A 54358-nucleotide genomic window follows, 5' to 3' on the forward strand; every position below is an offset into this window, starting at 1 on the left:
GTGGTGGGCGATACCGGTCTCGAACCAGTGACCCCCTCCTTGTAAGGGAGGTGCTCTCCCAACTGAGCTAATCGCCCTTAACGTTGTGGATTGGCATTATAAGTATAATGAGATTTCAGTCAATATATTTTTATGAAAAAGCGTCTAGTTGTTGCAAAAATAGGCATAAAATCAGATTTTTTATTTAGAAGTCACGCAAGTCGTAGTAAAATAAAGGTAATTTTTGTAAATGAATAGGTTATTAAGAAAATGAAAATTGATCCTCCTTTTGAATTAGATCCAAATGTAAAAGTACGTACGCGTTTTGCCCCAAGCCCAACAGGTTATTTGCACGTGGGGGGCGCACGTACAGCTCTTTATTCTTGGTTGTTTGCAAAACATAATAACGGTGAGTTTGTATTACGTATTGAAGATACCGATTTAGAGCGTTCTACACCGGAAGCAACAGCGGCAATCATTGAAGGAATGGAGTGGTTAAACCTTGCTTGGGAACACGGTCCTTATTATCAAACCAAACGCTTTGATCGTTACAATCAAGTGATTGATGAAATGATTGAGCAAGGCTTGGCTTATCGTTGTTATTGCTCTAAAGAACGCTTAGAAGAATTACGTCATACACAAGAGCAAAACAAAGAAAAACCACGTTATGATCGTCATTGTTTGGATGATCACAATCATGTAGCTGGTGAGCCACATGTTGTACGTTTTAAAAACCCAACAGAAGGTTCTGTCGTGTTTGATGATGCAGTGCGTGGTCGTATTGAAATCAGCAACAGTGAATTAGATGATTTAATTATTCGTCGTACCGATGGTTCACCAACCTACAACTTCTGTGTGGTAGTGGATGACTGGGATATGGGCATTACTCATGTTGTGCGTGGTGAAGACCATATTAACAACACCCCGCGTCAAATTAATATCTTAAAAGCGTTAGGCGCACCAATTCCAGTATATGCGCACGTTTCCATGATTAATGGTGATGATGGCCAAAAACTCTCAAAACGTCATGGTGCGGTAAGTGTGATGCAATATCGTGATGACGGTTATTTACCAGAAGCCTTAATCAATTATCTTGTTCGTTTAGGTTGGGGCCATGGTGACCAAGAGATCTTTACACGTGAAGAAATGATTAAATTCTTCGAATTAGATCACGTGAGTAAATCTGCAAGTGCATTTAACACAGAAAAATTATTGTGGTTAAATCACCACTATATTCGTGAATTACCACCTGAATATGTGGCAAAACACCTTGCATGGCACTATAAAGATCAAGGTATTGATACATCAAATGGTCCAGCGCTAACTGAAATTGTGACGATGCTTGCAGAACGTTGTAAAACCTTAAAAGAAATGGCATCAGCAAGCCATTATTTCTTCGAAGAGTTTGAAAGCTTTGATGAAGCAGCAGTGAAGAAACACTTTAAAGCAGCAGCGATTGAACCACTTGAAAAAGTAAAAGAAAAATTGACCGCACTTTCTACCTGGGATTTACATTCTACGCATGAAGCGATTGAACAAACCGCGGCTGAATTAGAAGTGGGGATGGGTAAAGTCGGGATGCCATTACGCGTAGCAGTAACAGGCTCAGGCCAATCACCTTCTATGGATGTGACATTAGTGGGTATTGGCCGTGAACGTGTGTTAGCACGTATCCAACGTGCCATTGATTTTATTAAATCTCAAAACGCTTAATATTTAGGCTGATAAGCAGGATTTGATTATTTCAATATTGACAGTTTATCAGCCGAAATTTATCATAGCTTGCGTTATTTGGGGATATAGCTCAGTTGGGAGAGCGCTTGAATGGCATTCAAGAGGTCGTCGGTTCGATCCCGATTATCTCCACCAAATTTAAAACCTTGAAACTTAAAGTGAGTTTCAAGGTTTTTTCTTTATGGCAAATCTACATTTCTTTTAGATAATTCAAGCCTAATCCATTCATTTGTCGCATAATCCAACTTTGTTTTTTACGAACTAACGCACTAGGCTTATTCACTTTATAGATGATAGGGTTTGGTAAAACCGCTGCGAGTAATGCCGCTTCTGATTGAGTTAAATTCTTCGCCGATTTTTTGAAATAATAGCGACTAGCTGCTTCCACACCAAAGATGCCATTACCAAATTCTGCGATGTTCAAATACACTTCTAAAATGCGTTCTTTGGACCAAAAGATTTCCATTAATGCCGTTGTGGGAACTTCTAACCCTTTACGAAACCAACTTTGTCCATGCCAGAGAACGAGGTTTTTCGCGGTTTGTTGAGAAATCGTTGAAGCACCTCTGGTTCTTTGAGATTTTTCATTAAATTTAAAGGCCTTTTGAATCGCCTCAAAATCAAAGCCCCAATGGTGGGGGAATTTCTGATCTTCAGCGGCAATCACTGCAAGTTGCATATTCGGTGAGATTTCATCAAGGCTCACCCAATCGTATTTGATTGAATAGCTGAAATCCAACTGTAATAAGTGCCCGATTTTTTGCTGTGCCATATAGGCAGAGAAGGGAACAGGGATAAAGCGGAAGCAAATGAAAAATGCCAGGATTGCGAGAGAAAAACGCCACGCAACCCGTTGCCAATTTTTTTTCCACCAAGAGGGGCGAAAAAGATGTAAAAGTGCGGTCAGAATTCGCTTAGTTTTTTGCAGTTTGCTCATTGAGTTGGCTTTTCACCCAGTTTATAAAATCCGGATCCATTGTTTTGAGCATATTAGAACCACGCGTAATGGTTGCTGCACTGGTATTGAGATTCTGTTGAATCTCTCGTTGGGAGAGATTCTTATCCAATAACTGAGCCACGATTTGTAAACGTAAACCCACTGCATCACGCTCATCTGGCGTGAGCAGAAGCGTTAATAAATCTTGTGCTTTGCCTTGCTCAAATGCGGTTTGCAAGGTCGCGAGGAAAGCATTCCATTGTTCTAAATTGCGACTAATATACATATCAACAATCCTATACTATTAAACTAGTGCGACTAGTATAGCCGATCGTATTCCTCTTTGCTAAAGGTTTGTAATTTTTCTTTGTCTTGTAGGTGTTGATAGTAAAAATCGTAAGTTAATACGTTTTGAACATAACCTCGTGTTTCAAAGAACGGAATGGAGGCAATAAATTCATCCATAGCCAATTTGCCATTGGCTCTCGCAAGCCATTTTTCTACACGGCTTGCTCCCGCATTATAGGCAGAGGCGATCAAAATGCGATTGTTTGGATATTTAGCATTCAGCTCATTTAAGTGCGCCGTACCGAGTAAAATATTATTAAGCGGTTTGAATAAATCTAACTCACCGTTATAAGGAAGTTGCTGATTTTCTGCCGTTTTTTGCGCGGTACTTGGTAATAGCTGCATTAATCCTCGCGCATTTGCGGAAGATTGTGCCATTGGATTCCACGCACTTTCTTGGCGAGCAATGGCCATCGCAAAAGTTTTGGTGACACGATTATCCACAATCGCTTGAGGTTCCGTTTCGCTGAGACTCACATTACTGAGAGCAATATCAAAATATTGACTATAAGCATTTGGTAAACGTAATCCGATATAATCCCATGCTTTCGCAATAATCGACCCATCCACACCTAATTCAAACCAATTTTGTTCATTCGCATATTGGCTTAAAGCAATCTGTAGTTGTTCTTCTTGCGATAATTTTTCTAACAGAAAACGCCAACGTTGTTTGGCAGCGCCTAATCGATCTAATTGACGTAATTCAGCAATTTCTGCGAGCTCTGGTTGAAATTTTTTATATTCATGTGCCCAGTAGGGATCGGAAATACTCCGCGCGACATATAATTCTGCTTGACCGAAATCATATCCTGCGCCACGATTTTCAGGATATAATTTTGCTGTCGCTAACATTGGGTAGAATCCGCGTTCGTTGCTTAATTCAGAGAATATTTCTTTGGCTTTTGTGACATTCTCTTTTTCGAGTGCTTTCCCCATCCAATAACGCCATTCTTGTTTTTGCTTCGCTTCATTGGAAAGGGCATTCAACCAACCTAATAAATCCGTTTTTTGCCAAATAGCCGTACGCAAACGACGTTCAATGAGGTTATCGGCATTCAGTTTTAGGATTTCTTGATCGCGCCATTGCACAAAGTTGGGGCTTTCGTTATCAAAGAAACGGCTAATAAAGGCGATTTTCCAATCACGTAATTCAGTTTCGTTTAATTGCCAAGTCTTCGCCCATTGCTCGTAAGGGGTGAATGTTGGCTCATTCATATTTTCTGGAATAGTACGCAGATAACGAGCAAAACCTAGCACTACGACAAATTTATTGGTGATTTTATTCGTATTACCATCGATTAATGGCAATTTCTCAGCGAGTGTTTTCAAATTGGCTGGATTTTTTAAGAGATCCTGATAGAGCGCTAAATGAGCGGCTACTTGCTCATCTTCTTTAGCGTTCTCAATTTTTTCTAACTCTTTAGCGAGTATTTCTAATCCTTTCGCATCATTTTTACTGAAGAGCATTTCAGCTTTTTGATAGATTTTTTCTGGAGTACGGCCACCCTGTGAATACCAAGCAGCCCACAGCTGAGCATCATTCGGAAGCTCTGCATTGTTGAGCCAAAGTTTTTCATACTCAGACAAAATAGCCGATTTATCCTTATCATTTGAAGCGTTTTCTATCGCCTGGGTGCTATTAGTCGCTTCTAGTTGATATTTTGCTGTAAGCACGGCAATTTGTGTTTCCAAATTATTAGGCGTGAGTTTGGCGAGAGCTTGAGTATCTTCAGCATTGGTGAATAACGTAAAAATACTTTGTTCTAATTTTCCACGTAGAAAATGAGAGGAATGTTGCTGAATAAATTGTTCAATGTCTGTTCTCAATGCATTCACTTCTTCACGAGGCGTATCGCGGTTAACGGTTTTTACACGAGCATCCAAATAAGCAACTATAGCATCAGTTTGCAATGGATAACCTTTTAAAGAATCAATAAGCCCAAGAAATAATTTGGCATTATTAGAAACATGATTATTTTTGACCGCACTTTTTAGGAGCGACTCTAATTGCAGAAAAGTCGCGCGTTGTTCAATCAACTTTAATTCATGAGCGTGCTGTTGCTGTGCCCATTTGGCTTGTTCTTCTGCAAGATTAATTTGTGGCACCGTTTCATTTTTGCTTTTATGGGCATGCTGATTAGCCAAAGCTGAGCCTGAAATTGCGGTTAAAATTAATAACGAAATTGTCGTGTGTTTAAGTGCTCGCATAGGAGATTCCATATAAAGAGAAAGACGGATATTTAGATCCGTCTTTGAGTGTAGAGTTCGTTTTATTTAGAAAACTTTTTTGAAAGGTTTCACAATTACATCACCGTAAACGCCAGCTTCAACATAAGGATCTTGTGCCGCCCAGTCTTTTGCTGCAGACAGGCTTTCGAATTGAGCAATCACAGTTGAGCCGGTAAAGCCAGCTTCACCTGGATTTTCATCGTCAATGGCTGGATTGGGACCGGCGGTTAATAAACGACCTTCTGCTTGTAATTGTTTTAAGCGAGCGAGATGCTGCTCACGTACAGCAAGGCGTTTTTCTAAAGTGCCAGGAATATCTTGGGCAAAAATCACGTAATACATCATTTTTCCTTTTAACAACTTAATTGTAATTCTTCGATGGTGGCTAACGCACGTTCTAATTCAAGATTGCCTTCGCGAGGAATCCCGCGAGCTTTGCCATCTTTCCCAACAGCCACAAAGGTAAATACGGCCTCTGTCACGCAATAACGTTCCCCAATTGGTTCGCTCGCCACTTTTTTCACCCATACTTCTACTTTAATTTTAATAGAAGAGCGACCTACGCTGAGGCATTGACCATAACAACATACCACGTCACCGACAGCAATAGGTTTGATGAAGTTCATACTTTCAACAGCAACAGTGACCACACGGCCATGAGCGATTTCTTTCGCTAGAATTGCTCCGCCCATATCCATTTGTGACATAATCCAGCCACCGAAAATATCGCCGTTGGCGTTGGTATCTGAAGGCATAGCCAAGGTGCGTAGTAATAATACGCCTTTAGATTGACGACCTTCTTTATCTGTAAGATTTGAAACCATTATTTTTCCTCATCATTTTTTTGATCATCTTTAGGTAAGTAACGGTAAATATAAGCGCCGCTGACGATTGTTGCAACAAAGGTCATACCAAGTAAACCAAAAGATTTGAAATCAACCCAAGCATCTTCAGACATATTTTGGCTGATATAAATATTTACAAGCATACACAGAATGAAAAATCCTGCCCAGCCTAAATTCAATTTGTTCCACACATTATCCGGTAATTGGATTTCTTTGCCTAATAACTTTTTCACCAGTGGTGTATTGAATTGGAATTGTGCAACCAATAAAACAATGGCAAATAAGGCATTAATAATCGTGACTTTCCATTGTAGATATTTGATTTCATTGAAATAGGCAGTGAGCAAACCAAAAAAGACGACAGCAATCGCCATGATTTTTTGTTGTTTCTCAATCATGCCATATTTCAGTTTTAGTACAACCATCTGAATGATGGTCGCGATCACTAAGACAATCGCCGCTTCACGCACACCAAACATTTTGTAGGTGATGAAAAAGAGAACAAGCGGAATAAATTCAAGAAGTTGTTTCATATTAAGCCTTCATAAATAAGCTGTAAAAACGGTAAGTAAATACCAAAATAAATATTTGAAATAATGCTACCAAAATGCCAAAAATCACACTTAGAAATGATGTACCTAGGATTGCACCAACGCTATTCACTAATAAAGGTAGAAGTAAATAAGTGATCAAAGCATAAATAATCAATATGCCATTACGTTTAACACCCGCACGCCACACTTGTAAAGCACTTTGCCCGATAGATTGATTGGAAGCAATATAATGCACGGGTGATAAGCATAAACGGACAAAGACAAACAAGCCAAATACCATTGATACAAAAGCTAGAGGGGAGTGCGCATTTTTGCTTAAAAATGAACTCACAACATCAACCATGCCAAAGAGAAGTGGCAAGCTCATAAAAATATCTAAAACTACCACACCTAAAAAACGACGCAATGTCAGCATGAGACCTTGATTAATCGGATTTTGATTTTGCTGACTAATATGATGAATAGTTGCAATACCGAAGGTCGCAATAAAAGACATCAACAATTGTTGGAATACAAAAGATCCAATCAGTGCAGTTGGTTCCACTTTGCTCAATGCATCAATAATATCCTGTAGTGACGGATTAGGATTATCACCCAAACTTGGCAGAGGGACGCTTACTAATTGATTAATCAATTGTGTGACGACAAAAATCCCAATGAAAATCAGCACGGTTTTTCGCTGATTACGCATAAAGTTGAGGCTATCTTGAAAAATCTGAGTAAAGTTAATTTGCATATTATATCCCACAATAATAAAACCCCGATTATACAGGGTTTATTGTTTTTTTCATAAAATCAGATTGTTTAATGGTGATTTGAGTCACTCTTTTCAAGATCGCATATTGCTTTACTCATTAGCGTAACCATTCGGTGGTAATGGCTTACCGTCTAAATAGGCTTGATTTTCAATGAGTTTTAATCGCTCTTCAATAAACCATTTAATCACTAAAGGATAAATATTATATTCCTGTTCACGTGTACGAAGTTCAATCTCCTCGACGGTATCACCAGGGAAAATCGGTACTTTAGCTTGTAACACAATGGCACCGCCATCGATCTCTTCATTGACAAAATGCACGGTCGTACCGTGTTCGCTGTCGCCATTCTCAAGTACTCTTTGATAAGTATGTAACCCAGGATATTTTGGTAGAAGGGAAGGATGAATATTTAAAATTTTCCCAGCAAAACGTTGTGTAAATAGTTTAGTTAAGATTTTCATATAACCGGCTAACACAATGAGATCAATATTGAGATCGTCTAAATAATCACCGATAACCTTATCCATATCGAGATTAGAGGAAAAATCTTGGCGCAAAAAAACTCGGCTAGGAATGCCCGCACTTTTAGCGCGTTCTAAGCCAAATGAATCGATTTTATTACTGATGACAGTCACAATTTTTCCTGGAATAAACCCAGTTTGACAAGCCTCAATTATTGCTTGAAGATTCGATCCTTGTCCTGAAATCAGGACGGCAATTTTTTTCATATTATTCTACATAAAAGAAGGGCGAACCTTTCATTCGAAATTTTCGCCCTGAAATGGAAAAGTGAAATTATTTAATGATAACTTGTGGTTCGTCATCTGTCGCACTTTCGATATGACCGATTAACCAGGCATTTTCACCCGATTGTTTTAAAATCGCTAAAGCGGTTTCCACTTGCGATTGTGGTAATGCAATCACCATGCCCACGCCACAGTTAAATGTGCGGTACATTTCATAGGTTTCAATGTTGCCTTTTTCTTGTAACCATTTGAACACGGGTTGCCATTCCCAACTGCTTTCATCGATAACCGCTTTGGTATTTTTTGGTAATACACGAGGGATATTTTCCCAGAAACCGCCACCCGTTAAGTGTGCGATAGCATGGACTTCCGTTTGTTTGATTAACGCGAGAACAGATTTTACATAGATTTTTGTCGGCGCAAGCACTTGTTCACTTAATGGACGACCATCTAATTGCTCAGTGGCTGGGTTGACGCCAGCAATATCAATGACTTTACGAATTAAAGAATAACCGTTTGAATGTGGGCCACTTGAACCAAGTGCGATTAAAGCATCACCCGTTTTAACTTGACTGCCATCAATGATTTCTGATTTTTCAACCACACCCACACAGAAACCTGCAAGGTCATAATCACCTGCGTGATACATACCCGGCATTTCGGCAGTTTCACCGCCGACTAATGCACAACCCGATTGTACACAGCCTTCTGCAATGCCTTTTACTACGTCAGAGGCAACATCGACTTCAAGTTTTCCAGTCGCATAGTAATCTAAGAAGAATAGAGGTTCTGCACCTTGTACGACTAAATCGTTAACACACATTGCAACCAAATCAATACCGATGGTATCGTGTTTTTTTAAGTCAATGGCTAAACGTAATTTGGTTCCTACACCGTCTGTACCGGAAACAAGGATTGGTTCTTTGTATTTGCCTGGAATGGCACATAGTGCACCAAACCCACCTAATCCCCCAATGACTTCAGGGCGAGTTGTCCGTTTTACGTGTGGTTTAATACGTTCAACTAATTCGTTACCGGCATTAATATCCACGCCTGCATCTTTATAACTTAATGATGGTTTGCTCACAATGTTGTCCTATATTTTTAGGTTAAATGATAAAACGGCGTGATTGTATCAGATTAAGCAAACGTTTGCGATAGTGATTTAATCAGGATTTAAGCAAAAAAATAACCGCACTTTATTTTGCATGATAAAGTGCGGCCAATTTCAAAAGAGTTTTTAGCGATTCGCTAATTCGAAAATCATCGCTTCAGCTTGGCAGCTAAATGTAAAACGAGCCGTTAAATTGGCGCCATTTTCAGTTTCTGTGATTTCACTTTTAATGTCGCAAGGATCGCTTTCTGTTTTGCGTGCTTTTTCAACGAAACGATTAAGTGCCGCTTCAGCTTCAGCTTTATTCGCATAGGTTTGATGAATATCAACAGAGCAATCTGAACCGTCAATAATCGTCCCCACATCAACACAACTACAAGTGAGAGATTCTTCTGCTTTGCATGTTACTGTCATAGGATTTCCTTATTTTAAAATTAAGATTGATCGTATTTTAGCACTTTTGAGCCACCTGAAAAAGTAACTACATTTTTTTAATTTAAATATCATTTATTTACCACTGGTCGGAACACTTACAAATTAGTATGAAATAATTTGCACTCCATTTATTGGAGTTTTAGAATCTCGCGGATTTTTTCATTATTATTAATAACAAAGGTTCCAAATGACAAAATTTAATAAAACGCTATTAGCAACAGCGACATTACTCGCAGCGGGCGGTGCAAATGCAGCAGCATTCCAATTAGCAGAAATTTCTACCTCAGGCCTAGGAATGGCTTATGCAGGAAATGCAGCTGTTGCTGATAATGCTTCAGTAGTTGCAACTAACCCAGCATTAATGACTGAGTTTAAAAAAGCAGAGTTGTCTGCTGGTGGTGTTTTTGTTGATGCTGATGTTGATGTCACTGGTTCTATTGGTGGAGTACCAGCTAATCATAAAAACGTTATTCCTACTGCAATCATACCTAATATGTATGTGGTTGTGCCTGTAAATGATCGCTTCGCATTGGGCGGCGGTATGAACGTTAATTATGGTTTAAAATCTGAATATAACGATACATACGCTGCTGGTGTATATGGTGGTCGAACAGAATTAAAAGCATTAAATTTTAATTTAAGTGGTGCATATGATTTAGGCTACGGCTTTAGTTTTGGTGTTGGTGTAAATACAATTTATTCTGATGCAGAAGTTCAACGTCATTTAGGTATCGGTGGTAAAGCAATTGCTCAGCAATTAGGTGCAATGGCGACAAAATTAAGTGCAGCTGGCCAGGTTGCTCAAGCAACACAGTTATCTGCAGTAGCTAACCAGTTAGCAAATGCACCTGCAAATACATCTGTATCAAAAATTAAAGGTGATAAATGGAGTCTTGGATGGAATGCGGGTTTAACTTATAAACTCAATGAAAATCACCGTTGGGGCTTAGCGTATCACTCCGCAGTAAACGTTAAATTTAAAGGCAATTATTCAAATGAATTTCCTGTAGCATATAACGCGTTATTATCCCAGTTAGCAAATACTGGCGTTGCCTTGCCAATTACTCAGGCAACCGGAGGAGAGAACATTCCTGGTAGTTTAACCTTACACTTGCCAGCTTATTGGGAGTTTTCTGGATTCCATAAATTAACGGATAAATTAGCGGTTCAATATAGCTATAAATATACTGAATGGAAACGTTTGAAAAGCTTAACTGCATATGGTGAAAGCGGAAATGTTTTATTCCACAAAGATGAAAAATTCAGTAATTCTTCACGTTATGCATTAGGTTTCTCTTATGATGCAACCGAAGCGTTAACAGTGAGAGCAGGTGTTGCTTATGATAAGAATGCAAGTATCAATCATCCATCAATTTCAATTCCAGACACAGATCGTATGTGGTATAGCTTAGGGGCAACCTATCGTTTTACTCCAAACTTATCAGCTGATTTTGGATACGCACACTTACATGGTAAGAAAAATAGCTTTAAAGAAGGTTTATCAGGTCAATTTAAAGTTAAATCAAGTGCTAACCTTTACGGTTTAAACTTAAACTACAGTTTCTAATTTGTAAAAAATTTAGCATAATACGTAGCACACCGAATGTATGTTCGGTGTGCTTTTTTCTTATATGACTTCATAAAAACGAGAGAAAAATGACCGCACTTTTTTATGCTTATATGGACTCACCAATTGGTCGGTTATTAATGCTTTCTGATGGTGAACATCTTACAAATTTAGATTGTGAGTTAGAACAAACCACGCCAAATCCAAATTGGATTTTACGAGAAGATTTACCGCTTTTTGAAAAAGTGCGGTGCGCTTTAATGCGTTATTTTAATGGTGAGCCAGAAAGTTTCTCCGATATTCCTTTATCGCCTAAAGGTACCGCATTTCAACAGGCGATTTGGAAAGCATTGCGTCAAATTCCTTATGGTAAAACGGCGAGTTATGGCGGGTTAGCAGAAAGCATTAATAATCCCAAGGCGGTGCGTGCCGTTGGTGGTGCAGTAGGGAGTAATCCCATTAGTATTATTATTCCATGTCATCGTGTATTAGGGAAAAAATGTGAAATCACTGGTTTTGGTGGTGGATTGCCGGCAAAACGCTTTTTATTGAAACTAGAAAATATTCCTTACATCGACAAAGGCGTAGAATACGTTAAACCGAAATTATTGAAGAAATACCACGAATGATCCCACAAACCGAACAAGCCTTATTAGAAAAAGCGCAATCTATTGCGGGGTTAACCTTTGGCGAACTTGCAGATGAATTAAATATTCCCGTTCCGCCTGATTTAAAACGTGATAAAGGTTGGGTTGGAATGTTGCTTGAAACCGCATTGGGGGCGACTGCCGGCAGTAAAGCAGAGCAGGACTTTTCCCATTTAGGCATTGAATTAAAAACCTTACCCATTAATACCGAAGGTTTTCCGTTGGAAACCACGTTTGTGAGTCTTGCACCCTTGGTTCAAAACTCAGGGGTAAATTGGGAAAACTCACACGTTCGTCATAAATTATCGAAAGTCTTGTGGATTCCTATTGAAGGTAGTCGTGATATTCCGTTGCGTGAGCGACATATTGGCCAACCTATCTTATGGCAACCTTCGACTGAACAAGAACATCAATTACGCCAAGATTGGGAAGAGTTGATGGATTATATTGTGCTCGGAAAGTTAGATCAGATTACGGCACGTATTGGTGAAGTTATGCAACTACGTCCAAAAGGCGCAAACAGTAAAGCCATTACAAAAGGCATTGGTAAAAATGGGGAAGTGATTGATACCTTGCCACTGGGTTTTTATTTACGGAAAGAGTTTACAGCAGGCATTTTAAACGCTTTTCTTAATTATAAAAATGGGTGAATCATCACCTATTTTTTATTTCTCTAAGTTCTGAAAAACACGGAAAAAACCCACCGCACTTTGTAAAGTCTCACCATAAAAAATGAGCGGAATACGATTTCGTTGCCAAGGCGGAACGCCGAGCTCTTGCCAAATTTTTTTCATGGTTTCGGCAGGGCGATTATGCTGTCGTTTTACTTTGCCAGTATAAGCAAATCGTATTTGAATCGGCTCTTGTGTATCAGCAAGTTGAACCTGTTTGTTATTCCAATGCACTAAAATGCCTTTCGCATTGTGGGTAGCATAAATTGTTCCAAGATTATCAGGCAAGGCAATCTGTTGATTTAACGGCATATCAAGACAAGTTTTCGACAAATCAGCAAATTTCCCCGTTAAATAGAGATATTGCTGATAACGGCGAATAATATGCTCCCCAAGTTGAAATTGTGGGGATGCATCTGCTTTAGCCTGTATAACATCATCAATAATATGCATTAATTGAACCTGCGTAGGCATGGTAATCTGGTTTTTAGCCAACCACATTCGCAAAAGTGCGGTTTGTTTTTGCGATGAATAGTTTAGAAAGTTTAGGAGCGAAAACTGTTTTTGATCCTCAAGAATGTGCTGCTCAAAGCAGGTCTGTAATAATTCATTGATCAGTTGTTGTTGCTCAAAACAATGTTGTGCGGCACGCTGAACTGCATGATCAAAATGTCCCCAGCGTTGGCGTATTTCAGGTAAAATTTGGTTACGTAAGAAATTGCGATCGTAATGATTATCTTGATTGCTTTCGTCTTCGACCCAAGAGAGATTTTCTTGCTGAACGTAATCTTCTAATTCATTACGGCTAAAAGAAAGGAGTGGGCGTAGAATAGGCATCCCAAATAATTGGCTTTCTTTTTGCATGGCACCTAAACCTTGCAATCCTGCTCCGCGTTTTAGCGCCAGGAAAAAGGTCTCAGTTTGATCATTTAAATGATGTGCAGTGACAAGATATTCATCTGGCTGAATATGTTTTAAAATCGCCTGATAACGAGCTTCTCTTGCGCCCGCTTCAATGCCATCGTGCATTTCCACTTTGACTTTTTCAATAATAAGTGGAATATCAAATTGTTTACAGAGTTGTTGGCAATGAGCCGTCCAAGCATCCGCATTCGGACTTAATCCGTGATGGATATGGATTGCTCGCAGGCTTAAGTGCGGTCGTTTTTTGCTGAGTTTTTTAATTAAAGAAAGCAGTGCAGTTGAATCCAAACCACCGCTAAAAGCAATGAGAAGCTTATTGGCGGTGGTTGGAATTTGAGCTTGGAATAATGAAAAAAGATCCATTAGGCAACTTTAACAGCTTTGTAGTTTGTGCTTGGATTTAAGATCTCAAAACGTGCAGCAATAGGTTGGAGTTCGTAAGATTTCAAATCAAAGGTAGTTTTCATTACGCCAGCAACAGCATTATTCATTTTTTCAAAAGCTTCAACATCATTGCCACAGTTTAAGTAATGCGCCAAGAAAGTTCCCGCAATTAAATCACCCACACCAACAGGTTCAAAAGAGAATTTATAAAGTGGACGACTTAAATGCCATACACCTTCAGGTGTCGCCATAATAATTTCAAAGGTATCAGGATCATTTAATTTACCTGCTTTACCTAAGTGTTTAACCAACACTTTTTTCACACCTTTGGCAACTAACGCATTAGCGGCTTTGAGCACATCGTCAAACGTATTGATAGGGAAATCAGAAAGTGTACGAAGCTCAGAAAGGTTTGGTGTCATGATGTCCGCACGTGGAATGGCTTTTTCAATTAAGCGTTCACGTACACCATCGGCGACCACGCAGACTTTTTCAGCATTTGGCATAACAGGATCGCACAAGTAAAGTGCATTAGGGTTACGTGCTTTGATTTTTTCTAAAGCATAGATAATTTTGTCAACTTGTTCAGCTGAACCTAAATAGCCAGAAAGCAACGCATCACATTCTTGCAGTTTTCCAATGGCATCTAAACCGTTGGCAATTTCGCCGATTTGTTCTTGTGGAATTACCATGCCTGTCCATTTGCCATATTGGGTGTGGTTAGAAAATTGCACGGTATTGAGTGCCCATACATCTACACCTAAGAGCTGCATTGGGAAGGTCGCAGATTTATTGCCAGCGAAGCCATAAACCACGTGAGATTGGATTGCTAATACGTTTTTCATTTTGAGTTCTCCTTTTATATTATTTTAGGCATTGATGCTGTTTCTTGCATCCATGCAACATTTTTTCAAAACACAAAAAAGAGCGGTTAAACTAACCGCTCTTTTTCTATTTTATTAACAATAACCGTAAGACATTAAACGTTCATAACGTCTTTCTAATAAGCCATCTTTGTCGAAGGTATCGAGTTCGTTTAGTTCTTCAACAAGGCATTGTTTTAAATTACGTGCCATTTCATGATAATTACGATGTGCACCACCTAATGGCTCTTGAACGATATTATCAATTAAACCCAACTCTTTTAAACGAGTTGCGGTTAAGCCCATGACTTCTGCTGCGGTTGACGCTTTTTCTGCGCTTTTCCATAAGATAGAAGCACAGCCTTCTGGTGAAATAACGGAATAAGTTGAATATTGCAACATATTCACTTTATCTCCCACACCAATGGCTAATGCACCACCGGAACCGCCTTCACCGATTACCGTACAGATAATAGGTACTTTTAAGGTAGACATTTCACGTAAGTTACGAGCAATCGCTTCAGATTGACCACGTTCTTCCGCACCGATACCCGGGTAAGCCCCTGGCGTGTCGATAAAGGTAATAATAGGTAAGTTGAAACGCTCAGCCATTTGCATTAAACGTAGCGCTTTACGATAACCTTCAGGTGCTGGCATACCAAAGTTACGTGTTACTTTATCTTTTACTGTACGACCTTTTTGGTGACCGATAATCATTACCGCGCGACCATCTAAACGAGCAAGACCACCTACGATTGCTTTATCATCTGCAAAGGCACGATCGCCTGCAAGTTCTTGGAAATCAGTAAAAATATGTTCGATATAATCAAGCGTGTATGGACGATTTGGGTGACGTGCCATACGAGAAACCTGCCATGCATCAAGATTTGCAAAGGTTTTTTTGGTTAATTCATCGCTTTTCTTTTGTAAGCGTTTAATTTCATCGTGTAAATCAATTTTGTCATCAGATGCTGAACGTAGCGCTTCAATTTTGGCTTCAAGTTCAGCAATAGGTAATTCAAAATCTAAATATTCTTGGCTCATTTCTTATCCTAAAATATCGTCAAAAGTTGCCCGCACTTTATCAAGATTTAAGGTGCGGTGCAAATGGTTTTCACTGGTTGGAGCGGATTATAAATATTCCTTTTTTAGTAATGATAACAAAAACAAAAATGCGGAACAAATCACGACAGAAGGACCTGCCGCTGTATCATAAAAGGCAGAAAGGAATAACCCGCCAATGACGGAAAGCATACTGATTAAAATCGCAATAAATACCATTTGTTCAGGCGTTTTAGCAAAACGTCTAGCTGTTGCGGCAGGAATAATTAAGAGCGATGTAATAATCAGGGCTCCGACAAACTTCATACTTAATGCAATTGTCAGTGCGGTCAAAATCATTAAGATAAATCGCATTTTTTTAATGTTAATGCCTTCTACTTGGGCAAGTTCAGGCGAAACGGTGGTGGAGAGTAAGGCTTGCCAGAAGTAAAGCAGTGTGCCTAATACAATGATTACGCCAGCACCAATATAAGGTAAATCGTTAAAATTAATGGCGAGTAAATCCCCAAAAAGATAACTCATTAAATCGACTCGGACATTTTTAAGTAAGCCAACCGTAACCACACCAAGGGAAAGACAACTGTGTGCGATAATGCCTAAAAGGGTATCCACTGAAAATTGCGTGTTACTTTCGAGCCAAACCATTAATACGGCAAGAATAATCGTCAAAATTACAATGGCAACATAAGGATTAATTTGTAGGAAAATCCCTAACGCCACACCAAGCAAGGCCGAGTGGGAAAGGGTATCACCAAAATAAGCCATTTTACGCCACACCACAAAAGCACCCAGTGGTGCGGTAATTAAGGAAAGCAGTAAGCCCGTAAGCAAGGCGGGAAATAAAATCTCAAACATGATTTTTCCTTATTGTTGGCATTCAGATGGATTGGCACTGCAACTACAAACATCACCGTGCATATTATGATGATGATTATGATGGTGCGTATAAAAGCCCACATTTTGTGAGATTTGGTTGCCCCAAAGGCGTATAAATGTTGGATCATTCGATAAACTTTCGGGTGTGCCGGCACAGCGAATATGTTGATTGATGCACAACACTTCTTTACTGTCCGCCATCACGATATGCAAATCATGGGAAACCATTAAAACCGCACAATTTAAGGCTTGTTGAGTACGGTGAATCAGCTGATAAAGTTCAGCTTGACCATTAATATCGACCCCTTGAGTTGGTTCATCTAGCACCAGTAAATTGGGTTTGTTCAAAATCGCACGAGCTAATAACACGCGTTGCATTTCCCCACCTGAGAGTTTTTGCATATTATTTTTTCTCAAATGAGTGATAGAGAGTTGCTCAAGTGCGGTTGATATTTCTTGCGTTTTAACCCCTTTTTTGAGTGCCAGAAAACGCTCAACCGTCATTGGTAAGCTGTGATCGAGGTGAATTTTTTGTGGGACATAGCCAATTCTGACATTGGTGCTATAAATCACCTCACCGGATGTCGGCGGTTGTAATTTTAATAAGGTTTTCAAGAGGGTCGATTTCCCCCCACCATTTGGGCCTACAATGGTGATAATTGAATTAGGATAAATGCTGAAATTAATATCCCGTAATGCTGTCTTTTGTTCAAAGACCACATTGATATTTTTCAGTGTAATTAATGGTGTGGGTTGGGCTGGTTGAATGGCGCGAATTTGCATAATTCCCCCTTTAAAAATAGCTCAATAAAATAGCTCATTTCCTTATTTTTCTCAAGAAATTCCGACTATGCCTAATATTTAGGCATAAGATTTGACATTTTTAGGGTAAAATGAATTTTTCCCAGAGTTTGTAGTCTGAAGAGCGAAAAGCTTTTTATTCATTTTAAAGGTATCTATTTTGCAACACGTTAAATTAGCTAGAGATCGACGGAAAAGAAAATCCCGCCTAAAAGCAGCGATTTTTTTTGCCGCACTTTTGCTTATTTTAACGGGAATTTTCCTCGCCTTTAAAGATACCGCTGACTATGATCCTTCTCTGCAAAGTAATCTTGAGCCAGAGATGGTGGATAACGTTCAATATCAATCCCTTACACCTGAAAAAACAGAATCTGATAAGTCTCAACCTCAAGCAGGTGAACACCCTGAAGCGAAACAACATGCGAATACGGAAGATGCAACTTCTTACGATGATGATCTTCAAGCCAAAGATGATGAAGTGGATGAAATTAAACCGCAGTTTGATGAGCTAACTGATTTACCAAAAGATGCGCAAGATGCGCTCAGCGGTATTTTAGATGTAGCTGATCAGGCATTGCGTATTACCGATCAATTTAGTCATACCGTGGTGCGTGGTGATTCCTTAAAAGACGTGTTAGAGCTTTCAGGTTTAGAAGATGATACGGCGAAGAATTTAATCGCCGAATATCCTGAATTAAAAACCTTGCGTGCAGGTCAGCAGTTCTATTGGATTTTAGATAAAGAAGATCAACTGGAATATTTAAACTGGCTGGTGTCTGAAAAAGAAGAACGCATTTATGAACGCACGGAAGACGGTAAGTTTAAACGCCAAATTCTAGAGAAGAAAAGTATCTGGAAGAAAGAGGTGCTAAAAGGTACGATTAACGGATCTTTTGCATCAAGTTTGCGTGATTTAGGTCTGGATGGTCGTCAAATCAGCCAGTTAAGCTCTGCGTTACAGTGGCAGGTAAGCCTTCAAAAACTCAGTAAAGGCACCAAATTTGCGATTTTAGTATCACGTGAATATTTAGGTGATAAATTAACCGGTCAAGGTAACGTTGAAGCGATTCACATTATGACAGACGGTAAGAGCTATTATGGCATTCAAGCCGCTAATGGTCGTTACTACGATAAGCAAGGGGAAACCCTTGGTAAAGGCTTTGCACGTTATCCATTGCAACGTCAAGCGCGTATTTCGTCACCATTTAATCCAAATCGTCGACACCCAGTAACAGGACGTGTTCGTCCGCATAAAGGGGTGGACTTTGCTGTTTCACCGGGTACGCCAGTTATTGCGCCTGCAGAAGGTGTGGTAGAAAAAGTGGCTTATCAAGCAGGTGGTGCAGGACGTTATGTGGTGATACGCCATGGTCGTGAATATCAAACGGTGTATATGCATTTAAGTCGAGCTTTAGTAGGTGCAGGTCAAACTGTGAAGAAAGGGGAGCGCATTGCATTAACTGGTAATACAGGGATTTCAACCGGTCCACACTTGCACTACGAGTTTCATATTAATGAACGTGCGGTGAACCCGCTTACGGTGAAATTGCCGGGTACCAGCAGCGGAATGGCAACGGCAGAACGTAAGCAATTCTTAGTCCGAGCGAAAGAAGTTGAAAGAACATTAAAATTATAGCGAATAAAGTGCGGTCAAATTTGACCGCATTTTTTATACGACTAAAAATTAGCCGAAAACTGACCGCACTTCATCTTTTCTCTTTTCCTTCAATATGCTATTCTTTTTGCATTTTAGAATTATTCTCATTTTTATGATTAAGCGACGTTATCTGATTTTTCTTTTGATCGTGCTTTCCTTTGTTTCACTTTTTCTCGGGGTAAGTACTGTTAATCTGCAAGGGTTACTGAATTTTGAAGGTAATCAATGGCAGATATTTTTCATTAGTCGAGTGCCTCGTTTAATCAGTATCTTGATTGCGGGTGCATCCTTAAGTATTTGTGGCTTAGTGATGCAGCAACTCAGTCGAAACCGATTTGTTTCTCCCACCACTGCGGGCACCATGGATAGTGCAAGATTAGGGATTTTAATGGCGATGCTGTTTTTCCCAACGGCTTCAATGTTGTTAAAAACGACCATTGCGGTGATTGTGTCTTTCCTTGGCACATTGTTATTTATGACGATTCTGTCCCGTTTGAAATTCAAGGACACGATTTTTGTGCCTTTAGTGGGGATTATGTTCGGTAATATCATCAGTTCGATTACCGCCTTTATTGCTTACAAAGAAGATTTATTACAAAACTTATCTGGATGGCTACAAGGGGATTTCTCGCTTGTGATGTCTGGTCGTTATGAATTGTTGTATTTCAGTATTCCTACACTCATCGTGGCTTATTTATTTGCCCATCGTTTTTCTATTGTCGGGATGGGGAAAGATTTTGCGGTTAATCTAGGTCTAAATTACAACCAGGTACTTTATCTCGGTCTGCTCATTGTGGCGGTGGTGTCTTCGATTATTATCGTGTCTGTTGGGGTGATCTCTTTCTTAGGGTTAATTATTCCGAATATCGTTACACTTTATTTAGGGGATAACTTGAAGAAAGTGTTATCTCATACCGCTTTGCTAGGTGCCGTCTTTGTCTTATTCTGTGATATTTTAGGTCGAAGTGTGATTTATCCTTATGAGATTTCCATTAATGCCGTGGTTGGTGTATTTGGTAGTGGTATCTTCTTATTTTTATTATTAAAACGGTATAGAAATGGCTAAGAAATCTTCTTCTCAACTGATTGTATTGTCGTTGTTAGCCATGGTTTCTCTTGCACTTTATTTAGGCTACAACTTACCGAACCGTTGGCAATATGCCCTGGAAAATCGTGCCTTATCATTAATTGCGATTGTGATTACAGGCGCGGCAATTGCACTTGCTACGATGATCTTCCAAACGGTTGTGAATAACCGAATTCTCACCCCGAGTATTTTAGGGTTAGATTCGCTGTATTTACTGATTCAAACGGCGATTATTTTCCTTTTTGGTTCAAGCACATTGCTTTCAATGAATTCCATTGCCTTGTTTGTATTGTGTACGGGATTAATGATGGCGTTTTCATTAGCGCTTTATCACTTCCTGTTTAAGAAAGAAAACCAAAATATTTTCTTCTTATTGCTTGTTGGGATTATTTTCGGCACCTTCTTTGGCAGCTTAACGACGTTTATGGAAGTGTTGATTGATCCAAATGAATTCCAGATCGCACAAGATATTGGCTTCGCAAGTTTCAACCGAATCAATACACAAATCTTGTGGGTGGCATTAGCCATTTTAGTGGCGACGATTGTTTTCAGCTTGAAATATTGGCATTGCTTTGATGTGTTGGCGTTAGGAAGAGAAAATGCGATTAACTTAGGGATTGATTATCAAAAGACCATAAAAGTCCTATTAATTCTCGTGGCAATTTTAACGTCAGTGTCGACCGCACTTGTTGGCCCACTTACTTTCCTTGGGTTATTGGTGATGAATGTGACCTTTGAATTTGTTCGTGATTATCGCCACAAGGTACTCATTCCTGCCGCGATGTTAATTTCCATTATTACCTTGGTTTTAGGGCAATTATTAGTGACCCATATTTTTACGTTCCGCACGACATTAAGCATCATCGTTAATTTTGTCGGAGGCGTGTACTTTATTTATTTGTTATTAAGAGCAAACAAAAAATGGCAATAGAAATTCGCAATATTACTAAAAGTTACGGAAGCAAAAAGGTGGTGGATAATGTGTCACTCACCATTCCTACGGGGAAAATTACGTCTTTTATTGGGCCGAATGGCGCGGGGAAGAGTACGGTGCTGTCTATTATGAGCCGTTTGTTGAATGCTGATAGTGGCGAGATCTATCTCAACGGTGAATTGCTCAATCGTAAGAAAAGTAGCGATATTGCGAAACAACTTGCGATTTTAAAGCAAACTAACAACATTAATTTGCGTCTAACCATTGAAGATTTAGTTGCTTTTGGGCGTTTCCCTTATTGCAAAGGAAACTTAACCCAAACTGACCGCACTTTTATTGATAATGCCATTGCCTATATGAATTTAGATGATATTCGTCATCAATATATCGATAACTTAAGTGGTGGGCAGCGACAACGCGCCTATATTGCGATGACACTGGCACAAGATACGGATTATATTTTATTGGATGAACCATTAAATAATCTGGATATGAAACATTCAGTGCAGATCATGCAAGTTTTGCGCAAATTAGCGACAGAACTCAACAAAACCGTGGTGATTGTGATTCACGATATTAATTTTGCCTCTTGTTACTCAGACTACATTGTTGCCATGAAAAATGGAAAATTGGTACACCAAGGGGAAGTTAACCACATTATGCAATCACCCGTGCTACAAGATATTTACGATATGACGATACCTATTCAGGATATCGACGACCATAAAATTGCCGTTTATTTTAGATAAATAAGGAAATCTTCATGAAAAAAACATTATCAACATTAGCACTTTCACTTTTTGCTTTGGTCGGTGTTGCTCAAGCAGCAGATATTACCGTTGAAAATGCCGCTGGAAAGCAGGTTGTGCCACAAAATCCACAGCGTGTCATTGTGCTTGATTTCGGTGCGGCAGACACACTTCGTGCATTAGGTGTGCAAGATAAAATCGTGGGCTTCCCACAAAGTGGAAAAATTCCAAACTATCTTTCAGAATTTGCAGACAAAAAATATAAGAATGTCGGTGATTTGAAAGAACAATCATTGGAGCAAATTAATGAACTCAATCCGGATTTGATCATCGCGTCTAAACGTCAAGAAAAAATGATCGACAAATTTAAAGAAATTGCGCCAGTATTTAATGTTGAAAATGACTACAACAATTACTACCCGAGTTTTCAACAAAATGTGACCGCACTTGGTCAGATCTTTGGTAAAGAAAATGTTGCGAAAGAAAAACTTTCAGCATTAGAAAGTAAGGTTGACCAAGTCGCCAAAGATGCGAAAGACAAAACAGCCTTATTGGTGTTGGTTAATGAAAGTAAAATCAGTGCCTTTGGTGATGGTTCTCGTTATGGTATGGTGTATCAAAAATTTGGTTTTAAACCGATTGATGAAAGCATCAAATCGTCTACACATGGACAAAGCGTTGGTTTTGAATATATCTTAGAAAAAAATCCAGACTTTTTACTCGTAGTAGATCGTACTGCGGCGATTACAGAAAAAGCCAACAATGCACAAAAAGTGTTGGATAACGATATCATCAAACAAACCAAAGCGTATAAAGATGGACACATTGTGTATCTTGATGCAGCCAATTGGTATCTTGCGTTTGGTGGTTTAGAAAGCATGGAAATCATCGCACAAGAACTTGATCGTGCAGTGAAAAAATAATACAAAAAAACATCTAAAAGGGCAGTCAACGATTGCCCTTTTTATATGTAAATTAATCTTTACACATATCAATAAACTCCCTATCATATCGGCATCATTCAATAAAATTGAGCTTATTTTATGCTGACATTTAATCCACAAGATCCTTTTTCTTGCTTTGTCACTCAAAGCCTTTCCATGAAAAGTGCGGTCGAAAATGCACAACGTTTTGCGATGTTTGATGTACCGCTTTTAATTCAAGGTGAAACAGGCACGGGTAAAGACTTATTAGCAAAAGCTTGTCATTTTGCGAGCTTGCGTCGTGAGAAAAAATTCATTGCGGTAAATTGTGCAGGTTTGCCAGATGAAGATGCGGAAAGCGAAATGTTTGGGCGTAAAGTGGGTGACAGTGAAACCATCGGTTTTTTTGAATATGCTAACGAAGGTACGGTGTTGCTGGATGGCATTGCTGAGCTTTCATTAAGTTTACAGGCAAAATTATTACGTTTTTTAACGGATGGTTCTTTCCGTCGAGTGGGTGAAGAAAAAGAACATCATGCAAATGTTCGGGTGATTTGTACTTCACAAGAACCGATGGAAAAGCTGTTAGAACAAGGGAAATTGCGCAGTGATTTATTCCATCGCTTAAATGTCTTAGCACTAAATGTACCGCCATTGCGTGAGCGAGTTGAAGATATTCAGCCTTTAACGGAAAGTTTTTTACAAGACATTAGCACGCATCTTAAGATTCCAATGCCGCAATATGATGCTGATTTTTTGAATTATTTGAAAGGGCAGCCTTGGAAAGGTAATGTGCGAGAGCTTTACAATGTGTTGTATCGTGCCTGTTCTTTAGCGAAAAATAACCAGCTTGATATTGAAAGTTTAAATTTAAAACCCGTACAAAGTGCGGTCATTTCTACGGATGATTTTGGTGAGCAAACACTGGATGAGATCATGGGACAATATGAGGCGAGTGTGCTCTGCGCTTTTTATGCACAATATCCAAGTACGCGAAAATTGGCGCAACGATTAGGCGTATCACACACGGCGATTGCCAATAAATTAAAACAATACGGTATTAGTAAATAATTTCTGACAGTTTAGGAAATTGTTTACAAAGTTTGAGCCATTCGACTTTATCAATTTGTACATTGAGGATAAATTCACCTTCATCTGAAATTTGCTCGTGACGAATGCTGTCTAATTGATAGAGTGCGTGGCGAATTTTTCCCTCTTGTGGGAGCAGTGTGAGGGTGAAAGAAAGTATCTCGTTTTTCAACCGCACTTTAATGGCTTCAAGTAGTAGATCTAATCCCTCACCTGAATGTGCTGAAAGATAAACGGCAACGGGCTTATTCTTATCATCATATTCAATATGGGGTGCCACATTTTCCAATAAATCGATTTTGTTATATACCAGCAATACTGGTACTTTGTCAGCCTTAATTTCTTCCAACACTAAATTCACGGCTTCAATATTTTCGATCTTTCGAGCGTCTGCTACATCAATGACGTGCAATAACAAACTGGCTTCTACCGTTTCTTGCAAGGTAGATTTAAAAGCGGAAACTAAATCATGGGGAAGTTGGCGAACGAAACCAACGGTATCCGCGAGAATGGCCGTACCAACATCCTGAATTTGTAAACGTCTTAATGTGGGATCGAGGGTGGCAAAAAGCTGATCCGCCGCATAGACATTGGCTTGCGTGATGAAATTGAATAACGTCGATTTTCCCGCATTGGTATAACCCACTAAGGAAATGGTGGGAATATCTGCTTTTTGTCGAGTTTGGCGATTTTGATTACGTTGTTTTTCGACTTTCGCCAAACGATTTTGTAACTGTGCAATACGAACCTTGATTAAACGGCGATCCGTTTCTAATTGCGTTTCCCCTGGTCCACGTAATCCAACCGCACCTTTTTGCTGATCTAAGCCTGTTTTTCGACGAACTAATCGAGTCGATAAATGCTTAAGCTGAGCTAATTCAACCTGCAATTTCCCTTCGTGTGAGCGGGCTCGTTGGGCAAAGATATCTAAAATCACCCCCGTGCGATCCACTACGCGGCATTGGCAGATGCTTTCTAAATTACGGGTTTGTGCAGGGGTTAATTGATGATTCACCAAAACCACATCGGCATCTAAGTCTTTCACTGCATCTGCAATTTCTTGTGCTTTCCCCTCACCGATAAAGTATTTTGCTTGTGGTGTCGCTCGACTCGTGGTGATGATTTGTAAAATCTCAACATTGGCAGATTCTGCTAAAAGTTGGAATTCTTGTAGATCTTCAATGTTTTTATTTTGAGAAAAGAAAACATGTACGACGACAGCTTTATCTTTTGCTGATTGGCTATTGTCGCCTGTTTTAGATGACGAAAGTGCGGTTGAAATTTCAGGTGAATTTTCAACCGCACTTAAATTGATGAAATCATTCATTGAACAGAATTATTCTGCTTGTGTTTCTACTTCCGCTGCAGCGTCAGAAGTTTGTGCTGCATGATGACCGCCGTTATTATTGTGGTGAGAAACAGAACGTGCTGGAACCACAGTTGAAATAGCGTGTTTGTACACCATTTGATTAACAGTGTTTTTTAATAAAATCACGAATTGGTCGAATGATTCGATTTGACCCTGTAATTTAATCCCATTAACGAGATAAATCGAAACAGGAATACGTTCACGGCGTAACGCATTCAAATAAGGATCTTGTAATGATTGTCCTTTTGCCATTTTGCTATCCTTTGTTGTTATATGTTAATTAATGATAGAAACGAGTTGTCTCCATCACCAAATATAGCAATAAACATTTTTCTTGTCTATGGGTTTATCTCTTTGCTTTCACGCAGTTTTTTCAGAATTGTTTTCATTTTTTCATCTAGTTGTGCATTGAAACGTAATGTTTCGCCTGTTTTAGGGTGTTCAAAGCGAATGGAAAATGCATGTAAAAACAAACGATTGAGTCCGAGATCTTGCATATATTTATCGAATTCTTTATCACCGTATTTATCATCCAGCGCAATCGGGTGACCGGCATATTGGGTATGAACTCGGATCTGATGGGTTCGTCCCGTTACAGGGGATGCTTTCACTAAGGTCGCATTTTGATAGCGTTCTTCAATAGCAAATCGTGTTTCTGAAGGTTTACCTTGCTCACTGACTTTAACGATGCGTTCACCACTGGCCAATTCATTTTTTAATAAAGGGGCTTGCACGACTTTTACATGAGATTGCCATTGTCCACGCACGAGCGCGAGATAATCTTTTTGTACTGTTTTAACACGAAGTTGTTCGTGTAAGTTGCGTAAGGCAGAGCGTTTCTTCGCCACCAATAAAATGCCCGATGTATCTCTGTCTAAGCGATGAACCAATTCTAAAAAGCGTGCTTCAGGACGTAATGCACGCAAGGCTTCAATCACGCCAAAATTCAAACCACTCCCGCCATGAACCGCAATGCCAGAAGGTTTGTTCAATACTAATAAACAATCATCTTCAAAAAGAATATGGCTTTCAAGAGAGGCGACTTTATTCAAGTTTTTAGAAATTGGGGCAGTATTTTTTTCAGAAACACGAACTGGTGGTACACGCACCACATCACCATTTTGTAATTTATATTCAGGTTTGATTCGCCCTTTGTTCACACGCACTTCGCCTTTACGCAGAATGCGATAAATCAAACTTTTTGGCACACCTTTTAATTTTGCCAATAAATAATTATCAATGCGTTGTCCTGCTTCATCCTCAGAAATGGTGAGCATTTTGACGGATTGATTGATGATTTTTTCTTGTTTTTCAGTCATTGAATCTGTCCTTTAAAAATTGGGCTGAATCATATCACAATATCCCTGGTGATAATAGCAAGAATGCCTTGCTAATTTAGCCCCGAATGTGGATAATAGAGCGTCTTTCTGCGCCTAAAATTTGGCATTTAGAAAGCGATTTTGTATGTTGGTCAAAACTCAATGCAGCGAATGGCATAAGACATTGATAATCAACATATTTTTCTTGAAGGTTAACGCTTCCTTGCAATGCGTAATTAACACACCACATTGTTTTACGAAAATTGTCTTAGATAACAATTGAGTATGCTATCAATGCACCCAGCAACACACAGTCGTGAGATTGACTGTTCGCGAGAAACACGAGGTCGATGGCTAAGGTCAGTCAATCTGTAAAGTGCGGTTAATTTTCAAGGTATTTTAGATAATTCAAAACGAGAAATTGACAATGAAAAGAATGTTAATCAATGCGACTCAAAAAGAGGAGTTGCGCGTTGCGTTGGTCGATGGCCAGCGTTTATTTGACTTGGATATTGAAAGTCCGGGTCACGAACAGAAAAAAGCGAATATTTACAAAGGAAAAATAACTCGCGTAGAGCCGAGTTTAGAAGCTGCCTTTGTGGATTATGGTGCAGAGCGCCATGGCTTCCTTCCTTTAAAAGAAATTGCCCGTGAGTATTTCCCTGCTGATTATGTGTTCCAAGGTCGTCCAAATATCCGTGATATTTTGACTGAAGGCCAAGAAGTGATCGTTCAGGTGAACAAAGAAGAACGCGGCAATAAAGGCGCAGCCTTAACCACTTTTGTTTCCCTTGCCGGTAGTTATTTGGTGATTATGCCAAACAATCCGCGTGCAGGTGGTATCTCTCGCCGTATTGAAGGTGATGAACGTATCGAATTAAAAGAAGCATTGAGTTCTTTAGATGTACCAGAAGGCGTTGGCCTTATCGTGCGTACTGCAGGTGTAGGTAAATCACCAGAAGAATTACAATGGGACTTGAAAGTACTTTTACATCATTGGGAAGCGATCAAACAAGCTTCACAAAGCCGTCCGGCACCGTTCTTAATTCACCAAGAAAGTGATGTGATCGTTCGTGCGATCCGTGATTACTTGCGTCGTGATATCGGTGAGATCTTAATTGATAGCCCGAAAGTATTTGAAAAAGCGAAAGCGCACATCAAACTTGTGCGTCCAGATTTCATCAATCGTGTGAAATTGTATCAAGGTGAAGTGCCGTTATTTAGTCACTATCAAATCGAGTCACAAATTGAATCAGCCTTCCAACGTGAAGTGCGTTTACCTTCTGGTGGTTCAATTGTCATTGATGTGACAGAAGCGTTAACGGCGATCGATATCAACTCGGCGCGTTCAACGCGTGGTGGTGACATTGAAGAAACCGCATTAAATACGAATCTTGAAGCCGCAGATGAAATTGCTCGTCAATTACGTTTACGTGACTTAGGTGGGTTAGTGGTTATCGATTTCATTGATATGACACCTGTTCGTCACCAACGTGAAGTTGAAAACCGTATTCGTGATGCGGTACGTCAAGACCGTGCGCGTATTCAAATCAGCCGTATTTCTCGCTTCGGCTTGTTGGAAATGTCGCGTCAGCGTTTAAGCCCGTCATTAGGAGAATCTTCTCACCATGTTTGCCCACGCTGTCAAGGTACGGGTAAAGTGCGTGATAACGAAAGTTTATCACTTTCTATCTTACGTTTAATCGAAGAAGAAGCGTTAAAAGAAAACACCAAACAAGTACACACTATCGTGCCTGTACAAATTGCGTCTTACTTACTTAACGAAAAACGTAAAGCCGTTCATAGCATCGAAAAACGTCATGATGTTGATATTATCGTCGTGCCAAATGAAGCGATGGAAACGCCACATTTCAGCGTATTCCGTGTTCGTGAGGGCGAAGAGCTAAATGAATTAAGTTATAACTTAACGAAATTCCATGATGCACAAGACGATACATTTGTACCAGAAGAGTCTCTTGTTTCTCGCAATATCGAAACGGCAGCAGTGACCTCTGAGCAAGTGATGGAAAGTGCCGCAGTATCTCTATCGATCCCAACGGCTGCACCAGCACCAGTTGAGCGTAAATCAGAAGAACCGTCATTGTTTGCAAAAATTGTTGCCGCAATTAAAGGTTTATTTGCTTCTGAACCAAAAGAAGAAGAGAAAAACCAAAATAACCGCAACAATCGTAATAGCAATCGTAATAATCGTCGTAATCAAGATCGTCGTAATAATCGCCGTTCTCGTAATAACGAAAACAACGATAATGCGAAAAATACAGATGAAGAAAATGCGCGTCCAACTCGCGAGCGTGTAAATAATCGTCGCAATCGTCGTAACGCGAATGAAGAAGTGACATCTGAAAGTGCGGTTAATTTTGCTAATGTTTCTGATGATAATCGTCAAGAGGAAAAAGCAGAGAAACCGGTAGCAGAGCGTCGTCAACGTCGTGATTTACGTAAACGTGTTCGTATTGATGACAATGCAACTGATGTAAACGAGAATGTTATTGAAGCGGTTGAAGTACCCGTTGTTGAGACTGTTCAAAATGAAGTGGTTGAAAACAATGTTGCTGATAATGCTGAAGATAAACCACGTCAAGAACGTCAGCGTCGTACTCCACGTCATTTACGTACATCGAATAATCAACGTCGTCGTCGTAATGAAGTGAAGTCACCAATGCCATTATTTGCGGCAGTTGCTTCACCTGAATTAGCAAGCGGTAAAGTATGCATCGATTATTCTGCTGTGAATGCAGCGAAAGAAAGCAATTTCTTATCTGTGGATGAATTGCTTGAGCAAGAAAAAACGAAAAAAGGTGTAATTACCCCGGCAACAGGTATTGTCGTGGAAGAGAAATCAGTTGAAGCACAACCAGCGTTAGATTTCATTACTCAACCGGCAAATGAAGCGGTTCAACAGAAAGTGCAAGAATCATTAGAACGCTTGCATCATAAATCAGAACCTGTCGCTCAAGTTGCAACGACAGAAGTTGAACCACAAGAGAAAACAGAATTTGTTCGTTCTTATGTGTTCACTGGTCGTGCAGGTACCATTTCAGCGGTGCAACACACTAAAGCAGCGATGACATTAGCTAAAGCACCAGATGAAGAGTCTAAACCATTCGCAATTGTAGAATGGACGGAGTCTCGCTATTACTTTAACGGTAAAGGCGCCGCAGGCCATCATAGTGCAATTAGTCATATTTATTCTGAAGCGACACAAGCAAAAGCAGAGTAATATCTCAATAATAAAAGCGGAGCCAGTAGGTTCCGTTTTTTATTTTGTGTATTTTTAAAACATAGTGATTTAAAAGTAGTCAGTCAGATAATTTTTTTATTTTCTTGCTTGACGGGGTGGGGGAAAAAACGTATTATTCACCTCGCTTAAATCACGGAGGAATGGTCGAGTGGTTGAAGGCACCGGTCTTGAAAACCGGCGAGGGTTTACGCCCTCCGTGAGTTCGAATCTCACTTCCTCCGCCATCAAATTCAAAAATCCCTAAATCGAAAGATTTAGGGATTTTTACTTTTCAGTCTATTAAAAAATATCTTATTTTTTGACCGCACTTTCTTGGGCCTCTTTAAAGGCAAGGTATTCTTCTAAGGTCTCAATCGCTTCTAAACATTTTTGACGACGCGTTAAATAAATTGTTGCTGTTTGCTTATGCATATCTCGTTGAATATCTGTTTGTGCCGTATCCGCTTGTGCTTTAGCTTCTTCGTATTTTTTCGTGAGTTGCTGCAAGGCTTCATAATATTTCTCTAAACGCTCTCTTGGAGGGAGGCGATGAATGCTATGTTGTGATTTGCTACTTGCAACTTGGGGCTCTGCTATTTTCGGTTTAATGGGCTTTTTATGCTTGCGATTCATGGCTTCAGTCAATGCGGTACATTGCCCTAAAAGATGTTCTGCCATAAATACAATTTGTTCTTCATTTTGATGAGGAGTTTTACATAGCTTAGTTAAGCTTTGTTGGATTTCTTTGAGATAAAAACCGACGGTTTCAAAATCTTCGGTAAATAAAGTGCGGTTAAATTTCGCATTGATTTTTTTATCAGAGTCAGTTTGATAGGCTTGAGTCAGTTGCTGTACTTTTTGCTCGAGCGCATTGAGTAATGATTGAATAGACATAAAAAATCCCCGCATAATGTATGCAGGGATTATAACGATTAAAGGGTCATGGCTGCAATCCAACCGAACGCTAATAATGGGATATTGTAGTGAATAAAGGTTGGTACAACAGAATCCCAAATGTGGTCGTGTTTACCATCTATATTCAAACCGGATGTTGGCCCAAGTGTTGAGTCAGAAGCCGGTGAACCCGCATCTCCTAATGCTGCTGCTACACCTACGATAGCGACTGTCGCAAGTGGTGAGAAACCAAAAGAGAGACAAAGTGGTACATAAATTGAGGTGATAATTGGTACAGTTGAGAAAGAAGAACCAATACCCATGGTAATTAATAACCCAACGAGTAACATTAAGAATGCCGCAACGCCTTTACTTTGAATCGCACCGGTTGAAAGTGCATCAACTAACTCTTTCACACCGCTTGTGGTATTAATCACATTAGCGAAACCAGACGCTGCAATCATAACAAAGCCGATCATAGCCATTAAACGTAAGCCTTGTTGGAAAATATCGTTACTTTCCTTGAGTTTGAAGATACCGAATACACCGAAAATTGTTAAACCGACTAAACCACCAATAATTGTAGAGCTTGTGAAAAGCTGTGTAGCAAAAGTCGCGACAATAGCAACCGCACTTGCGGTAATTTGAATAGGTTTAATATTTGCAATGTGTTGTTCAATTTCAGTTGTAGTTGGTTCTGCCGTTGTCACAACATACTCGCGCGGTTTGCGATAGGTAACAAATACAGCAGTAAGTAAACCAAGAATCATACCTGAAACAGGGATAAGCATAGCAAGAGAAACTTCACCTACACTAGTTTGTAAGCCGAGTGATGCACCAGCAAGATTGATATTTTTAACTAAAACGCTTTCAATAAAGATTTTACCGAAACCGACAGGTAAGATCATATAAGTTGCCGTTAAACCGAAGGTAATAATACAAGCGACTGCACGACGGTCGATTTTTAAACGGTTAAAAATAGAAAGTAACGGCGGCACAACAATCGGGATAAACGCAATGTGCACTGGGAGTAAGTTTTGGGATGAAATAGCGAATAAAAGTAAAATACTCAGTAGCGTATATTTAAACCAAGCTAAATTTTTTCCGGTTGGTGTTTTATTCATTCGGGTAATGATTTTGTAGGCAAGCAAATCAGTGATGCCAGATTTTGAAATCGCAATGGCAAACGCACCTAACATGGCATAGTTCATCGCTACTTCAGCACCACCACCTAAGCCTCCAGTAAAGGCTTCAATGGTTTTTCCTAAACCTAAGTCACCACACAAGCCTGCAGTCAGAGCCGAAATCACCAGTGCGATAACCACGTTTACGCGCAGCAAGCTTAACGCCAGTAGCACGACAATTGAAATAACAACGGGATTCGATAACATATTGTTGTTCCTTATTGATTAATTAAAAGAAAAAGGTCGCATAAAAGAAAATTGATTTAAGGTTAAATGTCGCATAGTAATAAACTCCTGTAAATTAATAATAAAACAAAAACCCCTCGAAAGTTGCCTTCCGAGGGGTAAGATTTTTTTGATCTTTATCTTGTCAGCTCGGAAGAAATCTTCCAAGCACGCCAACAGCCTGAAAGATTATTCAGTTGAATGGCGATGATGGTGACGAAGGATAAAGTTCATTTGAAACTCTCTTATTTAGATAACTAAATTGAATTACTTCTTAAAATACGGTAAAGCGAAAATGATTGCAAGTTTTTTTTCTAAAAAATTTTAAAAATTAAAGTGCGGTCTGATTTTCATCTGTTTTTTCCGCTTCATCTGTTTGAGCAATATGTGGGAAACCACCAAGATCTTTTAAATGATTGACCATATAGCAAAATAATTCTGCGGTACGTTCAGTATCATATAGCGCAGAGTGTGCTTGTTTGCCATCAAAAGGAATTTTTGCCGCTTGGCATGCTTTGACGAGTACCGTTTGCCCAAACATAAAACCGGCAAGCGTTGCCGTATCAAACATCCCAAAAGGGTGGAATGGATTGCGTTTTACACCAGTACGTTCTGCCGCAGCCATGACAAAGCTTTGGTCAAAAGCCGCATTATGTGCCACGATGATAGAACGCTGACATTCCGCATCTTTTTGTCCACGACGCACCATTTGGAACAATCCCGTGATCGCATCTAATTCAGATACGGCACCACGCAATGGATTGTGAATATCAATCCCATTAAATTTGAGTGATTCCGGATTAATATTCGCCCCCTCAAATGGTTCAATATGAAAATGGCATTTTTGATCAGGTTGTAAATTGCCATTATCATCCATTTTTAAGGTGATTGCTGCAAGCTCTAAAAGCGCATCTTTTTTTGCATCGAATCCCGCTGTTTCCACATCAATAATGACAGGAAAGTAGCCGCGAAAACGATTTTTTAATTGGTGGTGATAAGGAATTTCTTGAGAATTGGACATATTGTATCCTTTAAAATAAATAACGCAGGTAACCCTGCGTTATAAAAGAGCGAAAAAATCAACCGCACTTTTAATTAATTGCCTAGACCAGATTTTGAGCTTTTATTTTCGATAAATTCAATTTTATAGCCATCTGGATCTTCAACGAAAGCAATAACGGTTGTACCACCTTTAACAGGGCCTGGTTCACGAGTCACTTTACCACCACTTGCACGAACTGCTTCACAAATAGCATAAATATCATCAACGCCGATAGCAATATGTCCATACGCAGTACCCTGTTCATATTTATCTACGCCCCAGTTGTATGTTAATTCAATTTCTGCAGCGCTTTCGCCATCTTCGTAACCTAAAAATGCAAGCGTATATTTATATTCTGGGTTTTCACTCGTACGCAATAAACGCATACCTAAAACATCTTGATAAAATTTAATAGAGCGGTCTAAATCACCTACTCGAAGCATTGTGTGTAAAATTTGCATGTTGTTCTTCTCCATTATCTTTAGGCTAAAAATTCTACCATAAAATGCAATGTGGCGCGAATTAATCTTCGAAACTCGGGTAAATCACATTACATTTTTTAAGTTATTTATTTACCTTACTATTATGCTAAGATAATACTGATCTTTTTATAAAAAGGAAAAAATGAATGAATACAACTGGCCTTTTTAATCTTTCTTGGCAACGTTATTTAAATTTACTGTTTTTATTATTAACCGTAGGTTTTTTAACGAGTGGCGTAATCACGTTAATTGCAGCTAATTTAGATTATTTTTCTGATTTAGCCAAAATTTATGGCTTACAAACATTGCTTGTGGTGACAGTGGTATTAGGTATTTATTGCTTTATTCGAGAGAGTCGTCGACAAGCCAAAGAAAAATTAAAGTGGAAGACATATAGCCTCTTTTTTGTTGTTTCTGTCTTGATTGGTGCTTTATTTGCCTTAGTCGGCCAAACCTATCAAACGGGGGCCGATGTATGGCAGTTATTTGCTGTTTGGACACTTTGCCAACTTCCATTTTTATTATTATTTCCGAATGTGGCCTCTGCATTATTATTTGCTGCCACCGCCAATGTTGCGTTTTATTTATTTAATGAACAAAACTCGCATAACTCAATGTGTTATGCCGTGTTGATTAATGCTGGATTACTGGTGATATCGGAATTATTCAGTAAAACTTTTCATGACCAACATTGGCGCATTTTACCCAAAGTATTTCTAGTACTGACTTTTGCCAGTTTATTCGGTTTAATAGTAATTTATGATGTGTACTTTTATGCTTATGCTTGGGGTGAGCTTGGTCGTTCATCACTCAGTTCTTTGCTAATTGCTATTCCTGCCTTAATCGCACTTTATGTATATCACAAATATCGCTTTGATTTTATTAATTTAATTATTTCAGTCCTAGCCTTACTTGGCGCTTATTGCTTTTTGGCATCTATTTTGATTCGTGGTGTAGAAGAGGGGGTGGTTTTAGGATTAATTGGCTTTACTTTCACTGTCATGGCAATCAAGTGGTTAGTGAAACGCTATAAACAAGAATATCCAAATAATAAGAGATTCCATTGGGCGATTTCAATATTATGGGTGGTTGCCTTATTGATAGCTGTCGTTACTATAGGCGTTTGGTTCTTTTTTGCTTTAGGTTTATCAGAATCTGGTGCATTAATCTTTGGTATTCTTTTATTTGGTATAGCTTGGGCGATTACCTTAAATAAAGATAAAAATGAATACACTACAATTTTAGCAGGTTTATTTTTTCTAATCGCAAACAGTTTTTTAGGATTCTATTTGCTTGTTAAATTTGATGATTTTTTTCTTTTATTAGGATATGAATTTAGCGAGGATTCAAATTTCGGTATCTTTATCTCCGCACTGATTTTTCCAGTTATTATTATCGTTAGCTACAAATTGATGCCGAATTCTTTAGTGAGAATTCTTCTGGTTACCCAGCTTCTCGTTTTTTGGCAAATTTCCTATAATCTATATTTCCATAATTACAGCTTGAATAACACATGGTTTAATAACGCATGGTTTAATAAAATCCAGCTCCTGAGTTCGATTGTACTCTTTTATTGGGTCATGCGACCTAATCAATCAGCGCGAATTCATTTAAAGCCTATTGCCTGGGGAACAGTATTATTCTCTCTATGGATCTCTGTGCCGTCGTATATGACGATTCCTTGGGTAGATTATGGCCTTATTGATACAGATGTTTCAAGTGATGTCATGCCAGCAGACTCGATGAGTCTTGATAATGTGTTGCAAGTTTTAAGTGGACAATTTTGGTCACACTTCCAGTTTGATGTTAGCCATATCTTATATTTAATTGTCTGTGCATTACCATTAATTGTCTATGCACTAATGAATAAGCATAGTGAATCCAAACACACAGAAGCAGTGTTAATTTTATTAGTATTAACCTTATTTGCATTAGGCTTTGTTGGGATACCCGTCATTTTATATTTAACAGCGTTATTATTGCTTGTTTATTGGACGGACAGCCGTGCGTTCTTCGGTCTTTTGGTATTTGCCTTTGTTGTTTATTTAGGTGGGTTCTATTACCAATTAAGCATCCCATTACTCTATAAAGGGGTATTGCTAGTAAGCTTTGCCGTTATTTTTGCGATTGTTACTTTATTCTTGCATGCACGTTATAAAGCGCCTTCACAAAGTGCGGTCGAAAACCATTCTGTTTTTAAAGCACCGATTTGGCTTGTTGGCGTCTTTGTGATTGCGTTATTGGGGGCGGTGAACTATAAAGTACAGCAATTTGAAGATGTGCTGGCTACCGGTAAGCCTGTTGTCTTAAAAATCGCCCCTGTGGATCCTCGTTCATTGATGCAAGGGGATTATATGGTATTGAATTACGCTATTTTATCTGAGTTTCAGCAAAGTCAGGTTTTACCTGAATCGAATGAGTCTCTTGAAACTAGTGAGTCTATTGATGCTGGTGAAGCTAATGAAACCACTGAAACCACTGGTATAGATGAATCAAGTCCTTCGGGGAAAAAAGCTTATATCCTTGTTCATCTTGATAAAAATCATGTTGCGACATTTTGTGAGGAGCAATCAGAGATACCAACAGATTTTAAACATTGCACACCAAATGTTTATTTACCAATTCGTTATAAAGGTGGTCGGCTTCCTAAATTACCAAGCCAAGACTATTTCTTTGCGGAAGGGAAAGGTGAACATTATGCACAAGCAGAATATGCAGAGTATCGCTTTAAAGACGGTATTTTGTTGCTAGCTCGTTTATTGGATAAGGATTTAAAAGGGCTATAAAGCATTGGTGACAAATAAGGGCGTATTTGATACGCCCTTATTTTTTAGATTATTGATTGGGTTATGATTATTTCACTGCAATCATTGACCCAAAATTAAAACATTGGAACCATAATTCGACGTGTGAAAATCCGATGTTTTTTAACCGCTCTTTGTGGATATTAATCGAGTCAGTACGCATTACATTTTCAAGTGCGGTGCGTTTTTGGCTCACTTCAAGCTCACTGTAACCGTTAGCACGTTTGAATTGGTGGTGGAGGTCAATAAGCAACTCATTCACTTTTTCATCTTCAAAACGGAATTTTTCAGAGAGCACTAATACACCATTTGGGTTTAAACCTTGGTAGATTTTGGTGATCAAGGCTACACGATCTTCCGGTGGTAAAAATTGCAATGTGAAGTTGAGCACTACCATTGAGGCGTTCTTAATTTCAATTTGACGAATATCATCGCAAAGAATTTCTACGGGTACATCACTATGATAAGCCGCAACGTGCTGACGGCAGCGTTCCACCATTGGCAAAGAATTATCGACACCGATAATTTTCACATTCGGTTGTTTAATATTACGTCGCATAGAAAGAGCTGCCGCACCGCGTGAACAGCCCAAATCATAGACTTGGCTGTCTGCAGTCACAAAACGCTCAGCCAACATACCAATCGCCGTGATAATGTTGGAGTAGCCCGGAATCGAGCGTTGAATCATATCGGGGAACACTTCCGCCACGCTTTCATCAAAAGTAAAATCGCCCAGTTTTTCGATCGGGGCTGCAAAAATTGTATCTTTCATCATGATTGAGTTCTGTTGTTGTATTGAGAGGGCATTTATTTAGATAAAATGCAAAAAACTGCGGTCATTTTAGTGAAAGTTTTTAAAGGATCAAATAAATTTCGCTTTTCAATTTAAAAGGCATGTCTTTTTCCGTATAATCAACGTGTTAATTATCCATTTTTAGAAAAATGAAAGGAATATAGAAATGATGCGTACACATTATTGCGGTGCATTAAACCGCAACCATATTGGACAAGAAGTAACATTAAGCGGTTGGGTTCACCGTCGTCGCGATTTAGGTGGTTTAATTTTTATTGATATGCGTGATCGCGATGGTGTCGTACAAGTTTGTTTTGACCCGAAATATCAAGAAGCGTTAACTGCAGCTTCGAGCTTACGTAATGAATTTTGTATTCAAATTAAAGGTGAAGTAATCGCGCGTCCTGATAATCAAGTTAATAAAAATATGGCGACAGGCGAAGTAGAAGTATTAGCGAAAGAATTACGCATCTACAATGCTTCTGACGTTTTACCATTAGACTTCAACCAAAATAACACCGAAGAACAACGTTTAAAATATCGTTATTTAGATTTACGTCGTCCAGAAATGGCACAACGTTTGAAAACCCGTGCAAAAATCACCAGCTTTGTGCGTCGTTTTATGGATGACAATGGTTTCCTTGATATTGAAACCCCAATGCTTACCAAAGCAACGCCAGAAGGTGCGCGTGACTATTTAGTGCCAAGTCGTGTACATAAAGGCAAATTCTATGCATTACCTCAATCACCACAGCTTTTCAAACAGCTTCTCATGATGTCTGGTTTTGATCGTTATTATCAAATCGTAAAATGTTTCCGTGATGAAGACTTACGTGCAGACCGTCAGCCTGAATTTACCCAAATCGATGTGGAAACTTCTTTCTTAACTGCGCCAGAAGTACGTGAGATCATGGAACGCATGGTACACGGTTTATGGCAAAACATCATTGGTGTGGATTTAGGTAAATTCCCACAAATGACCTGGCAAGAAGCGATGACTCGTTTTGGTTCAGATAAACCAGATTTGCGTAACCCGCTTGAATTAGTTGATGTGGCAGATATCGTTAAAGATGTTGAATTTAAAGTATTTAATGAGCCTGCAAATAATCCAAACGGTCGTGTGGCAGTCATTCGTGTACCAAATGGTACTGAAATCACTCGTAAACAAATTGATGAATACACACAATTTGTGGGCATTTACGGTGCAAAAGGTTTGGCTTGGGCGAAAGTAAATGACATTAATGCTGGTCTTGAAGGCGTACAAAGCCCGATTGCGAAATTCTTAAATGAAGAGGTATGGAAAGCGTTAGCTGAACGCGTGAAAGCTCAAACTGGCGATATCTTATTCTTCGGTGCAGATAAATGGCAAACCACGACGGATGCAATGGGTGCGTTACGTTTGAAATTAGGTCGTGATCTTGGTTTAACTCGTTTAGATGAATGGCAACCGCTTTGGGTAATTGATTTCCCTATGTTTGAACGTGACGATGAAGGTAATCTTGCTGCAATGCATCACCCATTCACTTCACCAAAAGATTTCAGCCCAGAGCAATTAGAAGCCGATCCAACAAGTGCGGTAGCAAATGCTTACGATATGGTGATCAACGGCTATGAAGTAGGTGGTGGTTCTGTGCGTATTTTCGATCCAAAAATGCAACAAACGGTATTCCGCATTCTTGGTATCAACGAACAAGAACAACGCGAAAAATTCGGTTTCTTGTTAGATGCATTAAAATTCGGTACACCGCCACATGCTGGTTTAGCATTTGGTTTAGACCGTTTAACCATGCTTTTAACAGGCACTGAAAATATCCGTGATGTGATTGCATTCCCGAAAACAACAGCCGCAGCTTGTTTAATGACTGAAGCGCCAAGTTTTGCGAATCCACAGGCATTAGCTGAGTTGAGTATTGCAGTGACTAAAGCTGAGTAGTTTCTGTTTTTAAAATCGACCGTAGTTTTACGGTCGATTTTTTGGTTTATTAAGTTATAGGTGTTATTGCAAGGTATAAAATGGAACGCCCAATATCTGTAAGTGTGATTGCTTTGTTATACATACTGGGGGGAGCTAGTGATTGCTTTTCCCTACTTTTTTCATTATTTGAAGAAACATTTAGTTTAAGTTTCGATCAGATTTTGAGACTATACCTAATAAATTTTGTTCTGGGTGTATTAATTTTTCTTACAGGTATTAAATTGCTTGAAGGGCAAAATAGTGGTCGGATCTTATTTATAATATCAGCTCTTTTATATATTGTGTGGAGCTGGATTAGCTACGGTCTTGACTCAACTTTATTTATTGGCTCAGTCGTTCGCTTAATTGTGTTTGGATTAATTCTCTATCGACCAAGTGTAAATAAATATTTTACTCAAACTTCAAAAGTGTCAGAGTAGAGGGGACTTGTTTCTCATGACTATTCTAGTTTTTAGTATCTAGTATGAGCTAATACGATATAAGTGCGGTCAAAAATTCAACTGATTTTGACCGCACTTTCTTTTTATTGAAAAAATTTTATTCACTTAAATACATCACTTTTTTGGTATGAATATGATGTGGTTTTATTTGTTTTGAAATTATATCCTGAAATTTAAAAATAATTAGATTTTTACACTTTTATTCTTCTTTAAATGGAACTTTATTTACTTTACTCAAGGATAAAATTCTATTATAAATAAGGCCTTTTTCGATTTATGATTAATTTATAAGAGAACATTTTATGAGTGAAGTTTCAACTCCAGTAGAAAAATCAACATGGGCGAGTAAATTCTCTGCCTTAGGTCCTGGCATCGTGATGGCATCAGCAGCTGTTGGTGGTTCGCATATTATTGCATCCACTCAAGCGGGGGCGATCTATGGTTGGGAATTAGTGAGCATTGTGATTCTTGCTAACTTATTTAAATATCCTTTCTTCCGTTTCGGTGTTCAATATACCCTAGATACCGGTAATACCTTGTTAGAAGGTTACCGTCAAAAAGGGAAGTTCTACCTTTGGTTATTCCTTGCTTTAAACGTTTTTGCCACAGTAATTAATACTGCTGCAGTAGGATTATTAACGGCAGCAATTTTAACCTTCATTACGCCAATTCCACTACCGATGCCAGTATTAAGCTCATTAGTGATTCTTGTGACAACCGGCATTTTATTGTTGGGTAAATACCGTTTATTAGATAGCTTATCGAAAATCATCATGATTGCTTTAACGGTAACAACCGTGAGCGCTGTCGTGATTGCTTTTATGCGTAATGGTATCAATGGCGTAGCCACACCTGATTTTGTAGCGCCTTCTCCATGGGAATTAAGTAAATTAGCGTTTTTAGTGGCCTTAATGGGCTGGATGCCTGCACCAATTGAAATTTCTGCTGTTAACTCTATGTGGGTGGTGGCAAAACGTCGTCTAACGAAAGTATCTTATGAAGATGGTTTATTTGACTTCAACGTGGGTTATATCGGTACAGCAATTTTAGCTGTCGTATTTTTAGCGCTTGGTGCATTGGTACAATATGGTTCTCCAGAAACCGTAGAGATGGTTGGCGGAAAATATATCGCACAACTTATCAATATGTATGCAAGTACTATTGGTGAATGGTCTCGCTTATTAATTGCAGTAATTGCGTTCATGTGTATGTTTGGTACAACAATTACAGTAATTGATGGTTATTCTCGTACTAATGTTGAATCTTTGCGTATCTTATTCGGTAAACAAGAAAGCTCTGTGAGAATTCTTAATATCGGTATGATTTTTGCGGCGTTATCTGGTTTAGCGATTATTTTCTACTTTAATAATGCAGTAGGCCCAATGCTGAAATTCGCGATGATTGCTTCATTTGTTTCTGCACCAATCTTTGCTTGGTTGAATTTATCTTTGACTAAGCATGCGAAACACAGTGTAAAAGGCGGATTATTGTGGTTATCCCTTATCGGTTTATTCTACTTAACAGCCTTTGCAGGATTATTTATCGCCCAACAAGCTGGCTGGTTAAACTAAAATAATTGAGATAATTACCGCACTTTAGTTTTAAAGTGCGGTAATTTTTTTGAAAGTTTTTAGTAGAAAAGGTATGATGCTGTCCATTCTCAATCATGTAGATGACGAGCTTGAAATATAAAAATAATCAATCGGTTCTCGTGGTAATTTATGCGGAAAGCACGCATCGTGTTCTAATGCTTCAGCGCCAAGATGATCCCAGTTTTTGGCAATCCGTTACGGGGACACTGGAAACCAATGAAACACCAAGAGAAACAGCAATTCGAGAAGTTTGGGAAGAAGTAGGATTAAAAATAGAAGAAAATTCGACCGCACTTTTTGATTGTAAAGAGAGTATAGAATTTGAAATTTTCCCACATTTCCGCTATAAATACGCACCGAATGTGACTCACTGTCATGAAAATTGGTTTTTATTGGCAGTTGAGCAGGAATTTAAACCGATATTAAGTGAGCATTTGGCGTATCAATGGGTTTTACCAGAAGATGCGATCCAAATGACGAAATCACCGAATAATGCCGAGGCCATCAAAAAATATTTGATGAACGGCTTTCCTCTATAGAAGAGGATTTCATTTAAAAACGTTTTTAAGATAAGAAGGAAAACAACATGGCAGGCCATAGTAAGTGGGCAAATATTAAACACCGTAAAGCAGCACAAGATGCGCAACGCGGTAAAATTTTTACAAAATTAATTCGTGAATTAGTCACTGCGGCAAAAATTGGTGGCGGTGATGTAAGTGCGAACCCGCGTCTACGTGCGGCAGTAGATAAAGCCTTATCGAGCAACATGACTCGCGACACCATTAACCGTGCGATTGAACGCGGTGTGGGTGGTGGTGATGACACCAATATGGAAACAAGAATTTACGAAGGTTATGGTCCGGGTGGAACTGCTGTGATGGTTGAGTGTCTAAGTGACAACGCAAACCGAACCATCTCACAGGTTCGCCCAAGTTTTACTAAATGTGGTGGCAACTTAGGGACAGAAGGTTCTGTGGGCTACTTATTCAGCAAAAAAGGCTTGATTTTAATTAGCCAAGGTGAAGAAGATGCGTTAATGGAGGCGGCAATTGAAGCCGGTGCGGATGATGTTCAACCGCAAGATGATGGATCATTTGAAATCTATACCGCGTGGGAAGATTTAGGTTCTGTGCGCGATGCAATCGAAGCAGCAGGATTTAAAATTGATAATGCAGAAGTGACAATGATTCCATCAACAACAGTTGATCTTGATCTTGAAACTGCGCCTAAATTGTTGCGTTTAATTGACATGTTAGAAGACTGTGACGATGTACAAAACGTATATCATAACGGTGAAATTAGTGATGAAGTTGCAGCTCAGCTGTAATTTTAAGGAGATTTAGAATGAAATTAGCTAAAGTATTACCTGCAATGGCCGCTCTTGTTGTTTTATCAGCTTGTGCAAGCGAAGCACCAAAAGTGGAAAATAAAGCAGAGCAAACTGCAGCACCTACTGTAACGGATAAAACAGTAGTTTATACTTGTAACAAGAAAACTGTAACTGCAGTTTATCAATTCGAAAACCAAGAGCCAACAGCGGCAATGGTGATGGTGGGTAACAAAGTTATCGCGAAAGATTTTGCTCGTGATGCAGCTCAAAAAGACTTCACTTCATTTACTTCAGGCAAATATGTTTGGAACGTAGATAGTGGTTTAACTTTAGATAAATTTGATTCTGTTGCGCCAGTAAATCTTTTAATCAAAGACAAAAAAGCAGATAAAATTGTTGTGAAAAACTGTGATGTAGATGCAAAAGCAACTGCAAAAGCAAACCAATAATTAACGCTAAAAACGGCCGGCATTGACCGGCCGTTTATTTTTGAGAATTTATGAGTATTATTTTAGGCATTGACCCAGGTTCTCGTGTAACAGGCTATGGTGTGATTAGACAAAATGGTCGGCATTTAGAATATCTCGGTAGTGGAGCAATCCGCACGCAGGTAGAGGATTTACCTACACGCTTAAAACGAATTTATGCTGGCGTAACAGAAATCATCACACAATTCCAGCCCGATATGTTTGCCATTGAACAAGTGTTTATGGCTAAAAATGCGGATTCAGCTTTAAAACTGGGGCAAGCACGTGGTACGGCGATTGTGGCAGCCGTGAACCATGATTTACCGGTATTTGAATATGCCGCTCGTTTGGTGAAACAGACTGTCGTTGGGATTGGTTCTGCAGATAAAGTTCAAGTTCAAGACATGGTGACACGAATTTTGAAGCTTTCAGATAAACCACAAGCTGATGCGGCAGATGCTTTAGCCATTGCGATCACTCATGCTCATACCATTCAACATTCCTTGCATATTGCAGGCTCGGTCAAAACCACAGAAACACACGAAAAAATGACCGCACTTTTAAAAACAAGGTACAGCCGAGGTCGATTTAGATTAAAAATTTAACTGGATTAATATCCAGTTTTATTTTATTCTATGCAAAATTTTTTTACATGGAAATCTTATGATCGGTCGTTTAAAAGGCATCTTATTAGAAAAACAACCACCTGAAATTTTGCTTGATGTACAAGGTGTCGGTTACGAATTATTGTTACCGATGACCAGTTTTTATGACTTACCTGAAATTGGGAAAGAAACTACTTTATTTACCCATCTTGTTGTGCGTGAAGATGCTCATCTTCTTTTTGGATTTGCCCAAAAAACTGACCGCACTTTATTCCGTGAATTAATTAAAACTAATGGTGTTGGTCCTAAATTAGCACTTGCAATTTTATCTGCAATGTCAGTAGAGCAGTTTGCTTATGCTATTGAACGAGAAGAACTGTCAAAATTAGTTAAAATCCCTGGGGTGGGCAAGAAAACGGCTGAACGTTTATTGGTAGAGTTAAAAGGGAAGTTTAAAGATGTTCGCCAAAGTGATTTCTTTGTGGAGAGCAAGCATATTCCTTCAACGTCAGAATTGCGCCAAGCTGAGAGCTCAGCTGATGAAGCGGTTGCTGCGCTGATTGCGTTAGGCTATAAACCAACCGATGCTGAAAAAATGGTGAAAAAAGTGGCTAAAGCAGATTTAAGCAGTGAGCAATTAATTCGCGAAGCCTTAAAAGCCGCATTATAAAGATTAAACAGATATGATCGAAGCAGATAGAATTATTAGCAGTCAGGCAAAGATGGATGAAGATGTCATCGATCGTGCGATTCGTCCAAAGCTTTTAGCGGACTATGTGGGACAGCCGCAAGTGCGAGAGCAAATGGATATTTTTATTAAGGCGGCAAAATTGCGTCAAGATGCCTTAGATCATCTTTTGATCTTCGGCCCTCCAGGTTTAGGAAAAACGACGCTAGCTAATATTGTTGCGAATGAAATGGGTGTGAATATTCGCACCACATCAGGGCCTGTTCTTGAAAAAGCAGGGGATTTGGCAGCAATGCTGACAAATCTTGAACCCCATGATGTGTTGTTTATTGATGAAATTCACCGTCTTTCCCCAGCGATTGAAGAAGTGCTTTATCCAGCAATGGAAGATTATCAGTTGGATATTATGATCGGTGAAGGCCCTGCTGCACGCTCAATTAAATTGGATTTGCCACCTTTCACATTAATTGGTGCAACAACTCGAGCGGGTTCTTTAACTTCACCACTACGTGATCGTTTTGGTATTGTTCAGCGTTTAGAATTTTATTCCGTTGAAGATTTAACTTCTATTGTGACAAGAAGTGCCTCTTGCTTAAATCTGGAATTAGAAGATAAAGCCGCTTTTGAAGTGGCTCGTCGTTCACGTGGCACCCCTCGTATTGCAAACCGTTTATTGCGTCGCGTTCGAGATTTTGCTGATGTGCGTAATGATGGCATTATATCGGCAGACATTGCGAAGCAAGCGCTTTCAATGTTAGATGTAGATGATGCGGGCTTTGATTACTTAGATAGAAAATTGCTTACCGCAGTGATTGAACGTTTTGATGGTGGACCAGTTGGGTTAGATAACTTGGCTGCAGCAATAGGTGAAGAACGAGACACTATCGAGGATGTTTTAGAACCTTACTTGATTCAACAAGGGTTTTTACAGCGTACGCCTCGAGGCCGAATTGCGACCTCGTTAACTTATCGACACTTCGGACTTCAGAAGCCGTCAGAATAAGAGATAGAAAAAAGGACATATTGATATCAATATGTCCTTTCTTTTTGAAACCTGCTTAGTTAGTTCCTTCAGTATAGCTCTTCATGCTATTTAATCTTGCTAAACCCACATCACAGCTTTTTTGTTGAGTCGCTAATTCCATCTCGAGAATTTGCTGTTTGCTTTGATTAAGTTTACTTTTGATTTTACCTACTTGAGTATGAGTGCCAGGCTGTTTTTCTGCTTGAGCAATCAAATTTTCTGTTTCTTTAAATAACTGTGTACATTGTTGTGGAAGAGCAGCTTTGTTTTCTGTAAGAGGTGCTGCGGTAGCAGATAATGCCATAGAACCGAAAAGTGCGGTCAAAATTACGCAAATTTTTTTCATTGTAAATCCCTACAAATCTTTCCAAATATTATTAGGCTAAAAAATAGCAAAATCTTGCAGCCCTGTCTAGTGATTATTTTGTCCATTTTTTTTAAATAAAGTTTCCTTGTGATAGATAAATTTTTCCATTTTGAGCAAAAAATACAGAATTTGATGTGGATCAATTTTGTCATTGTTATGCAAAATAGGGTATTTTGTAACTTATATCAAAAAATGTGATCAAGATAACGGTTTTTTCTGTTTTTTATCCTCATAAATAGTAGTAGAATAGGGCAAATTTTTGAATATTTATACTGTAATTGGTTACTGTATTCTGTTTTGAGAATAGAAAAGGCAATTATTACGTAAATAATTCAATATTTCTTAACAATTTCTGTTGAGTAGTTTGGGGTGGTTATTTGGGGTTATCCTTGGTAATCATAAAGTGAAAATCTTGTAGATTTATACAAGGAGTTGAGATGTTAGACGTTGTTGATCTCTCACGCTTGCAGTTTGCATTAACTGCGTTATATCACTTCATTTTTGTACCATTAACATTAGGTTTATCTTTCGTTCTTGTGATCATGGAAACCATTTATGTTAAAACGGGCAAAGAAGTATATAAAGATATGACAAAATTCTGGGGTAAGTTATTTGGTATTAACTTTGCTCTAGGGGTGACGACCGGTATTATCATGGAGTTCCAATTCGGGACAAACTGGTCTTATTATTCTCACTATGTAGGTGATATTTTCGGTGCGCCATTAGCAATCGAAGCATTACTTGCGTTCTTCTTAGAGTCCACTTTCGTGGGTCTATTCTTCTTCGGTTGGGATCGTTTAACTAAAGGTAAACACTTACTCGCAACTTACTGCGTAGCCTTTGGTTCAAACCTTTCTGCGATGTGGATTTTAGTCGCGAATGGTTGGATGCAACATCCGGTAGCGGCAGAGTTTAACTTTGAAACCATTCGTATGGAAATGACCAGCTTCTTAGATCTTTGGTTAAATCCAGTTGCGCAAGGTAAATTCTTACACACATTAACAGCAGGTTATACAACCGGTGCAATGTTTGTATTAGGTATCAGTGCATTCTATTTATTAAAAGGCCGCGATATTGGTTTTGCTAAACGTTCATTCTCTGTAGCGGCAACTTTTGGTTTTATCGCTGCATCAGCGGTATTAATTATGGGGGATGAATCAGGTTATGAAATTGGTAAAGCACAACCTGTGAAATTGGCTGCAATGGAAGCTGAGTTTGATACCCATCCTGCGCCAGCGCCATTCCATCCAGTTGCGATTCCAAATACCGCTGAAATGAAAAATGATTTTGCGATTGAAATCCCTTACTTAGGTGGTTTAATTGCAACGCGTTCTTTAGACACTGAAATTGTTGGTTTGAAAGATATTCAAGCGAAAAATGAAGGTCGTGTTCGTAACGGTATGGTTGCTTATGATTTATTCACGCAATTAAAAGCAGAGAAAAAATCAGCAGGCCAAGTAAATCCTGAAACTAAAGCAAAATTTGATGAAGTCAAAGGTGATTTAGGTTTCGGTTTATTATTAAAACGTTACACAGATAAAGTTGTTGATGCAACGGATGAACAAATTAAACAAGCAGCACGTGATACTATTCCAAATGTCGGTCCTAACTTCTGGGCATTCCGTGGTATGTTAGCCGCAGGTGGTTTAATTATTTTACTGACCTTTGGTGCATTTGTTCAAAATTTACGTAACAAAGTGACTTCTTCTCGCTTATTACTTAAAGCATTGCTTTGGGGTATTCCATTGCCATTCTTAGCGATTGAATTTGGTTGGTTCTTAGCTGAATTTGGTCGTCAACCATGGGCGATTTATGAAGTATTACCGGTGGGTGTGTCTGCCTCTAACTTGAGTGTAGGTGACTTATGGTTCTCTATCGGTTTAATTTGTGTACTTTACTTCTTCTTCATTATTGCGGAAATGTATTTGATGTTTAAATATGCACGTTTAGGTCCAAGTGCATTGAAAACCGGCAAATACTATTTTGAGCAATCATCTAAATAAGCAGGAGATGGATTATGCTTGATTATGAAATTCTACGTATTATTTGGTGGGTGCTAGTTGTTGTATTGCTTATCGGTTTCGCTGTAACAGATGGATTCGATATGGGCGTGACCGCACTTTTACCAGTAGCAGGTAAGAAAGAAGTAGAAAAACGAATTATGATTAACTCTATTGCTCCACACTGGGATGGTAACCAAGTTTGGTTATTAACCGCTGGTGGTGCAATCTTTGCGGCATGGCCGATTGTTTACTCTGTGGCGTTTTCAGGCTTCTATATTGCCTTATTCCTCGTGTTAGCCGCGTTATTTTTCCGTCCAATTGGTTTTGAATATCGTGCGAAAATTGATAATCCAACATGGCGTGCTGTGTGGGATTGGGGCTTATTTGCGGGTGGTTTTGTACCTGCATTAGTATTCGGTGTAGCATTTGGTAATTTATTACAAGGTGTACCATTCGAATTAAATGAGCTTTCACAAGCTACTTACACAGGTTCTTTCTTTGCATTATTAAATCCATTCGCATTACTTTGCGGTGTGTTAAGCCTTGCAATGCTAGTGACTCACGGTGCAAACTGGTTACAAATGAAAACCACTGCAGCATTGCGTGATCGTGCAAGAGCAATTACACAAATCGGTGCATTAGTGACATTAATTACTTTTGTACTTGCAGGTGTGTGGCTTTCTTTCAAAGACGGGTATGTTGTGACTAGCGCAGTGGATCACTTTGCAGCATCAGCGCCAGCTTCAGGTAAACAAGTGGCAGTTGAAGCAGGTGCATGGTTCAAAAACTTCAATGAAAATCCAGCTTTATGGGCATTCCCAGCATTAGCAGTAGTTGGTGCATTATTGAATGTGGTTGCATCTAAAGCAAATCGTTGTGGTTTCGCGTTCTTATTCTCAGTATTAACAATGGCTGGTGTAATTATCACTGCGGCAGTATCAATGTTCCCATTTGTAATGCCTTCAAGTACTCATCCAGAACAAAGCTTGTTAATGTGGGATGCAACGTCAAGTGAATTAACATTAACCTTAATGTTCTACTTGGCACTAGTATTTGTTACCATCTCATTGCTTTACACCATTTGGTCATACTACAAAATGTTTGGTCGCTTGGATGAAAGCTTTGTTGAAGACAACAAAAACTCATTATACTAAGGAGAAACAATATGTTATATGCAATTTGGGTAGTGGGTGTGTTGGCTGCAGTTATGGTGAGTGCTAAATTAACCATTGGTAAAGAAAAGTCAGGTAAATTTGACGAGTAATGATGATTAATTCACTCTATCAATTAAGTAATAAGGGTTCCTTGCGAACCCTTTCGTTTATTTTAGCGTTATTTTTAACTGCAGCTTTCTTTTTAAATTTAAGTCAATTTTCGACCGCACTTCGAACTGCTCATCCTGCTTGGATTCTCGCAATCTTTTGGGGATTGATTAATTTATGGATCCACGGCATTGGATTTGATATTCGTCGGGCAATATGGCAGCTTGTTTTCTTGCCATTTATTGGTTATTTCACCACAATAATCGCCATTGTTCAGCATTGGTTATTATAAGAACGATAGACAAATATTATTATTTGGATCTTGCACATCTTATGAACAGGTTCTAAAATAAGCGGCTTGTTATGGCTGATAATTTGAGCATTATTTTGAATAACCAATGTTTTACCTTTCCGGTTCGTGTTTATTATGAGGACACGGATGCAGGCGGAGTAGTGTATCACGCACGTTACTTACATTTTTTTGAACGTGCGCGAACTGAATATTTAAGAACGCTTAATTTTTCCCAACAATTATTATTGCAGGAACAACAAGTCGCTTTTGTGGTCAAAACCATGTCTATTGACTATAGTATTCCGGCAAAATTGGATGATTATCTTATTGTCGAAACTGAAATAACGGCAGTGAAAGGGGCGACAATCCTCTTTGAACAGCGGTTAGTTCGTGAGACGGTGGTGTTATCAAAGGCTACTGTTAAGGTAGCCTGTGTTGATCTAGGCAAAATGAAACCTGTCGCAATTCCTGAAGAATTAAAAGCGGCATTTTTAAAGTAAATAACTTTTCGGAGTATGCAATGACTGCAGAATTGAACTTTTTAGATCTTTTTCTAAAAGCGAGTATCGTTGTTCAACTTGTAATTGTGATCTTAATTTCGTTCTCAATTATTTCTTGGGCAATCATCATTCAACGTAGCCGTATTTTGACGAGCGCGTTAAAAGAAGCGAACACTTTTGAAGATCGTTTCTGGTCTGGTGAAGATTTAAATAAACTTTATGATGGTTTATCTAATCGTCGTGAAGTATTAACAGGTAGCGAACAAATTTTCTTTGTCGGCTTTAAAGAATTCTCTCGCTTAAAACAAGTGAACGCGAATGCGCCAGAAGCTATTATTAAAGGTACGACTCGTGCGATGAACCTTGCGATGAATCGTGAAGTAGAAGCTCTTGAAAGTCGTGTACCTTTCTTAGCAACAGTGGCTTCTGTAAGTCCATATATCGGTTTATTTGGTACTGTTTGGGGGATCATGCACGCATTTATGGCATTAAGTGGTGCGAAACAAGCAACATTACAAATGGTTGCGCCAGGTATCGCAGAAGCCTTGATCGCAACCGCAATCGGTTTGTTTGCGGCGATTCCAGCTGTAATGGCGTATAACCGTTTAAGCTTACGTGTAAATGCGATTGAACAAAATTATGGTAACTTCATTGATGAATTCACCACAATTTTACATCGTCAAGCTTTTGGTAAAGCGCCCCATTAAAAATAAATGAAAAATTGACCGCACTTAATAAATAAAACGAAAAGTGCGGTGGATTTTAGCGAAGTTTTAGAGGAAATTATGGCTCGTCGTCAGCGTAAAGACATTAAATCTGAAATTAACATCGTGCCATTTCTCGATGTTCTTTTAGTTTTAGTGTTAATTTTTATGGCAACCGCGCCGATTATCAGTCAGAGCGTTCAAGTAGAACTCCCTGATTCGGTGCAAAGTCAAAATGTATCAAATGAAGATAAAACACCGGTTATCTTAGAAGTAGCAGGTGTAGGGCAGTATTCGATTTCTATTGGTGGTCAACGCCAAGAAGGCCTTAACGAAGAAATGGTAACCCAATTATCAAAACAAGAATTTGATAAAGACAATAACACAATGTTCTTAGTGGGCGGAGCAAAAGATGTACCTTATGAAGAAGTGATTAAAGCACTGAATTTACTACATCTTGCCGGCATTAAGTCTGTGGGTTTAATGACCAACCCAATTTAAGAATAAGTAGGTAAAACCGTGCAGAATAATCGACGAAAAAAACGTGCAAATGAGTTTGTCATCTCTATTGCGATGCACCTTGCATTGTTTGGTTTGTTGATTTGGAGCTCTCTTTATCAAACCGTTGAAATAATGGGTGGTGGAGAAGGTGAAGGTGATGCCATGGGAGCTGTGATGGTCGATACTGGCAGCGCAGCACAGGAATGGGGACGTATTCAACAACAGAAAAAAGGTCAAACTGATAAACAGAAGAAACCAGAGCCTGTAGTTGAAGAGAAAAAACCAGAGCCTGAACCTGAACCAAATCAGCAAGAAATTGCGAAACAAGAAGAGATTAAGCGTCAGCAGGAAATTCAACGTCAAAAAGAACTTGAAAAACAAAAGCAGCAAGAAATTGAAAAGCAAAAGCAAAAACAGCAACAAGAGCTTGCTCGTCAAGAGGCGTTAGAAAAACAGAAACAAGCTGAAGAAGCAAAAGCAAAACAAGCTGCAGAGGCCGCGAAGTTGAAAGCTGAAGCCGAGGCAAAACGTTTAGCGGCAGCCGCTAAACAGGCTGAAGAAGAGGCGAAAGCGAAGGCACAAGCTGAAGCTCAAAAAGCGAAAGAAAAAGCAGAAGCAGATGCTAAAGCCAAGGCTGAGGCGAAAGCTAAAGCAGAGGCTGAAGCAAAAGCGAAGGCAAAAGCTGAGGCAGACGCCAAGGCTAAAGCAGAAGCAGATGCTAAGGCGAAAGCGAAAGCAGAGGCTGATGCAAAAGCGAAAGCAGAGGCTGAAGCAAAAGCCAAGGCAGAAGCAAAAGCTAAAGCGGATGCAGAAGCTAAAGCGAAGGCTGATGCGAAAGCCAAAGCTGATGCAGCAAAACGTAAAGCGGATCAAGCAGCTTTAGATGATTTCATGAACGGTGGTGACATCGGTGGTGGTAGCGCATCTAAAGGTGGCAATGCGAATAAAGGCGGTACACAAGGTAGTGGTGCGGGACTTGGGGCTGGAGACGGTGGCAAGGTCGGTGACCAATATGCAGGTGTGATTAAACGTGAAATTCAACGCCGTTTCTTAAAAGATCCAAGTTTTGCCGGTAAAGTTTGCCGTATTAAAATTCAACTCGGTCGAGATGGTACTATTTTAGCTTACCAACGAGTTTCTGGACCTGATGATATCTGTACTGCAGCATTAAGTGCGGTGGCAAGAACGAAAAAAGTTCCAGCAGCACCATCTGATGCAGTGTATGAGAAATATAAAGCGCCGGCTATCGATTTTGATATCAATGCTCGATAATCGGTTTTAGAAAAATAACAACGTTAAAATAAGGTGATTAAATGAAATTGATCAAACGTGTTATGGGGCTATTTGTGGTGATGTTTGCATTTGCAAGCACAGCAATGGCAGAAGATGAAGTTCGAATTGTGATTGATGAAGGTGTTGATGGGGCTCGTCCTATCGCAGTTGTTCCTTTCGCAGGTTCTGCACCAGAAAATATTGGTCAAATTGTTGCGGATGACTTACGTAATAGTGGTAAATTTAATCCAATTCCAGTAAGCCAAATGCCACAACAACCAACAACCGCAGCTGAAGTGAAACCAGAGGCTTGGACTGCTTTAGGTATTGATGCTGTTGTTGTAGGTCAAGTGACTTCAACTGGTAGCGGTTATAACATTTCTTATCAGTTAGTTGATACTGTGGGCGCATCAGGTACACCAGGTGCAGTACTTGCACAAAATAGCTATACCGTGACTAATAAATGGTTACGTTACGGTGCACATACAGTGAGTGATGAAGTATTTGAAAAATTAACCGGTATTCGTGGTGCATTCAGAACGCGTATTGCTTATGTGGTACAAAAAAATGGTGGATCACAACCTTATGAAGTTCGTGTAGCAGATTATGATGGGTACAATCAATTCATTGTAAATCGTAGCTCACAACCAATTATGTCTCCAGCATGGTCTCCAGATGGTAAACGTTTAGCTTACGTATCTTTTGAGAACAAAAAATCACAACTTGTTGTACAAGACTTAGGTTCAGGTTCTCGTAAAGTGGTTGCTTCTTTCCCTGGTCATAACGGTGCACCAGCGTTCTCTCCAGACGGTTCTAAACTTGCGTTTGCTTCTTCACAAGATGGTTTATTAAACATCTATGTAATGAGCTCAAATGGAGGAAAACCTACTCAATTAACTAGCGGTGCGGGTAATAATACAGAACCGTCATGGTCTCCAGATGGTAGCTCAATTCTCTTTACTTCAGATAGAAGTGGTTCCCCACAAGTTTATCGCATGAGCGCAAGCGGTGGTGGTGCGTCACCAGTAGGTGGTCGCGGTAGTGCGCAAATCAGTAGCGATGGTAAAACACTTGTGATGATCAACGGTAATAACAACGTGGTGAAACAAGATCTCACAACCGGTAGCTCTGAAGTATTAAGTACATCTTTCTTAGGTGAAAGCCCAAGCATTTCGCCTAACGGTATCATGATTATTTACAGCTCTACACAAGGGTTAGGAAAGGTGTTACAATTAGTTTCTGCAGATGGTCGCTTTAAGGCGAGTCTTCCAGGAAGTAATGGCCAAGTGAAATTTCCTGCTTGGTCGCCATATTTGACTAAATAAAAGAACTCATTGAGGAGAAATCTAATGAACAAATTTGTTAAATCATTATTAGTTGCTGGTTCAGTAGCTGCATTAGCAGCATGTAGCTCATCAAACAACGATGCAGCAGGCAACGGTGCTAACAACAACGGCCAAACTTTCGGTGGTTACTCTGTTGAAGATCTTCAACAACGTTACAACACCGTTTACTTCGGTTTCGACAAATTCAACATCGAAGGTGAATACGTTCAAATCTTAGATGCTCACGCGGCATACTTAAATGCAACGCCAGCTTCTAAAGTTGTTGTTGAAGGTAACACTGACGAACGTGGTACTCCAGAGTACAACATCGCTTTAGGTCAACGTCGTGCTGACGCAGTTAAAGGTTTCTTAGCTGGTAAAGGTGTTGACGCTGGTAAAGTATCAACTGTTTCTTACGGTGAAGAAAAACCTGCAGTGTTAGGTCACGATGAAGCTACATACTCTAAAAACCGTCGTGCAGTGTTAGCATACTAATTTTTAGAGAATCTTGATTCTTATATAAAACGGAGAGCAATAAGCTCTCCGTTTTTCTTTATCTCAAATTTTCTTAAAAATTGACGAGTATTCACGCAATTAGCACAATTTCTTCAGATTTTTCTTGCGTCAGAAAATAAAATCGGTATTATACGCACCTGTTACGAAATGACGTGGGTCGTTAGCTCAGTCGGTAGAGCAGCGGACTTTTAATCCGTTGGTCGAAGGTTCGAATCCTTCACGACCCACC

General features: G+C 39.3%; 54 protein-coding genes, 4 tRNA genes and 1 other annotated feature. Of the genes, 33 read left to right on the top strand and 25 right to left on the bottom strand.

The window, feature by feature from the left end; all coding sequences use genetic code 11:
• Position 1: 1 nt before the first annotated feature.
• Positions 2 to 77: transfer RNA gene (locus QP437_RS09070), tRNA-Val, on the bottom strand.
• Between the two features lie 172 nt (positions 78 to 249).
• On the opposite strand from QP437_RS09070, the gene gltX reads away from it, so the two are divergent.
• Positions 250 to 1692, top strand: coding sequence for a glutamate--tRNA ligase (gene gltX / locus QP437_RS09075; RefSeq protein WP_285267622.1), 1443 nt, complete (start codon positions 250 to 252; stop codon positions 1690 to 1692).
• A gap of 80 nt (positions 1693 to 1772) precedes the next feature.
• Positions 1773 to 1848 (top strand) — tRNA-Ala (locus tag QP437_RS09080).
• Positions 1849 to 1903: 55 nt separating this feature from the next.
• Here the strand turns inward: QP437_RS09080 and mtgA are convergent.
• The 10 genes from mtgA to QP437_RS09130 all read right to left on the bottom strand — a co-directional run bounded on the left by mtgA (position 1904) and on the right by QP437_RS09130 (position 9658).
• On the bottom strand, positions 1904 to 2650 hold the full coding sequence (gene mtgA / locus QP437_RS09085; RefSeq protein ID WP_285267623.1) for a monofunctional biosynthetic peptidoglycan transglycosylase: 747 nt from the start codon (positions 2648 to 2650) through the stop codon (positions 1904 to 1906).
• Complete coding sequence (gene trpR / locus QP437_RS09090) at positions 2628 to 2936, bottom strand: trp operon repressor (RefSeq protein ID WP_285267624.1); 309 nt, start codon at positions 2934 to 2936, stop codon at positions 2628 to 2630. The genes mtgA and trpR overlap by 23 nt, the downstream gene beginning before the upstream one ends.
• Before the next feature lie 32 nt (positions 2937 to 2968).
• Positions 2969 to 5206, bottom strand: coding sequence for a transglycosylase SLT domain-containing protein (locus QP437_RS09095; protein WP_285267625.1), 2238 nt, complete (start codon positions 5204 to 5206; stop codon positions 2969 to 2971).
• A gap of 66 nt (positions 5207 to 5272) precedes the next feature.
• Positions 5273 to 5569, bottom strand: a complete 297-nt coding sequence (locus tag QP437_RS09100) for a YciI family protein (RefSeq protein ID WP_049368043.1) — start codon at positions 5567 to 5569, stop codon at positions 5273 to 5275.
• An 11-nt stretch (positions 5570 to 5580) separates the two neighbouring features.
• Complete coding sequence (yciA, locus tag QP437_RS09105) at positions 5581 to 6051, bottom strand: acyl-CoA thioester hydrolase YciA (protein WP_285267626.1); 471 nt, start codon at positions 6049 to 6051, stop codon at positions 5581 to 5583.
• Positions 6051 to 6605: a septation protein A gene (locus tag QP437_RS09110; RefSeq protein ID WP_285267627.1), complete on the bottom strand. Its 555-nt coding sequence runs from the start codon at positions 6603 to 6605 to the stop codon at positions 6051 to 6053. Before QP437_RS09110 ends, yciA begins: the two co-directional genes overlap by 1 nt.
• Position 6606: 1 nt before the next feature.
• The gene (locus QP437_RS09115) at positions 6607 to 7317 is read right to left on the bottom strand and encodes a beta-methylgalactoside transporter (protein WP_285267628.1); all 711 of its coding nucleotides are present in this window, start codon (positions 7315 to 7317) and stop codon (positions 6607 to 6609) included.
• 156 nt (positions 7318 to 7473) lie between these two features.
• Positions 7474 to 8112 carry a phosphoribosylglycinamide formyltransferase gene (gene purN, locus QP437_RS09120; RefSeq protein WP_285267629.1) on the bottom strand — a complete coding sequence of 213 codons (639 nt, stop codon included), beginning with the start codon at positions 8110 to 8112 and terminating at the stop codon, positions 7474 to 7476.
• A gap of 67 nt (positions 8113 to 8179) precedes the next feature.
• Entirely contained in the window at positions 8180 to 9217 is a 1038-nt protein-coding gene (purM, locus tag QP437_RS09125) for a phosphoribosylformylglycinamidine cyclo-ligase (RefSeq protein ID WP_285267630.1), read from the bottom strand.
• Positions 9218 to 9370: 153 nt separating this feature from the next.
• Positions 9371 to 9658, bottom strand: coding sequence for a YfcZ/YiiS family protein (locus QP437_RS09130; protein ID WP_049383144.1), 288 nt, complete (start codon positions 9656 to 9658; stop codon positions 9371 to 9373).
• Between the two features lie 208 nt (positions 9659 to 9866).
• Here QP437_RS09130 and QP437_RS09135 point away from each other — a divergent pair, with 208 nt between their 5' ends.
• The 3 genes from QP437_RS09135 to mutH all read left to right on the top strand — a co-directional run bounded on the left by QP437_RS09135 (position 9867) and on the right by mutH (position 12543).
• Entirely contained in the window at positions 9867 to 11246 is a 1380-nt protein-coding gene (locus tag QP437_RS09135; RefSeq protein WP_285267631.1) for an outer membrane protein transport protein, read from the top strand.
• An 89-nt stretch (positions 11247 to 11335) separates the two neighbouring features.
• Positions 11336 to 11875 carry a methylated-DNA--[protein]-cysteine S-methyltransferase gene (locus tag QP437_RS09140; RefSeq protein WP_014064877.1) on the top strand — a complete coding sequence of 180 codons (540 nt, stop codon included), beginning with the start codon at positions 11336 to 11338 and terminating at the stop codon, positions 11873 to 11875.
• On the top strand, positions 11872 to 12543 hold the full coding sequence (gene mutH, locus QP437_RS09145; protein WP_049376461.1) for a DNA mismatch repair endonuclease MutH: 672 nt from the start codon (positions 11872 to 11874) through the stop codon (positions 12541 to 12543). Before QP437_RS09140 ends, mutH begins: the two co-directional genes overlap by 4 nt.
• 15 nt (positions 12544 to 12558) lie before the next feature.
• Here mutH and tilS read toward each other — a convergent pair whose 3' ends face one another.
• The 5 genes from tilS to znuC all read right to left on the bottom strand — a co-directional run bounded on the left by tilS (position 12559) and on the right by znuC (position 17456).
• Positions 12559 to 13851: a tRNA lysidine(34) synthetase TilS gene (gene tilS / locus QP437_RS09150; protein ID WP_285267632.1), complete on the bottom strand. Its 1293-nt coding sequence runs from the start codon at positions 13849 to 13851 to the stop codon at positions 12559 to 12561.
• Positions 13851 to 14717 carry a pyridoxal kinase gene (pdxY, locus tag QP437_RS09155; protein ID WP_005696722.1) on the bottom strand — a complete coding sequence of 289 codons (867 nt, stop codon included), beginning with the start codon at positions 14715 to 14717 and terminating at the stop codon, positions 13851 to 13853. Before pdxY ends, tilS begins: the two co-directional genes overlap by 1 nt.
• Positions 14718 to 14831: 114 nt before the next feature.
• Positions 14832 to 15779, bottom strand: a complete 948-nt coding sequence (gene accA / locus QP437_RS09160) for an acetyl-CoA carboxylase carboxyl transferase subunit alpha (RefSeq protein WP_070775685.1) — start codon at positions 15777 to 15779, stop codon at positions 14832 to 14834.
• An 87-nt stretch (positions 15780 to 15866) separates the two neighbouring features.
• A complete protein-coding gene (gene znuB, locus QP437_RS09165; RefSeq protein WP_070775686.1) occupies positions 15867 to 16652 on the bottom strand; it encodes a zinc ABC transporter permease subunit ZnuB in 786 nt (261 codons plus the stop codon).
• Between the two features lie 9 nt (positions 16653 to 16661).
• Positions 16662 to 17456, bottom strand: a complete 795-nt coding sequence (gene znuC, locus QP437_RS09170) for a zinc ABC transporter ATP-binding protein ZnuC (protein WP_070775687.1) — start codon at positions 17454 to 17456, stop codon at positions 16662 to 16664.
• Positions 17457 to 17634: 178 nt separating this feature from the next.
• Between znuC and mepM the strand changes: the two genes are divergently transcribed.
• The 6 genes from mepM (at position 17635) to QP437_RS09200 (ending at position 23895) form a co-directional block, all read left to right on the top strand.
• Positions 17635 to 19110 carry a murein DD-endopeptidase MepM gene (gene mepM / locus QP437_RS09175; RefSeq protein WP_070775688.1) on the top strand — a complete coding sequence of 492 codons (1476 nt, stop codon included), beginning with the start codon at positions 17635 to 17637 and terminating at the stop codon, positions 19108 to 19110.
• Positions 19111 to 19243: 133 nt separating this feature from the next.
• A complete protein-coding gene (locus QP437_RS09180; RefSeq protein ID WP_285267633.1) occupies positions 19244 to 20197 on the top strand; it encodes an ABC transporter permease in 954 nt (317 codons plus the stop codon).
• On the top strand, positions 20190 to 21149 hold the full coding sequence (locus tag QP437_RS09185; RefSeq protein ID WP_285267634.1) for an iron chelate uptake ABC transporter family permease subunit: 960 nt from the start codon (positions 20190 to 20192) through the stop codon (positions 21147 to 21149). The genes QP437_RS09180 and QP437_RS09185 overlap by 8 nt, the downstream gene beginning before the upstream one ends.
• Positions 21140 to 21901, top strand: a complete 762-nt coding sequence (locus QP437_RS09190; protein WP_285267635.1) for an ABC transporter ATP-binding protein — start codon at positions 21140 to 21142, stop codon at positions 21899 to 21901. Before QP437_RS09185 ends, QP437_RS09190 begins: the two co-directional genes overlap by 10 nt.
• Before the next feature lie 14 nt (positions 21902 to 21915).
• Positions 21916 to 22824 (top strand): siderophore ABC transporter substrate-binding protein, encoded by a 909-nt coding sequence (locus QP437_RS09195; protein WP_285267636.1) that lies wholly within the window; start codon positions 21916 to 21918, stop codon positions 22822 to 22824.
• A 120-nt stretch (positions 22825 to 22944) separates the two neighbouring features.
• On the top strand, positions 22945 to 23895 hold the full coding sequence (locus QP437_RS09200; protein ID WP_285267637.1) for a sigma 54-interacting transcriptional regulator: 951 nt from the start codon (positions 22945 to 22947) through the stop codon (positions 23893 to 23895).
• Here QP437_RS09200 and hflX read toward each other — a convergent pair.
• The 3 genes from hflX to rluC form a co-directional block, all read right to left on the bottom strand.
• Positions 23885 to 25240 (bottom strand): ribosome rescue GTPase HflX, encoded by a 1356-nt coding sequence (gene hflX, locus QP437_RS09205; protein WP_285267638.1) that lies wholly within the window; start codon positions 25238 to 25240, stop codon positions 23885 to 23887. The genes QP437_RS09200 and hflX overlap by 11 nt on opposite strands.
• 9 nt (positions 25241 to 25249) lie before the next feature.
• Positions 25250 to 25534 carry an RNA chaperone Hfq gene (gene hfq / locus QP437_RS09210; RefSeq protein ID WP_049364479.1) on the bottom strand — a complete coding sequence of 95 codons (285 nt, stop codon included), beginning with the start codon at positions 25532 to 25534 and terminating at the stop codon, positions 25250 to 25252.
• Positions 25535 to 25620: 86 nt separating this feature from the next.
• Positions 25621 to 26601 (bottom strand): 23S rRNA pseudouridine(955/2504/2580) synthase RluC, encoded by a 981-nt coding sequence (rluC, locus tag QP437_RS09215; RefSeq protein WP_285267639.1) that lies wholly within the window; start codon positions 26599 to 26601, stop codon positions 25621 to 25623.
• 427 nt (positions 26602 to 27028) lie between these two features.
• Between rluC and rne the strand changes: the two genes are divergently transcribed.
• A complete protein-coding gene (rne, locus tag QP437_RS09220) occupies positions 27029 to 29842 on the top strand; it encodes a ribonuclease E (RefSeq protein WP_285267640.1) in 2814 nt (937 codons plus the stop codon).
• 155 nt (positions 29843 to 29997) lie between these two features.
• A tRNA-Ser gene (locus QP437_RS09225) sits at positions 29998 to 30087 on the top strand.
• A 67-nt stretch (positions 30088 to 30154) separates the two neighbouring features.
• Here the strand turns inward: QP437_RS09225 and priC are convergent.
• The 4 genes from priC to gloA form a co-directional block, all read right to left on the bottom strand.
• On the bottom strand, positions 30155 to 30736 hold the full coding sequence (priC, locus tag QP437_RS09230; protein WP_285267641.1) for a primosomal replication protein PriC: 582 nt from the start codon (positions 30734 to 30736) through the stop codon (positions 30155 to 30157).
• Positions 30737 to 30774: 38 nt separating this feature from the next.
• On the bottom strand, positions 30775 to 32127 hold the full coding sequence (locus tag QP437_RS09235) for a Na+/H+ antiporter family protein (protein ID WP_285267642.1): 1353 nt from the start codon (positions 32125 to 32127) through the stop codon (positions 30775 to 30777).
• A gap of 104 nt (positions 32128 to 32231) precedes the next feature.
• Positions 32232 to 32359 (bottom strand) — a sequence feature (His leader region).
• A 117-nt stretch (positions 32360 to 32476) separates the two neighbouring features.
• A complete protein-coding gene (gene rnt / locus QP437_RS09240) occupies positions 32477 to 33166 on the bottom strand; it encodes a ribonuclease T (RefSeq protein WP_285267643.1) in 690 nt (229 codons plus the stop codon).
• A 74-nt stretch (positions 33167 to 33240) separates the two neighbouring features.
• Positions 33241 to 33648, bottom strand: coding sequence for a lactoylglutathione lyase (gene gloA / locus QP437_RS09245; RefSeq protein WP_049356445.1), 408 nt, complete (start codon positions 33646 to 33648; stop codon positions 33241 to 33243).
• Positions 33649 to 33815: 167 nt separating this feature from the next.
• Between gloA and QP437_RS09250 the strand changes: the two genes are divergently transcribed.
• Positions 33816 to 36455 carry a GDYXXLXY domain-containing protein gene (locus QP437_RS09250; RefSeq protein WP_285267644.1) on the top strand — a complete coding sequence of 880 codons (2640 nt, stop codon included), beginning with the start codon at positions 33816 to 33818 and terminating at the stop codon, positions 36453 to 36455.
• A gap of 67 nt (positions 36456 to 36522) precedes the next feature.
• Here the strand turns inward: QP437_RS09250 and cmoA are convergent, their stop codons facing one another.
• Positions 36523 to 37248 carry a carboxy-S-adenosyl-L-methionine synthase CmoA gene (gene cmoA / locus QP437_RS09255; RefSeq protein ID WP_111326570.1) on the bottom strand — a complete coding sequence of 242 codons (726 nt, stop codon included), beginning with the start codon at positions 37246 to 37248 and terminating at the stop codon, positions 36523 to 36525.
• Between the two features lie 184 nt (positions 37249 to 37432).
• Here cmoA and aspS point away from each other — a divergent pair, with 184 nt between their 5' ends.
• From aspS to ruvB, 9 genes are all read left to right on the top strand, one after another.
• Positions 37433 to 39199 (top strand): aspartate--tRNA ligase, encoded by a 1767-nt coding sequence (gene aspS / locus QP437_RS09260; protein ID WP_285267645.1) that lies wholly within the window; start codon positions 37433 to 37435, stop codon positions 39197 to 39199.
• Between the two features lie 80 nt (positions 39200 to 39279).
• Positions 39280 to 39660: a hypothetical protein gene (locus QP437_RS09265; protein ID WP_285267646.1), complete on the top strand. Its 381-nt coding sequence runs from the start codon at positions 39280 to 39282 to the stop codon at positions 39658 to 39660.
• Positions 39661 to 39983: 323 nt separating this feature from the next.
• Positions 39984 to 41252: an NRAMP family divalent metal transporter gene (locus QP437_RS09270; protein WP_014064903.1), complete on the top strand. Its 1269-nt coding sequence runs from the start codon at positions 39984 to 39986 to the stop codon at positions 41250 to 41252.
• Between the two features lie 101 nt (positions 41253 to 41353).
• Positions 41354 to 41812: a dihydroneopterin triphosphate diphosphatase gene (gene nudB / locus QP437_RS09275; protein WP_285267647.1), complete on the top strand. Its 459-nt coding sequence runs from the start codon at positions 41354 to 41356 to the stop codon at positions 41810 to 41812.
• A 47-nt stretch (positions 41813 to 41859) separates the two neighbouring features.
• The gene (locus QP437_RS09280; RefSeq protein WP_005697071.1) at positions 41860 to 42600 is read left to right on the top strand and encodes a YebC/PmpR family DNA-binding transcriptional regulator; all 741 of its coding nucleotides are present in this window, start codon (positions 41860 to 41862) and stop codon (positions 42598 to 42600) included.
• Positions 42601 to 42617: 17 nt separating this feature from the next.
• Positions 42618 to 43052, top strand: coding sequence for a hypothetical protein (locus QP437_RS09285; RefSeq protein ID WP_285267648.1), 435 nt, complete (start codon positions 42618 to 42620; stop codon positions 43050 to 43052).
• A gap of 50 nt (positions 43053 to 43102) precedes the next feature.
• The gene (gene ruvC, locus QP437_RS09290) at positions 43103 to 43675 is read left to right on the top strand and encodes a crossover junction endodeoxyribonuclease RuvC (RefSeq protein WP_005697069.1); all 573 of its coding nucleotides are present in this window, start codon (positions 43103 to 43105) and stop codon (positions 43673 to 43675) included.
• A gap of 58 nt (positions 43676 to 43733) precedes the next feature.
• Positions 43734 to 44345, top strand: a complete 612-nt coding sequence (gene ruvA, locus QP437_RS09295; RefSeq protein ID WP_285267649.1) for a Holliday junction branch migration protein RuvA — start codon at positions 43734 to 43736, stop codon at positions 44343 to 44345.
• Between the two features lie 13 nt (positions 44346 to 44358).
• Positions 44359 to 45366: a Holliday junction branch migration DNA helicase RuvB gene (gene ruvB, locus QP437_RS09300; protein ID WP_041918230.1), complete on the top strand. Its 1008-nt coding sequence runs from the start codon at positions 44359 to 44361 to the stop codon at positions 45364 to 45366.
• 55 nt (positions 45367 to 45421) lie between these two features.
• Here the strand turns inward: ruvB and QP437_RS09305 are convergent, their stop codons facing one another.
• Positions 45422 to 45733 (bottom strand): DUF5339 domain-containing protein, encoded by a 312-nt coding sequence (locus QP437_RS09305; RefSeq protein WP_049368010.1) that lies wholly within the window; start codon positions 45731 to 45733, stop codon positions 45422 to 45424.
• A 458-nt stretch (positions 45734 to 46191) separates the two neighbouring features.
• On the opposite strand from QP437_RS09305, the gene QP437_RS09310 reads away from it, so the two are divergent.
• The 10 genes from QP437_RS09310 (at position 46192) to QP437_RS09355 (ending at position 54356) form a co-directional block, all read left to right on the top strand.
• Positions 46192 to 47757 carry a cytochrome ubiquinol oxidase subunit I gene (locus tag QP437_RS09310; protein ID WP_049370505.1) on the top strand — a complete coding sequence of 522 codons (1566 nt, stop codon included), beginning with the start codon at positions 46192 to 46194 and terminating at the stop codon, positions 47755 to 47757.
• Between the two features lie 14 nt (positions 47758 to 47771).
• Complete coding sequence (gene cydB, locus QP437_RS09315) at positions 47772 to 48911, top strand: cytochrome d ubiquinol oxidase subunit II (protein ID WP_285267650.1); 1140 nt, start codon at positions 47772 to 47774, stop codon at positions 48909 to 48911.
• 112 nt (positions 48912 to 49023) lie between these two features.
• Positions 49024 to 49311: a cyd operon protein YbgE gene (gene ybgE / locus QP437_RS09320; protein ID WP_049381656.1), complete on the top strand. Its 288-nt coding sequence runs from the start codon at positions 49024 to 49026 to the stop codon at positions 49309 to 49311.
• 71 nt (positions 49312 to 49382) lie between these two features.
• A complete protein-coding gene (ybgC, locus tag QP437_RS09325) occupies positions 49383 to 49811 on the top strand; it encodes a tol-pal system-associated acyl-CoA thioesterase (RefSeq protein ID WP_285267651.1) in 429 nt (142 codons plus the stop codon).
• Between the two features lie 20 nt (positions 49812 to 49831).
• Entirely contained in the window at positions 49832 to 50518 is a 687-nt protein-coding gene (gene tolQ, locus QP437_RS09330) for a protein TolQ (RefSeq protein ID WP_049369196.1), read from the top strand.
• A 78-nt stretch (positions 50519 to 50596) separates the two neighbouring features.
• The gene (gene tolR / locus QP437_RS09335; protein ID WP_032803822.1) at positions 50597 to 51016 is read left to right on the top strand and encodes a colicin uptake protein TolR; all 420 of its coding nucleotides are present in this window, start codon (positions 50597 to 50599) and stop codon (positions 51014 to 51016) included.
• Positions 51017 to 51034: 18 nt separating this feature from the next.
• Positions 51035 to 52288 carry a cell envelope integrity protein TolA gene (gene tolA, locus QP437_RS09340; RefSeq protein WP_285267652.1) on the top strand — a complete coding sequence of 418 codons (1254 nt, stop codon included), beginning with the start codon at positions 51035 to 51037 and terminating at the stop codon, positions 52286 to 52288.
• Positions 52289 to 52329: 41 nt separating this feature from the next.
• Positions 52330 to 53613 carry a Tol-Pal system beta propeller repeat protein TolB gene (gene tolB / locus QP437_RS09345; protein ID WP_014064915.1) on the top strand — a complete coding sequence of 428 codons (1284 nt, stop codon included), beginning with the start codon at positions 52330 to 52332 and terminating at the stop codon, positions 53611 to 53613.
• A gap of 24 nt (positions 53614 to 53637) precedes the next feature.
• Positions 53638 to 54108, top strand: a complete 471-nt coding sequence (gene pal / locus QP437_RS09350) for a peptidoglycan-associated lipoprotein Pal (RefSeq protein ID WP_285267653.1) — start codon at positions 53638 to 53640, stop codon at positions 54106 to 54108.
• Positions 54109 to 54283: 175 nt separating this feature from the next.
• Positions 54284 to 54356: transfer RNA gene (locus QP437_RS09355), tRNA-Lys, on the top strand.
• The last annotated feature ends 2 nt before the right edge of the window (positions 54357 to 54358 follow it).

Source organism: Haemophilus sp. UMB1048, from assembly GCF_030218125.1.
Classification (GTDB): Bacteria; Pseudomonadota; Gammaproteobacteria; order Enterobacterales; family Pasteurellaceae; genus Haemophilus_D.

Excerpts from the sequence above, each read along its gene's own strand:
- gltX (WP_285267622.1), top strand. The coding sequence starts at position 250 with ATGAAAATTGATCCTCCTTTTGAATTAGATCCAAATGTAAAAGTACGT.
- mtgA (WP_285267623.1), bottom strand. The coding sequence starts at position 2,650 with ATGAGCAAACTGCAAAAAACTAAGCGAATTCTGACCGCACTTTTACAT.
- trpR (WP_285267624.1), bottom strand. The coding sequence starts at position 2,936 with ATGTATATTAGTCGCAATTTAGAACAATGGAATGCTTTCCTCGCGACC.
- QP437_RS09095 (WP_285267625.1), bottom strand. The coding sequence starts at position 5,206 with ATGCGAGCACTTAAACACACGACAATTTCGTTATTAATTTTAACCGCA.
- QP437_RS09100 (WP_049368043.1), bottom strand. The coding sequence starts at position 5,569 with ATGTATTACGTGATTTTTGCCCAAGATATTCCTGGCACTTTAGAAAAA.
- yciA (WP_285267626.1), bottom strand. The coding sequence starts at position 6,051 with ATGGTTTCAAATCTTACAGATAAAGAAGGTCGTCAATCTAAAGGCGTA.
- QP437_RS09110 (WP_285267627.1), bottom strand. The coding sequence starts at position 6,605 with ATGAAACAACTTCTTGAATTTATTCCGCTTGTTCTCTTTTTCATCACC.
- QP437_RS09115 (WP_285267628.1), bottom strand. The coding sequence starts at position 7,317 with ATGCGTAATCAGCGAAAAACCGTGCTGATTTTCATTGGGATTTTTGTC.
- purN (WP_285267629.1), bottom strand. The coding sequence starts at position 8,112 with ATGAAAAAAATTGCCGTCCTGATTTCAGGACAAGGATCGAATCTTCAA.
- QP437_RS09130 (WP_049383144.1), bottom strand. The coding sequence starts at position 9,658 with ATGACAGTAACATGCAAAGCAGAAGAATCTCTCACTTGTAGTTGTGTT.
- QP437_RS09135 (WP_285267631.1), top strand. The coding sequence starts at position 9,867 with ATGACAAAATTTAATAAAACGCTATTAGCAACAGCGACATTACTCGCA.
- QP437_RS09140 (WP_014064877.1), top strand. The coding sequence starts at position 11,336 with ATGACCGCACTTTTTTATGCTTATATGGACTCACCAATTGGTCGGTTA.
- mutH (WP_049376461.1), top strand. The coding sequence starts at position 11,872 with ATGATCCCACAAACCGAACAAGCCTTATTAGAAAAAGCGCAATCTATT.
- tilS (WP_285267632.1), bottom strand. The coding sequence starts at position 13,851 with ATGGATCTTTTTTCATTATTCCAAGCTCAAATTCCAACCACCGCCAAT.
- pdxY (WP_005696722.1), bottom strand. The coding sequence starts at position 14,717 with ATGAAAAACGTATTAGCAATCCAATCTCACGTGGTTTATGGCTTCGCT.
- accA (WP_070775685.1), bottom strand. The coding sequence starts at position 15,779 with ATGAGCCAAGAATATTTAGATTTTGAATTACCTATTGCTGAACTTGAA.
- znuB (WP_070775686.1), bottom strand. The coding sequence starts at position 16,652 with ATGTTTGAGATTTTATTTCCCGCCTTGCTTACGGGCTTACTGCTTTCC.
- znuC (WP_070775687.1), bottom strand. The coding sequence starts at position 17,456 with ATGCAAATTCGCGCCATTCAACCAGCCCAACCCACACCATTAATTACA.
- QP437_RS09180 (WP_285267633.1), top strand. The coding sequence starts at position 19,244 with ATGATTAAGCGACGTTATCTGATTTTTCTTTTGATCGTGCTTTCCTTT.
- QP437_RS09185 (WP_285267634.1), top strand. The coding sequence starts at position 20,190 with ATGGCTAAGAAATCTTCTTCTCAACTGATTGTATTGTCGTTGTTAGCC.
- QP437_RS09190 (WP_285267635.1), top strand. The coding sequence starts at position 21,140 with ATGGCAATAGAAATTCGCAATATTACTAAAAGTTACGGAAGCAAAAAG.
- QP437_RS09195 (WP_285267636.1), top strand. The coding sequence starts at position 21,916 with ATGAAAAAAACATTATCAACATTAGCACTTTCACTTTTTGCTTTGGTC.
- QP437_RS09200 (WP_285267637.1), top strand. The coding sequence starts at position 22,945 with ATGCTGACATTTAATCCACAAGATCCTTTTTCTTGCTTTGTCACTCAA.
- hflX (WP_285267638.1), bottom strand. The coding sequence starts at position 25,240 with ATGAATGATTTCATCAATTTAAGTGCGGTTGAAAATTCACCTGAAATT.
- hfq (WP_049364479.1), bottom strand. The coding sequence starts at position 25,534 with ATGGCAAAAGGACAATCATTACAAGATCCTTATTTGAATGCGTTACGC.
- rluC (WP_285267639.1), bottom strand. The coding sequence starts at position 26,601 with ATGACTGAAAAACAAGAAAAAATCATCAATCAATCCGTCAAAATGCTC.
- rne (WP_285267640.1), top strand. The coding sequence starts at position 27,029 with ATGAAAAGAATGTTAATCAATGCGACTCAAAAAGAGGAGTTGCGCGTT.
- priC (WP_285267641.1), bottom strand. The coding sequence starts at position 30,736 with ATGTCTATTCAATCATTACTCAATGCGCTCGAGCAAAAAGTACAGCAA.
- QP437_RS09235 (WP_285267642.1), bottom strand. The coding sequence starts at position 32,127 with ATGTTATCGAATCCCGTTGTTATTTCAATTGTCGTGCTACTGGCGTTA.
- rnt (WP_285267643.1), bottom strand. The coding sequence starts at position 33,166 with ATGTCCAATTCTCAAGAAATTCCTTATCACCACCAATTAAAAAATCGT.
- gloA (WP_049356445.1), bottom strand. The coding sequence starts at position 33,648 with ATGCAAATTTTACACACAATGCTTCGAGTAGGTGATTTAGACCGCTCT.
- QP437_RS09250 (WP_285267644.1), top strand. The coding sequence starts at position 33,816 with ATGAATACAACTGGCCTTTTTAATCTTTCTTGGCAACGTTATTTAAAT.
- cmoA (WP_111326570.1), bottom strand. The coding sequence starts at position 37,248 with ATGATGAAAGATACAATTTTTGCAGCCCCGATCGAAAAACTGGGCGAT.
- aspS (WP_285267645.1), top strand. The coding sequence starts at position 37,433 with ATGATGCGTACACATTATTGCGGTGCATTAAACCGCAACCATATTGGA.
- QP437_RS09265 (WP_285267646.1), top strand. The coding sequence starts at position 39,280 with ATGGAACGCCCAATATCTGTAAGTGTGATTGCTTTGTTATACATACTG.
- QP437_RS09270 (WP_014064903.1), top strand. The coding sequence starts at position 39,984 with ATGAGTGAAGTTTCAACTCCAGTAGAAAAATCAACATGGGCGAGTAAA.
- nudB (WP_285267647.1), top strand. The coding sequence starts at position 41,354 with ATGACGAGCTTGAAATATAAAAATAATCAATCGGTTCTCGTGGTAATT.
- QP437_RS09280 (WP_005697071.1), top strand. The coding sequence starts at position 41,860 with ATGGCAGGCCATAGTAAGTGGGCAAATATTAAACACCGTAAAGCAGCA.
- QP437_RS09285 (WP_285267648.1), top strand. The coding sequence starts at position 42,618 with ATGAAATTAGCTAAAGTATTACCTGCAATGGCCGCTCTTGTTGTTTTA.
- ruvC (WP_005697069.1), top strand. The coding sequence starts at position 43,103 with ATGAGTATTATTTTAGGCATTGACCCAGGTTCTCGTGTAACAGGCTAT.
- ruvA (WP_285267649.1), top strand. The coding sequence starts at position 43,734 with ATGATCGGTCGTTTAAAAGGCATCTTATTAGAAAAACAACCACCTGAA.
- ruvB (WP_041918230.1), top strand. The coding sequence starts at position 44,359 with ATGATCGAAGCAGATAGAATTATTAGCAGTCAGGCAAAGATGGATGAA.
- QP437_RS09305 (WP_049368010.1), bottom strand. The coding sequence starts at position 45,733 with ATGAAAAAAATTTGCGTAATTTTGACCGCACTTTTCGGTTCTATGGCA.
- QP437_RS09310 (WP_049370505.1), top strand. The coding sequence starts at position 46,192 with ATGTTAGACGTTGTTGATCTCTCACGCTTGCAGTTTGCATTAACTGCG.
- cydB (WP_285267650.1), top strand. The coding sequence starts at position 47,772 with ATGCTTGATTATGAAATTCTACGTATTATTTGGTGGGTGCTAGTTGTT.
- ybgE (WP_049381656.1), top strand. The coding sequence starts at position 49,024 with ATGATTAATTCACTCTATCAATTAAGTAATAAGGGTTCCTTGCGAACC.
- ybgC (WP_285267651.1), top strand. The coding sequence starts at position 49,383 with ATGGCTGATAATTTGAGCATTATTTTGAATAACCAATGTTTTACCTTT.
- tolQ (WP_049369196.1), top strand. The coding sequence starts at position 49,832 with ATGACTGCAGAATTGAACTTTTTAGATCTTTTTCTAAAAGCGAGTATC.
- tolR (WP_032803822.1), top strand. The coding sequence starts at position 50,597 with ATGGCTCGTCGTCAGCGTAAAGACATTAAATCTGAAATTAACATCGTG.
- tolB (WP_014064915.1), top strand. The coding sequence starts at position 52,330 with ATGAAATTGATCAAACGTGTTATGGGGCTATTTGTGGTGATGTTTGCA.
- pal (WP_285267653.1), top strand. The coding sequence starts at position 53,638 with ATGAACAAATTTGTTAAATCATTATTAGTTGCTGGTTCAGTAGCTGCA.